Raw genomic sequence first — 57,671 nt, 5'->3', positions numbered from 1 at the left:
CGCCAAGATCTACGCCGAAATCGTTGGCTACGGCGCCACGTCCGACGGCTACGACATGGTTGCCCCGAGCGGCGAAGGTGCCATCCGCTGCATGCAGCAGGCACTGTCCACCGTCGACACCCCGATCGACTACCTGAACACCCACGGCACTTCGACCCCGGTCGGTGACGTTGCCGAGATCAAGGGCGTTCGCGCCGTGTTCGGCGACAAGGCACCGAAGATCAGCTCGACCAAGAGCCTGTCGGGCCACTCGCTGGGCGCCGCTGGCGTGCACGAGGCGATCTACTGCCTGCTGATGATGGAAAACAACTTCATCGCCGGCTCTGCCAACATCGACGAGCTGGACCCGGAGGTCGCCGACCTGCCGATCCTGCGCAAAACCGAAGAAAACGCCAAGATCGACACGGTCATGAGCAACAGCTTCGGCTTCGGCGGCACCAACGCCACCCTGGTGCTCAAGCGCTGGGAAGGCAAGTAAGACGCTGATGCGGTAATCGAAAACGCCCCGACTGGTTCGGGGCGTTTTTATTTGTGCTGCCTGGGTAAAACCGCGAGAAAATTATCCCGCGCCACTTTGTTGGCCACCTCCTCCGACAAGGCATCAAGAAACGGCCTGAACCCGTGCATCTGCTCTCCCAGGCTGCCAAACCGCCCCACCACGTCCGACCCCAGCATGAAACGCTCCGGGTACTTTTCGACCAACGCCACCCATTCCTTGCGCGGCACGCCTTTGTCGTCCAGCAGATACGGCTCCAGCACACTCCACGACAGGTCCACATACAGGTTCGGGTAGTCCTCCAGCAGCCGCGTCAGCACCGGCAGCAGAAAGTCCATCTGCGTCTGGTGCCGGTGTATCTCCATGCTGCTGCCGGCATGCGCCCAGATGAACCGCGTGTGCGGGTGATTACGCAGCGGCTCTTCGATTTCCGCCAGGTACAACGGGTTGCGCTCGCGCTTGGAGGTGATATTGGAATGCAGCAACACCGGCAGGTCACGCTCGGCCGCCAGGTGGTAGATACGTGTCATGGCTTCGTTGTTGGCACGCGGCGTGTCGCCACTGGTCAGCGCTGTCAGGTCGTCGTGCCGGGTGAACACCTCGCCAATGCCCTGCCACAACCCCGGGTACAGGTCGAGCATACGCTCGATGTGGCTGACTGCGTTCTTGTCTACCGGGTTGAAGCCCGTCAGAAACGGATGAAAGCGCTTACGCTGCTCTTCCGGCAATTGCTGCAGGGCTGCGGCCACATAGGTATCGGTCGCGCTGTACCAATAAGCATCGGCATCGTCACCGGCGTAATAGCGTGGGCGTTTGGGCTCGTCCTCGTGCCACTTCTTGGCCACCGGTATGCCGGAAATCATCGACTGCTCGATACCGGCAGCATCCATGGCCTTGATCAATGCCGGCATGCCTTCGCTTTCTTGGAAGAAGTCGACGTAGTGCAAGTGGGCATCGCTGTAGCGATAGTCGCGCGCCTGTGCCGTCTGGCACAGCCAGCCCGTCAACAACACGCAGGCCAGCGCTTTGGCAATCATGGGCAGCTTCCTTCCAAGGGGGCGAAAACAGTAGACCGGCCGTTAAGCGAGACGGTTCAGCCGAAGCGGGCAAACCGCTATGCTGGAGGCATTTCCACTTCGCCTGGAGCCCACCCCATGAGCAGCCCCCTGATCATCCGCCCACGCGCCGAATCGGTCGAGGGCCAGCCGATCCTGCGCCCGCTGCCAGCGGCCCAGTGCCGCAGCGTCGGACCGTTCGTGTTTTTTGACCACATGCTGGAAACCGACTACGCCCCAGGGCATGGCATGGATATCCGCCAGCACCCGCATATCGGCCTGTCGACCCTGACCTACCTGTTCGAGGGGGCGATCCTGCACAAGGACAGCCTCGGCTCAGCACAGCGGGTACTGCCCGGCGATGTCAGCTGGATGACGGCTGGCAGCGGCGTGGCCCATGTGGAGCGCACGCCCGACGACGCCTTGGCTCATGGCTCGCGCCTGCATGGCTTGCAGGTATGGCTGGCCTCGCCGCGTGAACATGAACAAGGCGCGGCAAGCTATAGCCATCACCCGGCGGCGAGCCTGCCAGTCAGTGAAAACCTGGGGGTGCGCATTTGCATGATTGCCGGTAGCGGGTTCTGCCTGGAATCACCGGTGCCGGTGCTGTCCCCTACCCTTTATGCGCATGTGCGGATGCAGCCGGCAACCACCTTGCAGGTACCGACCGAGCATGCGCAACGAGCGCTGTATCTGCTGGATGGTGAGTTGCTGTTGAACGATGAAGACGTGGAGCCGTGCAGCCTGGTGGTGCTGCCGGAAGGCGAAGAGGTGGTGCTCTATGCAGAGGAAGAGTGCCAGCTGGTGCTGATTGGCGGCGAGCCTTTGGATGGACCGCGGCGAATGAACTGGAATTTCGTGGCCAGTGACCCGGAGCTGATCGAGCGGGCCAGGGCAAGGTGGGCGGCGGGGGATTGGCCCATGGTGCCAGGGGAAACCTCCAGGATCGAGTTGCCGAGGTAATTGGGGCCGCTTTGCGACCCCAAATCACAGTCAGCGCTGGAACACTTCTGTCAGCAGGTTATGCATCGAGCGGAACGCCCGCTCCGAGGTGCGCCGGTCATACTGCATCTTGCCCGGCACATTGGCACTCGGGTCGGTAAACGAGTGCACCGCCCCGCCATAGCTCAACAACTGCCAATCCACCTTGGCCGCGCTCATCTCGTCTTCAAATGCTGGCAACTGTTCCTTTGGCACCAGCGGGTCGCAAGCCCCATGCAACACCAGCACCGAGCCCTTGATGCGCTTGGCATCCTCCGGGTTTGGCGTATCCAGCGTGCCATGGAACGACACCGCCGCACGCAGATCGGCACCGGCACGGGCCAGCTCCAGTGCACAGCAGCCACCAAAGCAGAAGCCAAACGTGCCGACCTTGCCTGGCTCCAGCAGCGCCTTCGACTGCCCCAACAGCTGCGCCAGGGCTTCCTGCATGCGCCTGCGCAGTTCGCCCCGGTCGTTCTTCAATGGCATCATCGCCGCGCCAGCCTCGTCGGCGTTAGACGGGCGCACCGACTGCCCGTACAGGTCGGCAATCAGCACCACATAGCCCTTCTCAGCCACTTCCTTGGCAATGCGCTCAGCCCCTTCGCCAATGCCCATCCAGTTCGGCGCCATCACCAGGCCTGGACGGCCCAGCGCCCCTGGTTCATAGACCAGGCGGCTTTCGTAGGTTTTGCCGGACAGGTGATAAACCAGCGATTCGACGATTACCTTGCTCATCAAGCACTCCTTAGGCACTTATTCTGAAAAGCCCGCCATGAAAAAAGCCCGCCGAAGCGGGCTTTCCTAAGCATCAACTCAAGCAGACAGCTCGACCAGCAGCTTGTTCAGGCGACGAACGTAGGCCGCCGGGTCCTTCAGGCTATCGCCGGCCGCCAGGGCCGCTTGATCGAACAGGATGTGCGACAGCTCGGCGAAGCGGTCTTCGCTCTGCTCGTTGTCCAGCTTTTCAATCAGCGGGTGGGTCGGGTTGAACTCGAAGATCGGCTTGGATTCCGGCACCTTCTGCCCGCTGGCCTCCAGAATCTGACGCATCTGCAGGCCCAGGTCCTGCTCGCCAATGGCCAGAATCGCTGGGGAGTCGGTCAGGCGGTGCGAAACGCGCACTTCGGCCACGCTGTCACCCAGCGCGCCTTTCAGGCGCTCGACCAGGCCTTCCTTGTCCTTGGCCACTTCTTCCTGGGCTTTCTTGTCTTCTTCCGAATCCAGCTTGCCCAGGTCCAGGTCGCCACGGGCGACGTCGACAAACGCCTTGCCGTCGAACTCGTTGAGGTAGCTCATCAGCCACTCGTCAATGCGGTCGGTCAGCAGCAGCACTTCGATGCCTTTCTTGCGGAAGACTTCCAGGTGCGGGCTGTTCTTGACCTGCGCATACGACTCGCCGGTGAGGTAGTAGATCTTGTCCTGACCTTCCTTGGCGCGGGCCACGTAGTCGGCCAGGGCGACGCTCTGCTCGCCACTGTCGTCCTGGGTGGAGGCAAAGCGCAACAGGCCGGCGATTTTCTCCTTGTTGGCGAAGTCTTCGGCCGGGCCTTCCTTCAGCACCTGGCCGAAGTTCTTCCAGAAGCCCTTGTACTGCTCGGGCTCGTTCTTCGCCAGTTTTTCCAGCATGTCGAGCACGCGCTTGGTCAGCGCAGTCTTCATCGAGTCGATGATCGGGTCTTTCTGCAGGATTTCACGCGACACGTTCAGCGACAGGTCGTTGGAGTCGACCACGCCCTTGATGAAGCGCAGGTACAGCGGCAGGAACGACTCGGCCTGGTCCATGATGAACACGCGCTGCACGTACAGCTTCAGGCCGCGCGGTGCTTCGCGCTGGTACAGGTCGAATGGCGCGCGGGCCGGCACATACAGCAGCGAGTTGTATTCGAGCTTGCCTTCAACCTTGTTGTGGCTCCAGGCCAGCGGGTTTTCGAAGTCATGGCCGATGTGCTTGTAGAACTCCTGGTATTCCTCGTCCTTCACCTCGGTGCGCGAACGGGTCCACAGGGCGCTGGCACGGTTGACGGTTTCCCACTCTTCGGCCGGCTGTTCTTCGCCTTCGGCGGCTGCTTGTTCTTTCGGCAGCTGGATAGGCAGGGCGATGTGGTCGGAGTACTTCTTGACCACGTTGCGCAGGCGCCAGCCATCGGCAAACTCTTTTTCTTCCTGCTTCAGGTGCAGGACGATGCGGGTACCGCGCTGAGGCTTGTCGATAGTGGCGACTTCGAACTCACCCTCACCTTTCGACGACCAGTGCACGCCTTCGGCGGCTGGCTGGCCGGCACGGCGGCTGTAAACGTCGACCTTGTCGGCCACGATGAACGCGGAGTAGAAGCCCACGCCGAACTGACCGATCAGGTGCGAGTCCTTCTTCTGGTCACCGGTGAGGTTCTTCATGAAGTCGGCAGTGCCGGACTTGGCAATGGTACCCAGGTGGGCGATGACGTCTTCACGGCTCATGCCGATGCCGTTGTCTTCGAGGGTGACGGTACCGGCGTCCTTGTCGAAGCTCAGGCGAATCTTCAGGTCGGCGTCGCCTTCAAGCAGTTCTGGCTTGGCCAGGGCCTCGAAGCGCAGCTTGTCGGCCGCGTCGGAGGCGTTGGAAATCAGCTCCCGCAGGAAGATTTCCTTGTTCGAATACAGCGAATGAATCATGAGGTGCAGCAGTTGCTTTACCTCGGTCTGGAAGCCCAACGTTTCCTTTTGTGTTTCCACAGTCATGGTCTTCGAAACTCCGATCTGATGGCAGTGGGCGCCTGGCGGCCAGTTCGGCCTGCCTTAGCGGCGGATGTCATTCAGATGGGGGCTGCCCGGATGATTTCAAGGGCTTTTCCGGTTCGATCTTGAAATGCGCGCGGGCCGTGGCAATAGGTGATTGCCTGTCGCCCTGCCAGGCGGTAATGGCGACATTCGTCACCCGTCGCCCCTGGCGCCACAGCTGGCACTGGGCGTAGGTATCGCGAAAATGCCCGGCGCGCAGGTAGTCAATCGAGAAATCGATGATCTTCGGGATGCTCGCACTTTCGCTGTAGATCAACAGGTACAAGGCCGCGGACAGCTCCATGAACCCCGCAATCACACCACCGTGGATGGCGGGCAGCAACGGGTTGCCGATGTTGTCCGGGCTGGCCGGCAGGCGGAACAGCAGGTCGTCGCCCTGACGTTCGCATTCGATACCAATCAGCCCGGCATAAGGGATCAGCGCCAGCAATGGCCCGTAGTCGCCCACCGCGTGGGCGGCGTTGAGCTGTTGACGAACCGCGTGTGGAATCATGCCCCGCCCTCCTTCAGGCTATTGCCGAAACGGATACCGCCCCTGATCTCCTGCCCCAGGCGCATGAACGTGCCCACCACCTGGCAAATCGGCTGTTCGGGATCGTCCTGGTAGGCGGTACCACGGGTAAAGATCACGTCGCGGGTCACCCGGTAGCACTGGGCATGGCCGTAGATGTCCTTGCCGGCTTCGGCCGGGTGCATGTAGTCGATGCGCAGGTCCAGTGTCGGGCACACCTCGAAGCGCGGCAGCACGCACAGCGTGGCCATGCCGCAGGTGGTGTCCATCAGCGTGGTCAGGGCGCCACCATGCACAGCCCCGGTCTGCGGGTTGCCGACAATGGCTGCCGACCAGGGCATGACCAGGGTCATGCCATCGGCATCGGCTTTCGCCACACGCATCTGCAGTAACTGACAATGTTTAAGCGCCGAGAGAAAACGCTCGGCCATGGCCATCAAGGTTGAATCGCTCATTCGCTGTTTCCACCCGTACTGCCTCAGCGGCATAAAATCGATAAAAAGTCTATCTAGAACGGGGCGTTATATATCTGTAATCTTCGCGGAACTTATTCCGCGTAGTTGCACTCGAAGGAACAAGTCACTTATTCCACCAAGGAGAAACACCCCCATGCGTAAACCTTTTGCTTTTGCTCTGATGCTGGCCGCTGCCATGGGCCTGGCCGCTTGCGATAAAGCGAGCGAAGACAAAGCCCAGGACGCACAGCAACACGCCGAGCAAGCCCAGGAAAAAATGGGTGAAGCTCAGGATAAAATGAACGAGGCCGCCAAGGAAAACGCCGAAGCCGCCAAAGATCAGGCTGAAGCCGAGCAGAAGGCTGCCGAAGAAGCCGCTCCGGCTACTCCGGCTCCAGAAGCCGCCCCAGCCGCTCCGGCGACAGAAGCTGCCCCTGCTGCTCCGGCAGAACCAGCCAAGCAGTAATTGGCTAAAACAAAAAAACCCGACGCTGTCGGGTTTTTTTGTGCCTGCAACTTAAAGATTAAACGTTTCAGTTGCCCGCTACGGTACTTTCCCTGCCCGGTTCGTTAGGCACACTTTCCGTGGGTGTGAACACCATCACATCCAGCACATCCGAATGGAACTCGCGGCGGTACAAAATAAAGACCACCCCGACACTCATGACCATGAACAACCACGGGCTGATGAACCAGCTCAACATGGCCATGCCGAAGTAGTACGAGCGCAACCCCAGGTTGAACTGGTTGGCCGCCAGCGACAGCACACGCGCCGCCCGCGAGGCAAAGGCCTTGCGCTCCAGCTCATTGACCAACCGTTCACCGATCATCGGTGCAGAACCCACCAGCACGGCGGCAAAGTTGTACTGGCGCATGCACCAGCTAAAAGTGAAGAAGGCGTAGACGAAGACCGTGGCCAGGCACAGCAGCTTGATCTCCGACATGCCTTGGGAGGTCTGTTGCACCAACGGCAGGTCGGCCAGCAGCGACAGCGCCCGGTCAGAGGCACCGAGCACGGTAAGGATGCCGGCGAGAATGATCAGCGTGCTGGACGCAAAGAACGATGCGTTGCGCTCAAGGTTGCCGATTACGCTGGCATCGGCGATTCGGTTGTCGCGCAACAGCATGCGGCGCATCCAGTCTTCACGGTACAAGTGCAGCACGCTGGCCAGGCACGCGGTGTCACGCCCCTTCCAGATGGCATAACGGGTATAACCGCCCCAGCACAGGGCAAACCAGGCGATGGCCAGCAGGTTGTTGAAGTTGCTTTGGATGAAGTTCATGCAGGGTTCCCGAATGGGCCAGATGCTTAGAGGATAGGGGCCGGGTTTCGACGCTGGCAAGCGGCAAAAGGCACAAGTCCACCCTGAAAAACGCACCGATCATGCCGCCAATAAAAAACCCCGCATCCTTGCGGATACGGGGCTTTCGAGTCTGGGCCGTTGGCGAGCACGCTTTTGGCTTGTGGCCGGTGCCGCCCTCAGGCTTCGACTATCAGGCCAGCGCTTCGCGCGGCTTGCCGAGCATGCGGTCGCAGGCCACGGCACCCACCAGGGTCACCACCGAAGGCACCAGCCAGGCCAGGCCTTGGTCGCTCAGCGGCAGGTGCGCCATGAAGTCCGGCAGCACATGGGCAATGCTGCTGCCCTTGATCGCATCAACCATGCCGAACACCAGCGACACCAGCATCACCGGCGCCAGAATGCGGGTCGGCGAGTTCCACAGGTCCTTCACGAAGCTCAGGCCAACCACCACGATGCAAGGCGGGTAGATGGCGGTAAGCACCGGGATCGAGAACATGATCAGCTTGGTCAGGCCCAGGTTGGAGATCAACAGCGAGAAGCCCGCCAGGATCACCACCAGTGCCCGGTACGACAGCGGCAGAATCTGGCTGAAGTACTCGGCGCAGGCGCAGGTCAGGCCGACAGCGGTCACCAGGCAGGCCAGCGCAATCAGCACGGCCAGGAAGCCGCTACCCAACGAACCGAAGGTGTGCTGCACGTAGGCATGCAGAACCGCTGCACCGTTGGTGGCGTCAGCCGCGATATCATGGCTGGTGGCGCCCAGGCGGAACAGGCTGATGTACACCAAAGCCAGGCCGACACCGGCGATCAGGCCGGCGATGATGGCGTAGCGGGTGATCAGCTTCGGCGACTCGACACCGCGCGAACGGATGGCGTTGACGATGACAATACCGAACACCAGGGCACCCAGGGTATCCATGGTCAGATAGCCATCGGAGAAGCCCTTGGAGAACGCAGCGGCGGCATAGGCAGGCTGTGCTTCGCCAATGGTGCCAGCTGGCAGCGCGAAGGCAGCAATGCCCAGCACGGCCAAGGCGATGATCTTCAACGGTGCCAGGAAGCGACCCACGGTATCGAGCAGTTTGCCCGGGTACATGGACACTGCCAGCACCACGATGAAGTAGACCAGGCTGTAGATAAACAGCGCCAACGGGCTTTCACCGGTCAGCGGCGCCACACCCACTTCGAACGACACGGTCGCCGTACGCGGCGTCGCGAACAGCGGGCCGACCGAGAGGTAGCACACAGCCGCCAGCAGGCCGCCGAAGAACTTGCCGATCGGGCTGCTCAACGCATCCATACCGCCGCCGACCTTGGCCAGGGCGACCACGGTGATGACCGGCAGGCCCACGGCGGTCACCAGGAAGCCCAGTGCAGCCATCCATACGTGCGGGCCAGACTGCAGACCGACGATAGGCGGGAAGATGATATTGCCTGCACCTACGAAAAGCGCAAACGTCATAAAGCCAAGCGCCAGGATGTCCTGGCCTTTGAGAACTTTCATTTAAGGTAGTACCACACTGCTGAAATCGGGATTCGAGAGGGGATTTCCCTATGGGTGAGGGAAATGCTGCCCGGCCTTATAGGCCAGACCCGTTTAGCGTGTCGTTCCCTTTTGGGGAGCGGGCACAAAGTGAACGCGTAGACTAACCGTTTTACCCGACAAACGCACTGTTACAGTGCTGCTTGTCCGATGTGCGTACATGTTTGTCGTCTGGTTATCTGTGTCGGGCGATAATTTATTGCCAATTAGTGCGAATGTCTGGTGGAAAAACCTGATGAGGGCCATCGAATTTTCCACCTTTACAAAAATACCCAACGCTAAAACGACAAAGGCCACCCGAAGGTGGCCTCTGTGCGCGTGGGGGGTGTAGCAGTATTACTTCTTGGCTTCCCAGCCAGTCAGCTCGGCCAGGGCCTTGCCGATGTCTGCCAGGGAACGCACGGTCTTCACACCCGCGTCCTGCAGAGCAGCGAACTTCTCGTCCGCAGTGCCCTTGCCGCCGGAGATGATGGCGCCAGCGTGGCCCATGCGCTTGCCCGCAGGTGCGGTAACACCGGCGATGTAGGAAACGACTGGCTTGGTCACGTGGGCCTTGATGTAGGCCGCAGCTTCTTCTTCAGCCGAACCGCCGATCTCACCGATCATGACGATCGCTTCGGTCTTCGGGTCTTCCTGGAACAGCTTCAGGATGTCGATGAAGTTGGAGCCCGGGATCGGGTCACCGCCGATGCCGACGCAGGTCGACTGGCCGAAGCCGGCGTCGGTGGTCTGCTTCACAGCTTCGTAAGTCAGGGTGCCGGAACGCGAAACGATACCGACCTTGCCTGGCAGGTGGATGTGGCCTGGCATGATGCCGATCTTGCACTCGCCCGGGGTGATGACACCTGGGCAGTTAGGGCCGATCAGGGTAACGCCCAGCTCGTCGCACTTGACCTTGGCATCCAGCATGTCCAGGGTAGGAATGCCTTCGGTGATGCAGACGATCAGCTTGATGCCGCCGAAGGCCGCTTCCAGGATCGAGTCTTTGCAGAACGGAGCCGGTACGTAGATGACCGAAGCGTCAGCGCCGGTAGCTTCCACAGCTTCCTTGACGGTGTTGAACACCGGCAGGCCCAGGTGGGTGGTGCCACCCTTGCCTGGGGTTACGCCGCCGACCATCTTGGTGCCGTAGGCGATGGCTTGTTCGGAGTGGAAAGTACCCTGCGAGCCGGTGAAGCCCTGGCAGATGACTTTGGTGTCTTTATTGATCAGGACGCTCATTACTTGCCCTCCGCAGCTTTGACAACTTGTTGAGCAGCGTCGGTCAGGCTTGTTGCCGCAATGATGTTCAAACCGCTTTCTGCCAGTACTTTAGCGCCCAGTTCGGCGTTGTTACCTTCAAGGCGAACAACAACCGGAACTTTAACGCCGACTTCTTTCACTGCACCGATGATGCCTTCGGCAATCATGTCGCAGCGAACGATGCCGCCGAAGATGTTGACCAGAACGGCCGCGACGTTGCTGTCGGACAGAATGATCTTGAACGCTTCGGTAACGCGCTCTTTGGTAGCACCGCCGCCAACGTCGAGGAAGTTGGCCGGCTTGCCGCCGTGCAGGTTGACGATGTCCATGGTACCCATGGCCAGGCCGGCACCGTTGACCATGCAGCCGATGTTGCCTTCGAGGGCAACGTAGTTCAGTTCGAACTTGGCAGCGTGGGCTTCACGGGCGTCGTCCTGCGACGGGTCGTGGAAGGTTTTCAGCTTAGGCTGACGGTACATGGCGTTGGCGTCGATGTTGATCTTGGCATCGAGGCAGTGCAGGTCGCCGTCGGCCTTGATCACCAGCGGGTTCACTTCCAGCAGCGCCAGGTCGTGATCCTTGAACAGCTTGGCCAGGCCCACGAAGATCTTGGCGAACTGTTGAACTTGCTTGCCTTCCAGACCCAGCTGGAATGCCAGCTCGCGACCCTGGAACGGCTGAGCGCCGACCAGTGGGTCGATGGTGGCCTTGAGGATTTTCTCAGGCGTTTCGTGAGCGACTTTCTCGATGTCCACGCCACCTTCGGTGGAGGCCATGAACACGATACGGCGGCTCGAACGATCGACTACAGCGCCCAGGTACAGCTCTTTGGCGATGTCAGTGCAGGATTCGACCAGAATCTTGGAGACGGGTTGACCGTTGGCATCAGTCTGGTAGGTAACCAGATTTTTGCCCAACCACTGTGCAGCGAACGCCTTGGCGTCTTCCTTGCTGCGAACCAGCTTGACGCCGCCCGCTTTACCGCGACCACCCGCGTGAACCTGGGCTTTTACCACCCACTCGTTCCCGCCGATCTTGTCGCAGGCTTCTGCAGCTTGCTCAGGGGTATCGACTGCGAAACCCTTGGAAACTGGCAGGCCGTATTCAGCGAACAGCTGCTTACCCTGATACTCGTGAAGATTCATGCTTTTTACCGTCTTCGTTAGGTACTGCGCTTCGGCGCTGCGCCATTACTGGCGCCGCACCACCTGTGACCGTTGACCCCGGGTTTTCCCATGTGATCCGGTCCGGCGGACGTTCCGCGGTGAGTCATGCACGCAAGACTCACGACGGGCTGCCCGCCGTGGTTTCTTATAATTAACGCTTCTTACGGTTGGCCACGTGAATGGCGCCGCCATTCACTGCCAGCGCTGCTTCATGCAACGCTTCGGACAGGGTTGGATGGCTGAAGACCATCATGCCCAGGTCCTCGGCACTGGTGCCGAATTCCATTGCGATTGCGCCCTGCTGCACCAGTTCGGCAGCCGATGGGCCAATCACGTGTACACCCAGGACGCGGTCGGTCTTGGCATCGGCGATGACCTTGACGAAACCACCGGTGTCGTTGGCTGCCATCGCACGGCCGCTGGCCGCGAACGGGAAGGTGCCCACGTTAACCTCAACGCCTTCGGCCTTCAAGGCCTGTTCGGTCTTGCCGACCCACGCGATTTCCGGGTGGGTGTAGATAACCGAAGGGATCAGGTCGTAGTTCATCTGGGCCTTGTGGCCTTTGATGCGCTCGACAACCATGATGCCCTCTTCCGAGGCCTTGTGGGCCAGCATCATGCCGCGTACCACGTCACCGATGGCGTATACGCCCGGCACGCTGGTAGCGCAGTAGTCGTCGACGAAGATGTAGCCACGCTCGTCGATGGTCACGCCGCTGTCGGCCGCCAGCAGGTCGGTGGTTACAGGGCGACGGCCGACCGCAACGATCAGCTTGTCGAAGGTGATCTTCTGCTCGCCTTCGGCGTTGGTGTAGGTCACTTCAACTTCGTTGCCGTTGACTTTCGAGCCGGTGACGCGAGCGCCCAGCTTGATGTCCAGGCCTTGCTTGGTCAGGGTCTTCTGGGCTTCTTTCGACACGGCGGTGTCAGCAGCCATCAGGAAGGTGTCCAGGGCTTCCAGAACGGTAACTTCAGCACCCAGGCGAGCCCAGACCGAGCCCAGCTCCAGGCCGATCACGCCGGCACCGATAACGCCCAGGCGCTTCGGTACGGCCTGGAATTCCAGGGCGCCGGTGGAGTCGACGATGACGTTCTGGTCGACCGGAGCCGGCGGAATGTCGATCGGGCGCGAACCGGAAGCCAGGATCACGTTCTCGGCTTCGATGACTTCGGTGGTGCCGTCAGCCTTGGTGACTTCGACTTTCTTGCCTGCCAGCAGCTTGCCGTGGCCCTGGATCGAAGTAACGCCGTTGGCCTTGAACAGGGTGGCAACGCCACCGGTCAGGTTCTTGACGATGCCAGCCTTGCGGCCAACCATCGCGGCGACGTCCATCTTCACTTCACCCGTGGAGATACCGTGGACGTTGAAGCTCTCTTTCGCTTCCTTGTATTTCCAGGAGCTGTCCAGCAGCGCTTTGGAAGGAATGCAACCTACGTTCAGGCAGGTACCGCCCAGGGCCAGCTTGCCCTCGGCGTCGGTGTACTTCTCGATACAGGCAGTCTTCAGACCAAGTTGGGCAGCCTTGATGGCAGCCACATAGCCGCCAGGACCTGCACCAATCACCACTACGTCGAATTTCTGGGTCATAAAAGATTCCTTATCAGCTACAAGCTACAAGCCGCGAACCGCGCGGCAGGGCTTCTCGCGAAGCCAGGGCCGGCACGGTACGCAGCCAGAGGGTTAGATGTCCAGCAGCAGGCGAGACGGATCTTCCAGCAGGTTCTTGATGGTGACCAGGAAGGTTACCGCTTCCTTGCCGTCGATCAGGCGGTGATCGTACGACAGCGCCAGGTACATCATCGGGCGAATCACGACCTGGCCATTGATGGCCATCGGACGCTGGATGATGTTGTGCATGCCGAGGATGGCGGCCTGCGGCGGGTTGACGATCGGGGTCGACATCATCGAACCGAAGGTACCACCGTTGGTGATGGTGAAGGTGCCACCGGTCATCTCTTCGATGGCCAGCTTGCCGTCACGGGCCTTCTTGCCGAAGGTGGCGATGCCGTTCTCGATTTCAGCCAGGCTCATCGACTCGGCGTTGCGCAGTACCGGTACCACCAGGCCACGGTCGCTGGACACGGCAACACCAACGTCGGCGTAGCCGTGGTAGACGATGTCGTTGCCGTCGATCGAGGCGTTGACAGCCGGGAAGCGCTTCAGGGCTTCGGTGGCCGCCTTGACGAAGAACGACATGAAGCCCAGGCGTACGCCGTTGTGGGTCTTCTCGAACAGGTCCTTGTACTTCGAACGCAGAGCCATGACTTCGGTCATGTCCACTTCGTTGAAGGTGGTCAGCATGGCCATGCTCGACTGGGCTTCGACCAGACGCTCGGCGATCTTGGCACGCAGGCGGGTCATCGGCACACGCTTCTCGGTGCGGTCGCCAGCAGCGACGACAACCGGGGCAGCCGCAGCGGCAGCAGGCTTGGCAGCCGGGGCTGCGGCAGGCGCCGACTTCTTGTTGGCGACGGCAGCTACGACGTCTTCCTTGGTGATGCGGCCACCTTTGCCAGTGCCGGCAACGGCAGCCAGGTCGATGCCGTTTTCTTCAGCCAGCTTGCGCGCGGCCGGGGCAGCGATCGGGTCGTCTTCGCCAGCGTCGGCAGCAGCGGCAGCCGGAGCAGCAGCGGCCGGGGCAGCAGCAGGTGCAGCGGCGGCAGCGCCGCCTTCAACGATCGAACCCAGCACTTCGTCGGACAGGACAGTGTCGCCCTCGCCCTTGACGATGGCGCCCAGCACGCCGTCGGCGGTGGCCAGCACTTCCAGGACGACCTTGTCGGTCTCGATGTCGACGATCAGCTCGTCACGCTTGACGGCTTCGCCCGGCTTCTTGTGCCAGGTGGCAACGGTGCCATCGGCAACCGATTCCGGGAAGGTTGGGGCTTTGATCTCGATAGCCATTATCAGTGTTTCCTTAAATTCGGTTTCAGGTGCGCGAAGGCGTTAGACAGTGAAGGCGTCTTGCAGCAGTTTTTCCTGCTGTTCGGCGTGCTTCGAAGCGTAACCACAGGCTGGCGCGGCAGAAGCGTCGCGGCCGGCGTATTCCAGGACCAGCGCCTTGTTGTGGCGGCCCAGGATACGGCGCATGTGGTGCTGGCTGCTGTACCAGGCGCCCTGGTTCATCGGCTCTTCCTGACACCAGACCGCATGCTTGAGGTTGGTGTACGGCGCCAGGATTTCGACCAGGTCGTCTTCCGGGAACGGATACAGCTGCTCGATACGCACGATGGCGATGTCTTCGCGGCCTTCGGCACGGCGTTTTTCCAGCAGGTCGTAGTAAACCTTGCCACCGCACAAGACCAGGCGTTCGACCTTGGCCGGATCGAGGGTGTCGATTTCCGGGATCACGGTCTGGAACGAGCCTTCGGCCAGGTCTTCCAGGGTCGAGATGGCCAGCTTGTGGCGCAGCAGCGACTTTGGCGTCAGCACGATCAGCGGCTTGCGCAGCGGACGGATGACCTGACGACGCAGCAGGTGGTAGATCTGAGCCGGGGTGGTCGGTACGCACACCTGGATGTTGTGCTCGGCGCACAGCTGCAGGTAACGCTCCAGACGCGCGGAGGAGTGCTCCGGGCCCTGCCCTTCATAACCGTGTGGCAGCAGCATGGTCAGGCCACACAGACGGCCCCACTTGTGCTCGCCGCTGGTGATGAACTGGTCGATCACCACTTGCGCACCGTTGGCGAAGTCGCCGAACTGGGCTTCCCAGATCACCAGCGCGTTCGGCGTGGTGGTCGAGTAGCCGTATTCGAAGGCCAGTACCGCTTCTTCCGACAGGAAGGAGTCGTACAGCTCGAACATCGGCTGGCCCGGGAACAGGTTCTTCAGCGGTACGTAGGTGCTGGCGTCCTTCTGGTTGTGCAGCACCGCGTGACGGTGCGAGAAGGTGCCACGGCCGATGTCCTGGCCGGTCATGCGGATCGGGTGACCTTCGAACTGCAGGGTGGCGTAAGCCATGGTCTCTGCATAGCCCCAGTTGATCGGCAAGCCACCGGCCTGCATCTTCTGGCGGTCTTCGTAGATCTTCGCGACCTGACGCTGAACGACGAAGCCTTCCGGGATTTCCAGCAGCTTGGCCGACAGGTCTTGCAGGGTCTTGAGGTCGAAACGGGTGTCGTGACGTGCGGTCCAGGCATGGCCCAGGTACGGGCGCCAGTCGACGAACAGCTCGCGGTTCGGCTCCTTGACCAGGCTCTTCACAACGTGCAGGCCGTTGTCCAGCGCGTTGCGGTACTCGTCGATCTTGGCCTGGGCGCGCTCGGCATCGATGCGGCCAGCCTGGATCAGTGCCTCGGCGTACAGCTCACGGGTAGTGCGCTGCTTGCTGATTTGCTGATACATCAGCGGCTGAGTACCGTTTGGCTCGTCGGCCTCGTTGTGGCCGCGACGACGGTAGCAGACCAGGTCGATCACCACGTCACGCTTGAACTGCATGCGGTAGTCGATCGCCAGCTGGGTGACGAACAGCACCGCTTCCGGGTCATCGCCGTTCACGTGCAGGATCGGCGCCTGGATCATCTTGGCAACGTCGGTGGCGTACTCGGTAGAGCGCGCGTCCAGCGGGTTGCTGATGGTGAAACCCACCTGGTTGTTGATCACGATGTGCACGGTGCCGCCGGTCTTGAAACCGCGGGTCTGCGACATCTGGAAGGTTTCCATGACCACGCCCTGGCCGGCGAACGCTGCGTCGCCGTGGATCGAGATCGGCAGTACCTTGTCGCCAACGGTGTCGTTGCGGCGGTCCTGACGGGCGCGCACCGAACCTTCGACCACTGGCGATACGATTTCCAGGTGGGACGGGTTGAACGCCATGGCCAGGTGCACTTCGCCACCGGCGGTCATCACGTTCGAGGAGAAGCCCTGGTGATACTTCACGTCACCGGAGCCCAGCTCGTTCATCTTCTTGCCTTCGAACTCGTCGAACAGCTCGCGCGGGTTCTTGCCGAAGGTGTTCACCAGGACGTTCAGACGGCCACGGTGGGCCATGCCGATCACGACTTCCTTGGTGCCGTAGGAGCCGGAACGCTGAATCATCTCGTCCAGCATCGGGATCAGGCTTTCGCCGCCCTCAAGGCCGAAACGCTTGGTGCCTGGGTACTTGGTGCCCAGGTATTTCTCAAGGCCTTCACCGGCCGTCACGCGCTCGAGCAGGTGAGCCTGCACGTCAGCGGAAAACTCCGGACGACCGCGCACGCTTTCCAGGCGCTGCTGGAACCAGCTGCGCTGCTCGGAATCGACGATGTGGGTGAACTCGGCGCCAATGGTGCGACAATATGTCTTCTGGAGCGCCTCGAAGATCTCGCGTAGGCTCGCCTCCTCTTTGCCGATGAACAGGTCGCCGGCACGGAAGGTCGTATCAAGATCGGCATTGGTCAAGCCGTAGTGATTGATCGACAGGTCTACGGGCGCAGGACGCTGCCACAACCCCAACGGGTCGAGCTTGGCAGCCTGATGGCCGCGCATACGATAGGCCTGGATCAGTCGCAGAACTTCAACCTGCTTCTTCTCGTGTTCACTGCTCACGCTCCCGGCGGATACCGGTTGGGCGCGGCGCTGGTTCTTTGCCAGCAGTACGAAATGGTCGCGGATTGTCGAGTGCGATACATCGGTAGCGGTGCTGCCGTCGGCGGGCAACTTCTGGAAGTAGGTGCGCCACTCTTCTGGCACAGCGTTAGGGTCGTGCAGGTAGAGCTCGTAGAGCTCTTCCACATATGCAGCGTTACCACCTGAAAGGTGGGCGCTTTCCCACATGCGCTGCATCACGCTTTCTTGCATGCTTGGTCACCCTCGATTAGGGGACTGATCGGCGAGAGCCACAGCAAACCTGGAAAAGTCCGAATACAGCGACTGAACCACGCCACTTGGATCCTGCTGATTTTCCGGGTACCAGCCCGGAAAGCCCCTGCTGGTCTCATATCTTCATAGGTAATGAACGCAGGCTTTGTGGGCCCTTGTTCGGGTTTTACCTCAGTGCGGGCTCACCACCCGCACCTCGGCTTACTGCAGGTACAACACTTTGTATCAGGTGCCGCTTTGCAGCAGCATGTTACGTACGTGACCGATTGCCTTGGTCGGGTTCAGACCTTTCGGGCAAACGTTTACGCAGTTCATGATCCCGCGGCAGCGGAATACGCTGAACGGGTCATCCAGGGACGCCAGGCGCTCCTGAGTCTTGGTATCGCGGCTGTCAGCCAGGAAGCGGTAGGCTTGCAGCAGTGCAGCCGGGCCCAGGAACTTGTCCGGGTTCCACCAGAACGACGGGCAGGACGTCGAGCAGCACGCGCACAGGATGCACTCGTACAGGCCGTCCAGCTTGTCACGGTCTTCCGGCGACTGCAGGCGCTCGATGGCCGGTGCCGGGGTATCGTTCTGCAGGAACGGCTTCACCTTCTCGTACTGCTTGTAGAAGATGCTCATGTCGACCACCAGGTCACGAATGACCGGCAGGCCTGGCAGCGGACGCAGCACCAGCTTGTTGCCCTTCACCACCGCCGACAGCGGGGTGATGCAGGCCAGGCCGTTCTTGCCGTTCATGTTCATGCCGTCGGAACCGCACACGCCTTCACGGCAGGAGCGACGGTACGAGAAACCTTCGTCCTTTTCCTTGATCAGCGCCAATACATCGAGAACCATCAGGTCCTTGCCGCCGGTATCGACGTCGAACGACTCCATTTTGGGCGCCGAGTCGGTGTCCGGGTTGTAACGATAAACTTCGACTTTCAACATAGCAGCCACCCTTAGTAAGTCCGGACTTTTGGTTCGAAGGCTGGAACAGTCTTCGGCGCAAAGTTGACGCCACGCTTGGCAACGCGCTTCTCACCCGGGTAGTACAGGGTGTGGCACAGCCAGTTTTCGTCGTCACGGTCTTCGAAGTCTTCACGGGCGTGAGCGCCGCGGGACTCTTTACGGGCTTCGGCCGCGATGGCGGTAGCTTCGGCGACTTCCAGCAGGTTCTGCAGCTCCAGCGCTTCGATACGCGCGGTGTTGAAGGCCTGGGACTTGTCGTTGATCTTGACGTTGGCGATGCGGTCACGCAGGCCGGCCAGCTGCTCGATACCCTTCTGCATGTATTCGCCGGTACGGAATACACCAAAGTAGTTCTGCATGCAGCTCTGCAGCTCGCGCTTCAGGCTGGCAACGTCTTCGCCAGAAGTACGCTCGTTGAGCTTGTTCAGGCGGTTCAGGGCCACATCGATATCGGTGTCGCTGGCGTCGCGGTATTCCACGCCGTCGGACAGCGATTTTTCCAGGTGCAGGCCAGCGGCGCGACCGAATACCACCAGGTCGAGCAGCGAGTTGCCGCCCAGGCGGTTGGCACCGTGTACCGATACGCACGCCACTTCACCCACGGCGAACAGACCCGGGATGATCTGGTCCTTGCCTTCGGCGTCCATGGTGATGGCCTGGCCATGAATGTTGGTGGCAACGCCGCCCATCATGTAGTGGCAGGTCGGTACGACCGGAACTGGCGCGACCACAGGGTCGACGTGGGCGAAGGTCTTGGACAGTTCGCAGATACCTGGCAGGCGGCTGTGCAGCACTTCCTCGCCCAGGTGATCCAGCTTCAGCAGTACGTGGTCCTTGTTCGGGCCCACGCCGTTGCCGGCGATGATTTCCTTGACCATGGAACGGGCTACCACGTCGCGGCCGGCCAGGTCTTTCGCGTTCGGCGCGTAACGCTCCATGAAGCGCTCGCCGTGGGCGTTGATCAGGTAGCCACCTTCACCACGGCAACCTTCGGTTACCAGTACACCGGCGCCGGCGATACCGGTCGGGTGGAACTGCCACATCTCGATGTCCTGCACCGGTACGCCTGCACGCAGGGCCATGCCGATACCGTCACCGGTGTTGATCAGGGCATTGGTGGTGGAGGCGTAGATACGACCGGCACCGCCAGTGGCCAGAACGGTGGCCTTGGACTTGATGTACATGGTTTCGCCGGTTTCGATGCAGATTGCGATCACACCGACGAACGCGCCGTCCTGGTTTTTCACCAGGTCAACCGCGTAGTACTCGTTGAGGAAGGTAGTGCCTGCTTTCAGGTTGCCCTGGTACAGGGTGTGGAGCAGCGCGTGACCGGTACGGTCGGAAGCGGCACAGGTACGGGCAGCCTGGCCACCTTTCCCGAAGTCCTTGGACTGGCCACCGAACGGACGCTGGTAGATACGACCGGTTTCGGTACGCGAGAACGGCAGGCCCATGTGGTCCAGTTCGAAGACCGCAGCCGGGCCTTCCTGACACATGTATTCGATAGCGTCCTGGTCACCGATGTAGTCGGAGCCCTTGACGGTATCGTACATGTGCCAGCGCCAGTCGTCGTTCGGGTCGGCCGAAGCGATGGCACAGGTGATGCCGCCCTGGGCGGATACAGTGTGCGAACGGGTCGGGAAGACCTTGGTGACTACGGCAGTCTTGTGGCCGCCTTGAGCCAGTTGCAGCGCGGCGCGCATGCCGGCGCCGCCGCCACCGATGATGATGGCGTCGAAGGAAATGGTTGGAATGCTAGCCATGGATCAGATACCCCAGAGAATCTGCACACCCCAGACGAAGTAAGCGAACATCGCAACGCCGCATACCGCCTGGAACAGGAAACGAATCGCAGTTGCCGACTTGCCGAACGACATAGGCGTCAGGTAGTCGGTTGCAATGGTCCACATGCCGACCCAGGCGTGAGCGCCCAGGGCAACGAGGGCCAGCAGACTGAAGATCCGCATCGCGTTGTTGGAGAACAGACCATGCCACTGGGTGTAGTCGATGCCTGGGTGGGCGACCACGTAGCCGATCAGGAAGAGGAAGTAAGCCGCGAGAACGACCGCAGAAACGCGCTGCGCCATCCAGTCATAGAGGCCCGAACGCGACAGGTTCGTGACATTGGTTACCATACCCAAACTCCCACCAGAACGATCAGCACCACGGAGATGACGATCACGATTTTCGAGCCCAGCTTGCCGCCTTCCAGCGTCTCACCGATACCCATGTCCATGATCAGGTGACGAACACCTGCCACGAGGTGATAAAGCAGGGCAGACAGCAGGCCCCAGGTCACAAATTTGGCCAGCGGGCTGGTCAGACACGCCTTCACCTCACCGAAGCCTTCCTCGGAACCCAGCGACTTGCCCAGTGCATAAAGCATGATGGCAAGGCCGAGGAACAAGATGACGCCGGAGATACGGTGCAGGATGGACGTGTACGCAGTGACGGGGAGCTTGATGGTCCTTAGGTCTAGGTTTACAGGTCGTTGGCTTTTCACGGCTTTTTTCACACTGAAGAGCCCCTAGCGAATCAGGGCAAAGTTGTTGGTAAGTGTACTGGTCAGGTACCCACCACCCAGGGAACGGCGACCCCCAGCAGTTCGGGCTTGCAAGCCCCTGGCGGTCGGGTGCCGAGTATAGACAGTTAGGCTGCTTATGACAACGTGACGGGGTAGCCCAAATAGCGCATTGCCTTTAGCGAACAAAAGGCGTAAATGGGCGAGAATTTCGGGAAAAATCAGGCTTGAATGCTTGATTCAACAAGCCTTTAGGCAAATTGACATCTGAATTTATCCCTCTATAGTGGTGCGGGCCCTGCGTGGGGGGTCTGTCTGATGATTTCTAGCATTAATAGGAGGCCACATGGCTGACAAAAAAGCGCAGTTGGTCATCGAGGGCGCTGCCCCCGTCGAGCTGCCCATTTTAACCGGCACCGTTGGTCCTGATGTAATCGACGTCCGCGGGTTGGGGGCCACTGGTCACTTCACCTTCGACCCTGGTTTCATGGCGACTGCCTCGTGCGAGTCGAAGATCACCTACATTGACGGCGACAAAGGGATCCTGCTGCACCGCGGCTACCCGATCGAACAACTCGCCGAACAATCCGACTACCTCGAAACCTGCTACCTGCTGCTCAACGGCGAACTGCCGAATGCCGAGCAGAAGGCCCAGTTCGTCAGCACCGTCAAGAACCACACCATGGTTCACGAGCAGCTGAAGTCCTTCTTCAACGGTTTCCGTCGCGACGCTCACCCGATGGCGGTGATGTGTGGCGTGGTCGGCGCCCTGTCGGCGTTCTATCACGACTCCCTGGACATCAATAACCCGCAACACCGCGAAATTTCCGCGGTGCGCCTGGTCGCCAAGATGCCGACCCTGGCCGCGATGGTTTACAAGTACTCCATGGGCCAGCCGATGATGTACCCGCGCAACGACCTGTCGTACGCGGAAAACTTCCTGCACATGATGTTCAACACCCCGTGCGAGATCAAACCGATCAGCCCGGTACTGGCCAAGGCAATGGACCGGATCTTCATCCTCCATGCCGACCACGAACAGAATGCTTCCACCTCCACCGTTCGCCTGGCCGGCTCGTCGGGTGCCAACCCGTTCGCCTGTATCGCCGCCGGTATCGCCGCACTGTGGGGTCCGGCCCACGGCGGTGCGAACGAAGCCGTACTGACCATGCTCGATGAAATCGGCGATGTTTCGAACATCGACAAGTTCATCGCCAAGGCCAAGGACAAGAACGACCCGTTCAAGCTGATGGGCTTCGGTCACCGCGTGTACAAGAACCGCGACCCGCGCGCCACCGTGATGAAGCAGACCTGCGACGAAGTCCTGCGCGAGCTGGGCATCAAGAACGACCCGCAGCTGGAACTGGCCATGCGCCTGGAAGAGATCGCCCTCACCGATCCTTACTTCATCGAGCGCTCGCTGTACCCGAACGTCGACTTCTACTCGGGGATCATCCTCAAGGCGATCGGCATTCCGACCAGCATGTTCACCGTGATCTTCGCCCTGGCACGTACCGTGGGCTGGATCTCGCACTGGAAAGAAATGCTCTCCAGCCCGTACAAGATTGGCCGCCCGCGCCAGCTGTACACCGGCGAGCAGAAGCGCGACATCGTTGCGCTACAGGACCGCAAGTAAGCTTTACTGGCCGAACGCAAAAAGGCTGCCCTTGGGCAGCCTTTTTTTATTGGCTTTTTCCTGTGCCAGCGAAGAGGCCGGCACAGGCAACACCAAACCTCAGTTCTTCTCAGCCCGCTCCCGCAGCCCTTTCAGGGTATTGAACGGCGCATCCACCACGAACTTGTTGGCCACCATCGCCGGCACGCTACCACCCGGCTCGGTGTGCACCTGGTAGGTCACTTCGGTGCTGTCACCCTTGGGCACCAGTTTCCAGAAGCCTTCCACTTTCGCCACCCGCACAAAGCCCTTCTCTTCCGGGACATAGGTCGGCTCTTCGACCAGATTACGGGTCAAGCTGCCATCAGCCCCCTTGACCGTGGTGATATGCAGCACCGAATCACGCGGCGTCACTGGCCACGGCGTGTTGAACTGGGTGTAGGTCCAGCTCTGGTCGCCTTCATGCTTGAGCAGCTTTTGCGACTTGCACTCGTGAATCCATGCACAGGCGCCGACCACGTCTTCCTGCAACGCCTGCACCTTGGCCAGCGGCGCCTTGATCACGGTAACGCCTTGATAGGCCTTGTACTTGGAACCGGCTACTTCACTGAGAGATACCTTGATCCCCTCCTCGTCCTTGGCCACTTGCCAGTTTTCGGCCCAGGCCACCGGCGACAGCAAAACACCCATGCCACACAGCAGTGCAATACGCTTGAACGATCTCATCATGTTTATCCTTGTTGTCGAAGATCCAGCCTCTCACGCCGCCGTCATCTGCTCCCACCAACCCAGAATCCTGATTGCCTCGTCACGGTCGCTGCCGCACACCTCGACATCCGCCTTGAAGCCACCGCACACCGCCGGCCGCTCGGGCTTGCCAAACAGGTCGCAGAGGTTGGCAGCCGTCAGGTGCAGGCAGCGCTCGCCCGCCGGCTTGCCATTGGGCATGCGCGGCATCGCAGAAGTGATGGACGGGGCGATGCAGCAGGCACCGCAGCCCTCACGGCAATTCATGGCTATTCACCAAAATCAGGACTCCCTGGAACAAAACGGGACGAACGTCCCTGGATAGTAACCGCTCAAACAGGCGTTTGAAATTACTGGCACGATGAAATGTGCAGTGACCCGGCAGTCAGTTTGACTGCTACTGCCGGTACTCGAAATCGATGGCCGCCCCTTCAACGTCATGACGGCTGTCGTTGCGCAATTGCAACTGCATTTCGTTGTTGATCAGCCGGCCATTGAGCTGGAACGGGCTGTCGTTGGTTTCTGGTTTCTCGGTGAACATGGGCGGCAGCAAGGGTTTGCGTCGCTGAATCGGCGACGGGGTGCCAACGTTCGGCTCAAGTGAGTTGACCATATCGACCGGCAGGCTGAGGTCAAGCTTTGTCTTTGGCAGCGGCTTGGCCACCGCCTTGCTGACCGGCTTGCGCGCCTTGGCCTTGCTGTTGGCGGCTTTTTTTACCGCCTGCTTCTGGACAGGCTTGGCTGCCGCCTTCTTCTGCACTGGCTTGCCCTGGGTGACCGGAGCCTGACTGGCCGGCTGCGCAGCCATGGCTGGCGCACAGCAGAACGGTGCAAGGCACAAGATCAGGGCAAAACGGCGTAAAGCATTCATGGCAAATGGACAGACTGGCAGGAAAAGTGCGTATGCTCCCTGTTCCACAGGCAGCTGGCAAGCCTTACAAAAGGGTGAGCGCAGGCTCCCGGCACAACTGCTGAGCCAGCAAGCCGAGGGTAATCACGGCACGCTCGGCCTCCTTGTTCCACGGAATACCGCAATTAAGGCGGATGCAGTGGTTGAACTGCTCTGTATTACTGAATATTAACCCCGGCGCAATGCTGATGCCCTGCTCCAGCGCCCGCACATGCAGCTCCTGCGTGTTGACCCGCCCGGGCAGGCTCACCCACAGAATGAAACCGCCTGTGGGCCGGGTCATCTGGGTGCCTTCGGGGAAGTGCTGCTGCACTGCCAACTGGTAGGCGCTGAGGTTCTTGCGATACTCCTGACGGATGTAGCGCAGGTGCCGGTCGTAGCCGCCATTCTCCAGGTAGGCTGCCACACCCATTTGCGTGACACTGCACGCCGAGTGGGTAGTGAAGGTTTGCAGCCGCTGGATTTCGTCCTGGTAGCGCCCGGCAATCATCCAGCCAACACGTACGCCGGGGGACAGCGTCTTGGAGAAGCTTGAGCAATAGATTACCCGGTCCAGCCGGTCGAACGCCTTCAGCGCCTTGGTCTTGCCCTGCTCGAACATCAGCTCGCCATAGATATCGTCCTCGATGATCTGGATATCGAAGTCCGATGCCAGGCGCAGCAGTTGTTTCTGCCGCTCTTCCGGGACGGTGCCACCCAACGGGTTGCTCAGCCGCGCGGTGAGCACCAGGGCCTTGATCGACCACTGGTTGGCCGCCAGCTGCAAAGCTTCAAGGCTGATGCCCGTGGACGGGTCGCTGGGGATTTCGATCACCTTCAGGCCCAGCAGGTCCGCCAGCTGCAGCAAGCCGTAATACGTCGGCGACTCGGCGGCGATCAAGTCCCCCGGACGCGTCAGCACACGCAATGACATTTGCAGCGCATCGACGCAACCGTGGGTCACGATCACTTCACGCGGGTCGACCAGTACACCGGCATCGCGCATGCGAATGGCAATCTGCCGGCGCAACGGCTCGAAACCCGGGCTGAACATGTAACTGAACGCGCGCGGGCTGTGAAAGCGGGTGACCTTGGCAATTTGCTGGTGCAGGGCACGCACCGGCAGGTAGTCGACATGCGGCACCGCAGCGCCGAACGGAAATACACCATCGCGGCGCGCTTCGGTGAGCACTTGCTGGATGATGCTGGCACGGGTCACAAGACCAGGGCGCTCCACCCGGGCGATGTCGGGGGTTTGCGCAGTCAGGGCCGGCGTCTGGTGCACATAGTAGCCAGACTGCGGCCGCGCACGGATCAGCCCTTGATCTTCGAGATTGGCATAGGCCTGCAGCACCGTGGCATGGCTGACATTGAGCTGGGCGCTCATCTTGCGCACGGAGGGTACCCGCTCGCCTGGCTGGTAGACACCACGGCGGATGTCATCGGCCAGTTGCTGGGCGATACGCTGGTACAGCAGCAGGTTGGTCATGGCGGCAGGCTCGTTGTTCTTGTGCGGCTCGATGACGGTAAAGGATACCGTAACAGTTGCAAAGTGTACTGGGACAGAATGCAACATAGTCGACAATACAACAGCGTGATAACTATCGAAACGATTAAACCGACAAAAAGAAGGGCCGCATGGCGGCCCTTCTTTGAGTCGAACTCAGCGCGCAGGCGCGAGCCTGCCCTTGTCGTCGGAGAACACGATTTCTACCCGACGGTTCTGCGCCCTGCCCCGCTCAGAGGCGTTGGCCTCGATCGGGTACTGGTCGCCATAGCCCTCGACCTGCAAACGCTTTTCGTCGATGCCCAGGTCCACCAGCATGTCAGCCACGGCCTGCGCCCGATCGCGAGACAGTTTCAGGTTGTCCTCGGCCGCACCGGTGCTGTCGGTATAGCCTTCGATACGTACCACCCGACGCGGGTTAAGCTGAAGGAACTGCACCAGCTTGAGTACGGTGCGGCTGGCCGAGTTCTTCAGGTCGGCACGGCCGGTATCGAACAGCACGTCGCCCAAGGTCATCACCAAGCCACGGTCGGTCTGCTCGGAGGCCAGTGCCGCAATTTGCGACTCGACCCACTTGCCCTGCTGCTGCACGCTGGCCAGCTTGGCCTCGCGCAAGGCCAGCTGCAGGCGCTGGCGCTCCAGATCGAGCTTGGTCTGGCGCTCCTGGTTCAGCGCCAGCTTGGCATGCTCACGGGCAATCTCGCTGTAGCGCTGGCTGAGGTAAGCGTAATGGCGCACATCGGAACCGGTGCCGATGTAGCTGGACAAACGCTCGGCACGGGCCAGCGACTCGCCCGCGCGGATCACATCGCGCGGCGCACTGCGCAGCACATCGGAATCATCCTTGACCTTGGCGAAGGCGGCACTGGCTTCATCCAGCGCTGCAGAACTGCGCTGGCTGGCACAGCCTTGCAAGCCTGCGGCCAGCGCCAGCACTACCAGCGCAGCCAACGGTGTGCGGCGGCTCATGGCTGTACCTCCAGTTGCTTGCGCAGACGCTTGACCCGCGACTGCAACAGCTGGAGCTGCTCTTCGCTCTTCTGGTTCAGCACCTGCGCCTCAGCCAGGCGCGCATCCAGCTCGGCCTGCTCGGCACGCATGCGCGCATCGCGGTAGTCTTCGGTCAGCATGTTGGCCTTGGCCCGGGCCAGCTTGTCTTCAGCCAGCTTCAGCGTTTCGACCTGCTCGGTGGCACCTACGGCCCTGGCCTGCTCCAGGGCCTGTTCGGAAATGCGCATCTGCTCGTCAGGGGCCGGATCATTGGCGCAGCCAGCCAGGCCAAGCATGGCCAAGGCAAGGATTAGTGGTTGGGTTCTCACGCAATCTTCCTAGTGTTTGGGGGCGTCCGCCGGCACCTGCAACTGCGCTTTCCAGCGCTCGACATTTCGTTGCAGGACCGCCTCGGACGCACCGGAGATCGGCAATTCTGTCAGTTTTTTCGCCAATTGCCCACGCAACCAGCTGTCATTGCAGGCCGAGTTGTGTGAAAGGGCCAGGTACAGGCCTGGCCGGTCCACCGGCAGGCCACGGGCGATCAGGTCATTGCTCATACCCAGGCTCTGGGCCATGGCCATGCCTGAATAGCGGCCAGCCAGCACATAGTCCACTTGGCCGAGCACCAGTTTCTGGAAGGCCTGGGTAAGGTTCTGCGCCGACACCAGCTTGAGCTGGGCCTTGGCAAAGGCGGTGAAGGCCGGTGTCAGCCGTGCGCGCTCGGACAAGCTGCCCTGATACCTGGCCAGGTCCGCCGGGCCATCGAAGGTCAGCTGGGCATCATGACGCGTCCACACCAGGTACTCGTTGAGCTGCAACGGCGGGTGGATGTAGTCCAGCGCGGTCAATTGCTCCACCTGCATGGGGGTGTCGAGTAGCAGATCCATGCGGCCACTGCGCACTTCCTCCAGTGCCTGGTCGCGACGACCTGCGCTCAGTACTTCAACTTTTACACCCAACTCGCCAGCCACCTGACGCAACAGGTCGACGTTGGCGCCAATCAGGTGTTCAGGGTCTTGTGGGTCTTGCCACGAATAGGGCGGCGCATCAGGGCTGCCGGTTGCCACCAGGCGTTCACACTTGCCTGCCGCCATGACCAGCGGCGAGAACAGCGCCGCCATGCATGCCAGCGCCCTGCCCGTTTCACGCAACGTCATCCCTCACTCCTCACCCCATAAAAAAACCCGACCCTCGAAACGAGGGCCGGGTTCTTTATAAGTGAAGCAGGCGGATCAGACCAGCTTTTCCAGCTCCGGAACCGCTTCGAACAGGTCTGCGACCAGGCCGTAGTCGGCTACCTGGAAGATCGGCGCTTCTTCGTCCTTGTTGATCGCAACGATCACTTTGGAGTCTTTCATGCCGGCCAGGTGCTGGATCGCGCCGGAGATACCGACGGCGATGTACAGCTGTGGCGCAACGATCTTGCCGGTCTGGCCGACCTGCATGTCGTTCGGCACGAAGCCGGCGTCGACTGCGGCGCGCGAGGCACCGACTGCAGCGCCAAGCTTGTCGGCCAGGCTGTACAGATGCTTGAAGTTGTCACCGTTGCCCATGCCACGGCCGCCGGATACGACGATCTTGGCAGCGGTCAGCTCTGGGCGGTCGGACTTGGCCAGCTCTTCGCCAACGAAGGCCGAAATGCCAGCGTTGTGCGCAGCACCAACAGCCTCAACAGCGGCCGAGCCACCTTCGGCGGCGACAGGGTCGAAGCCGGTGGTACGCACGGTGATGACCTTGACCGAAGCGCTCGACTGCACGGTGGCAATGGCGTTACCGGCGTAGATCGGGCGCTTGAAGGTGTCAGCGGACTCGACCGAGATGATCTCGGAAATCTGGTCCACGTCCAGCAGCGCGGCAACGCGCGGCAGGATATTCTTGCCGTTGGTGGTGGCCGGAGCCAGCACGTGGCTGTAACCCTTGGCCAGCTCGACGATCAGTGGCGCGACGTTCTCTGGCAGCACATGTGCGTAGGCAGCGTTATCGGCAACCAGCACCTTGGCCACGCCAGCGATCTTGGCAGCAGATTCGGCAATGCTGCCGACGTTCTGGCCAGCGACCAGTACGTGCACATCCCCACCGATCTTGGCGGCAGCGGCAACAGTGTTCAGGGTGGCCGGAGCTACGGCACCGGCTTCGTATTCAGCGACAACCAGGATAGTCATTTAGATTACCTTCGCTTCGTTCTTCAGCTTCTCGACCAGTTCGGCCACCGATTTGACCTTGATGCCAGCGCTGCGGGCAGCCGGGGCTTCAACCTTCAGGGTCTTGTTGGTGGAGGCGAGGGAAACGCCCAGCGCGTCCGGAGTAACGGTCTCCAGCGGCTTCTTCTTGGCCTTCATGATGTTCGGCAGCGACGCGTAGCGCGGCTCGTTCAGGCGCAGGTCGGTGGTGACGATGGCTGGCAGGTTCAGCGATACGGTCTGCAGACCGCCATCGATTTCACGGGTGACGTTCAGCTTGTCGCCAGCCACTTCGACCTTGGAGGCGAAGGTGCCTTGCGCGTAACCGGTCAGCGCAGCCAGCATCTGGCCGGTCTGGTTGTTGTCGCTGTCGATGGCCTGCTTGCCGAGGATGACCAGCTGTGGCTGCTCCTTGTCGACAACAGCTTTCAGCGCCTTGGCCACAGCCAGGGAGTTCAGTTCGTCAGCGGCTTCTACCAGGATGGCGCGGTCGGCACCCAGGGCCAGGGCGGTACGCAGTTGCTCCTGGGCAGTGGTCGGGCCGACGGAAACGACGACGATCTCGGTCGCAACGCCCTTTTCCTTCAAGCGGACAGCCTCTTCCACGGCGATTTCGCAGAAGGGGTTCATGGACATCTTGACGTTAGCAAGGTCGACGCCGGAGTTGTCCGCCTTGACGCGAACCTTGACGTTGTAGTCGACCACTCGTTTGACAGCTACAAGAACCTTCATGGATTCCTCGTTACTCTCCGGTGAATAGATAGTCGCCTGGGACTGAGCCCTGCGATGCGCGTGGGTACAAGGGCACCTCTAAAAACGTATCGGGAGGCAATAACTTCACAGTGACCGAACAGTCTTGTTCGGACCATTGCGACAAATCCTCACGGGTCATTTTCTGTCGTGGCGTGTAAACTCCACTACAAACCGGCCAAAGGCCGCAAAACCCTGCTCCACACCTGGTCTTTAGAGGTGTACCTGCGCCCGGCTGCAAGCCTACGGCGAACGTAAAACCGCTCGTATCTTGACCGTAACACCCCATCCGGTCAATACGGCAAATCGGTCACCCTCCAGCCGCGCTCCTGTGATTTTACTGGCCTGCGGCAAATTCAAACAAACGTTTGTATTGGACCCACCAAGTGGTGTAGATATAATGCGCGGCCAAGACAAAACGGTGTAGTCCGTCATTTGCGCAGCTACAGTTCCGCTCCCGTGATGAGCCACTGCGCGCAAGCACCCATAAGACAAAGCAACAGCACGAGCCTTGATGAGTAGGAGAGAACCAGTGGAACGCGAATACATGGAATTCGACGTGGTCATCGTCGGCGCCGGCCCGGCGGGCCTGTCCGCCGCCTGCCGCCTGAAGCAGAAGGCCGCCGAAGCCGGTAGCGAAATCAGCGTCTGCGTGGTGGAAAAAGGCTCTGAAGTGGGCGCCCACATCCTCTCCGGCGCAGTGTTCGAGCCCCGCGCCCTGAACGAGCTGTTCCCCGACTGGAAGGAACTCGGCGCGCCCCTGAACACCGAAGTGAAGCGTGACGACATCTACGTGCTCAAGGATGCCGGCAGCGCCACCAAGGTGCCTGACCTGTTCGTGCCCAAAACCATGCACAACGAAGGCAACTACATCATCTCGCTGGGCAACCTGTGCCGCTGGCTGGCCCAGCAGGCCGAGAACCTGGGCGTGGAAGTCTACCCGGGCTTCGCTGCCCAGGAAGCGCTGTTCGATGAAAACGGCGTGGTGCGCGGCATCGTCACCGGCGACATGGGTGTGGACCGTGAAGGCAACCCGAAGGACGGCATGTACACCCCGGGCATGGAGCTGCGTGGCAAATACACCCTGTTCGCCGAAGGTTGCCGTGGCCACATCGGCAAGCAGCTGATCAAGCGCTTCAACCTGGACAGCGAGTCCGATGTGCAGCACTACGGCATCGGCCTGAAGGAAATCTGGGAAATCGACCCTGCCAAGCACGAGCAGGGCCTGGTGGTGCACACCGCCGGCTGGCCGCTGGACGTGATGGCCAAGGACAACACCGGGGGTTCGTTCCTTTATCACCTGGAAAACAACCAGGTGGTGGTCGGCCTGATCGTCGACCTGTCCTACGCCAACCCGTACCTGTCGCCATTCGACGAGTTCCAGCGCCTGAAGCACCATCCGGTGATCAGCCAGTATCTCGAAGGCGGCAAACGCATCAGCTACGGCGCCCGCGCCCTGGCCAAGGGCGGCATCAACTCGCTGCCAAAAATGGTGTTCAACGGCGGCGCACTTATCGGCTGTGACCTGGGCACCATGAACGTGGCCAAGATCAAAGGCAGCCACACGGCGATGAAGTCCGGCATGCTCGCCGCCGAGGCGGTGGCCGACGCGCTGCTCGCCGGCAGCGAGGGCGGTGACCAGCTGAACGGCTACGTCAGTGCCTTCAAAGCCAGCTGGTTGTATGAAGAACTGTTCGCCAGCCGTAACTTCGGCCCGGCCATGCACAAGTTCGGCCCACTGCTGGGCGCTGCGTTCAACTATGTGGACCAGAACTGGTTCGGCGGCAAGCTGCCGTTCACCCTGCACGACACCAAGCCGGACTACGCCTGCCTCAAGCTCGCGGCCGACTCGAAAAAGATCGACTACCCGAAACCGGACGGCAAGCTCAGCTTCGACAAGCTCAGCTCGGTATTCCTCTCCAGCACCAACCACGAAGAGGAACAACCCTGCCACCTGAAGTTGACCGACCCGAACGTGCCGATCGCCAGCAACCTGCCGCTGTACGACGAGCCGGCACAACGCTACTGCCCGGCCGGCGTGTACGAAGTGGTCACCCAGGAAGACGGCAACAAGCGCTTCCAGATCAACGCGCAGAACTGCGTGCACTGCAAGACCTGCGACATCAAGGACCCGGCCCAGAACATCACCTGGGTTACCCCTGAGGGCGCAGGCGGGCCGAACTACCCGAACATGTAAGGCCCCGGCCCTGCCGTAACAAAAAGCCCCCGGCTCTCACGAGCCGGGGGCTTTTTGTTGTGAATTGCGTCTGGGCTGCGAGGTGTTCGCCGTGAGAGGCTCAGCGCTTATCAGATCGAGCGCCGCGCGGGCGGCGCTCGGTTTATGCCCTGCTGCACAACCAAGACATGCACCGGCTCATTTGTCACCGCACATGATCGGCATCGGCTCCGCCGCGAACGCCAATGGCTCACGACGCCCAAAATACCAGGCCGTCAGCAGCCCCACCGTGCCCATGACCAGACAAAACCCGACACACACCCACGGGCTCCACGGCATCAGCGCAATCAGCGCCAGCGGCGTGGTACTGGCCCACAGCGCGTAGGCCACGTTGTAGGTGAAGGAAATCCCCGACACACGGATCTCGGCCGGGAACAATCCAACCATCACCGACGGCACCACACCGACCACGCCGCAGGACAGCCCCGCCAGCGCATAAGCCAGCCAGGTCATCTCCCACTGCCCCACCAGGCTGGCGTAAAGCGCACCGATCCCCAGCGGCAGCAACACGCTGTAGAGCATCAGCGCACGCCAAGCCCCTACGCGGTCGACCAGCAACCCGGCCAGCACGCAGCCGATGTTGAGGAAAACAATGCCCACGCTGCTCAGGGCGAAGGTGTGCCCGGCGCTCATGCCAAAGCGTTGCTGCATTACCGTGGGGGTGATCACCACCAGCACCACCACGGCCGAGGTCAGCACACAGGTCAGCAACGCCGCCGGAATCAACGCCCGACGGTGCTCGCCCAGCACCCGCCGCAGCGGGAATTTCACCGGCTGTTCCTGGCGCGCACGCAGGGCAAGGAACACTGGTGTTTCGCTGAGCCAGCGGCGCAGCCACACGCCAATCACACCAAACACTCCACCCAGCAGGAACGGGTAGCGCCAGGCGTAATCAAGGATTTCCTGCGGCGTGAACACCTGCGCCAGCAACGTCGCGGTCAGTGCCCCCAGCAGGTAGCCGAAGGTCAGCCCCGCCTGCAAGAAGCCCAAGGCATACCCGCGCCGCCCGGCAGGCGCGTGCTCAGCGACGAAGGTCCAGGCACTTGGCACCTCGCCCCCCACGGCCGCGCCCTGGAGGATGCGCAGCGCCAGCAGGATCAACGGTGCGGCATAGCCGATGTCGGCATAGGTCGGCATTACCCCGATCAGCAGGCATGGCAGGGCCATCATCAGGATGCTCAGGCTGAACACCCGCTTGCGCCCCAGGTGGTCGGCGAAGTGCGCCATCAGAATGCCGCCCAGCGGCCGCGCCAGGTAGCCGGTGACGAAGATCCCGAAGCTTTGCAGCAGGCGCAGCCACTCTGGCATCTCGGGCGGGAAGAACAGCTGGCTGAGGGTCAGCGCAAAAAATACGAAAATGATGAAGTCGTAGATTTCCAGCGCGCCGCCCAGTGCCGCCAGGCCCAGGGTCCGATGGTCGCCGCGGCTGAACCGGGGCGGGCGAGCGGTATCGATGGCAGTCATGGCAGGGTCCGCAAATCGGCAAAGGGCAAGAGGATAGCAAATAGCTGCCCCGTTGCCCCGCCTGCTGCGCGGCTAGCGGTTGAACACCGTATGCGCGAAGTTGGCGCGCGGCCGTGGCCTGGCCGTAGCCGCCGGCATGGTGCCCGGCAGCGGCAATTTGCCGACCAGCACCGGTCCGTCGATGATCGCCATGAATGACTCCAGCGCCTCGTTATCGGGCACCTGCGGCAGGCTCAGGCTGACCGCCTGGCGCTCGGCCTGCGGCACCGCAGGCACTTTCAACTGGCTGGAATGGTAAAGCAGGGCGTGCTGGATCTGGGTACTGACGCGACAAAAACGCTCCAGGTCAACCCCGGCATGGCTGGCCAGTTCGATATTGCCCAGCAGCAAGTGAAAAGGCTGCAAGGCGCACTGCACCAAACGCTGCAGCTCCTCGAAACTGTCAACGGGGGCGATCCGATAGTAGCCCAGGCCATTGAGCAGCCGCTCCAACTGCAGCCGCTGGCAGGGGTGGGTGTCGGCAATGAGAATGCGCAGGGTCTTGTTTGCCATGGTCGGGCCTGGGCAGCTGGGTAATGGGTACATTCCATGACCTTACTGCGCCCGTTATGGCGACTGCCAAGGCCATGCCTGGCAGCGGTCTACTTTGATAGAAGTCGGGAAAGCCGCATAAATCAAGTGATTGACTGACGGAATTTGCATTTGCCTTTAGCCCGGTACTCCGGTTTGCCACTTGCGCTCACCCCGTCAAGCCGTACAGGTAACCGCGCGCCTAAACCCAGACGCTCGCACTTCGTTTAAAGGAGGCTCATGCCCCAAGGCATCGCCTCTTACATTCGCGGAGAACCCAAATGTTTCGCCCGGCCCTAGCCTTTTTCGCCCTGACCCTGTCCAGCGTCGCATGGTCAGCCGAGCCCTGTTCGGTAGACATTCACAGTACTGACCAGATGACCTACGACCTGAAAACGATCACCGTACCGCAGACCTGCCAACGCTTTACCGTTAACTTGCTGCACACCGGCACACTGCCCAGGAACATCATGGGCCACAACTGGGTGCTGGCCAAAAAGGACGACATCAAAGGCGTGACCACCGATGGCGCTGCGGCAGGTGAGGCCGATAACTACCTCCAGCCGGGCGACAAGCGCGTGCTCGCCCATACCCGACTGATCGGGGGTGGCGAAAAAGACTCGGTCACTTTCGACACCGGCATGCTGCAGGCAGGCCAGGCGTACGCGTTTTTCTGCTCCTACCCTTTCCACTCCACCATGATGAAGGGCACCCTCACATTCGGTACCTCGTCAGGCAGCTGAGGCTATCGGAAAGTGGGCCGCACAGCCGAACGTGCGCTCAGGCCTCGGCCCACTCGCGCATACGCAGCCGGCAATGCTTCATGGCGTTGACGATGTGCTTCTCCACCATGGCCTTGGACAGGCCCAGACGCGCGGCAATCTCCCCATGTGACAGGCCTTCGAGCTTGCGCAGCAAGAAGCACGCCCGGCAGGTTTCGCTCAGCTCCGCCACTGCACGCTGCAGCAACTCCAGGCGCTCTTCCTGGCGACAGGCGCCGTGCACGGGGGCGACGAAGAATCGCTCATCGGTTTCCAGAACCTCCAGAGGCTCGGCGCGACGAAGCTGGTTGCGCCGATGACCATCGGTGACCAGGTTCAGGGCGGTGCGATAAAGGAAAGCGCGCGGATGGGAGATCTGCGTGTCATCACACCGCTCGAGTACCCGCAGATACGCCTCCTGCGCGATATCTTCGGCAGCATGGCGGCTACCCAGACGCGAACGAAGGAACCCGACCAGTTCACGGTAGTAATGCTCGAGCAGTACACCCGAAGACGGCATCGAAGCGCTTTCCCTGTTGTCCGATGATGGTAGAAGACCGCTGCAGGCCAAGTAATGGCACCGCGAGCGCATAAAATATAATAATTCTCATCAAGCTTAAAGACGTTGTTACATTTCCACGCCCGCAACGCGCGCTCCCCGCTAAATCCGCCCTGATCGCTTTCGTTTAATCGGCAGCCTCCCTAGCTGATCCTTGGTGACAGCGGCCCTCTCATGGTCGGAAATCCTGCATGATCCCTCAACGCCTTACCCGTCGTGCCGTAACGCTCGCGCTGTGCCTGATCCCCGTGGCCGCATTCGCCACCTGGCAACTGTTGCCCGGCGAGGCCGAGCAGCGGCCGTTCGTCAGCGTCAGCCGTGGCAACATCGAATCCAGTGTCACCGCGCTGGGCACCCTGCAGCCCCGTCAGTACGTCGACGTGGGCGCACAGGCCTCCGGACAGATCCGCACGTTGCACGTAGAAGTCGGTGACACCGTCAAGCAAGGGCAGTTGCTGGTGGAAATCGACCCTGCCACGCAACAGGCCCAGCTGGATGCCGAGCGCTATGCCATCCAGACCCTGAAAGCGCAGGTCAAGGAGCAGCGTGCCGAGCATGTCCTGGCCGAACAACAGTTGCGTCGCCAGCAGCGGATGGCCAGCGACGGCGCCACGCGTGAAGAGGATGTGCAGACCGCCCAGGCCAAGGTGCTGACTACCCAGGCGCGCATCGACATGTATGAGGCGCAGATTCTCCAGGCGCAGGCTACGCTGCGCAGCGCGCAGGCTCAGTTGGGCTACACCCGCATCTACGCCCCGATCGGCGGTACCGTGGTGGCTGTCGATGCACGAGAAGGGCAAACCCTGAACGCGCAGCAGCGCACCCCGCTGATTCTGCGGATCGCCAAGCTGTCGCCGATGACGGTATGGGCCGAGGTCTCGGAAGCCGACATCGGCCAGGTCAAGACCGGCATGCAAGCCTACTTCACCACCCTGGGCAGCGGCGGCAGGCGCTGGACCAGCACTGTCAGGCAGATTCTGCCGATCCCGCCCAAACCGCTGGATCAGCTCAGCCAGGGCGGCGGCAGCCCGGTTGCCGCCGGTACGGCAAGCGGCAGCGGGACCGGCCGCGTGGTGCTCTACACCGTGCTGCTGGATGTCGACAACGATGACAACGCGCTGATGGCCGACATGACTGCCCAAGTGTTCTTCGTCGCCGGGTCTGCCAAGGATGTGTTGACCGTGCCCATCGCGGCGCTTCAGGGACGGGGCCAGGGCGAGGGGCTGCAGACTGCCCATGTGCTGACCGGCAAAGGCGACGTACAGACGCGCCAGGTACGTACCGGGCTCAGTGACCGCCTGCGCGTGCAGATACTCGACGGGCTTGCGGAAGGTGACAAACTGCTGATCGGCCCTGTTGGCGGTGAGGGTTGACATGAGCACTCCGCTGATAGAGCTGGTCGGCATCCGCAAATCCTACGGGGGCGGCGACAGCCCCCAGGTCGATGTGTTGCGCGGCATCGACCTGAAAGTCCATGCCGGAGAGTTCATCGCCATCGTCGGCACCTCGGGCTCTGGCAAGTCGACCCTGATGAACATCCTGGGTTGCCTCGACCGCCCAAGCGCCGGGCAGTATCGCTTCGCCGGCCAGGATGTTGCCGGCCTGAGCAATGACGAACTGGCCTGGTTGCGCCGCGAAGCGTTCGGGTTCGTGTTTCAGGGCTATCACCTGATCCCCTCCGCCTCGGCACAGGAAAACGTGGAGATGCCGGCGATATACGCCGGAACCACGGCGGCCCCGCGCGCCGAACGGGCCAAGGCCCTGCTGCAACGCCTGGGCCTGGGCGAGCGCACCGGCAATCGCCCGCGCCAGCTTTCAGGCGGCCAGCAACAACGGGTGTCCATCGCCCGGGCATTGATGAACGGCGGCCACATCATCCTGGCGGATGAGCCCACCGGTGCGCTGGACAGCCACAGTGGCACCGAGGTCATGCGCCTGCTGGATGAACTGGCCGAGCAAGGCCATGTGGTGATCCTGATCACCCACGACCGCGATGTGGCCGCCCGGGCCCAGCGCATCATCGAGATCCGCGACGGCGAAGTGATCAGTGACAGCGGCGCCGACCAGGCGCCGCCACCGCGTCGCCCTGGTGCGCTGCAAGCCGTCGATCTGGCCGGGCGCCTGGTGCGTGCCGACAGCCAGGGCAGCCCCTGGCTGGGCGAAACCCGGGACGCCCTGCAGGCCGCCTGGCGGGTCATGTGGAGCAACCGCACACGCACCGCGCTGACCCTGCTGGGGATCATCATCGGCGTCGCGTCGGTGGTCGTCATGCTGGCAGTGGGTGAAGGCAGCAAGCGCCAGGTCATGGCCCAGATGGGCGCGTTCGGCTCGAACATCATCTTCATGAACGGTGCCCCTCCAACACCGCGCGCTCCGCCCGGCAACGTTCGCCTCAGCGACGTGCAGGCGCTGGCCGAGCTACCGCAAGTGAAGTCCATCATGCCGGCCATGACAGTGGAAGCGCAGGTGCGCTTCGGCAATCGCGACCTGGAATCGACCATCGGCGGCTATTCGCCTGTGTTCCCGACGCTGATGAGCTGGCCCGTCAGCGAAGGCAGCTTCTTTACCGACAACGACCTGGCCACGGCTGCGACCGTGGCGGTGATCGGCTCGGAGGTGCGCAAGAAGCTGTTCGTCGACGGCCAGGACCCGATCGGCCAGTACATCCTCATCGAGAACGTGCCCTTCCAGGTGATCGGCGTGCTCGCCAGCAAAGGTTCAAGTGGCGCCAACCAGCGAAACGACCTGCGCATCGCCGTGCCGTACTCAGCGATATCCATACGTCTTTCCGGCACGCAACACCCGGAATACGTGATCATCGGCGCCGCGGACAGTACCCAGGTGCATGACACCGAACGCGCGATACGCCAACTGATGCTGAGCCTGCACGGTGGCATCGAAGACTTCGAGATCGACAACAGCGCGGCGATGATCCAGGCCGAGGCGGCGACACGCAACGGGTTGTCCCTGATGCTTGGCGCCATTGCCGCCATTTCGCTGCTGGTCGGCGGGATCGGTGTGATGAACGTGATGCTCATGACCGTCCGCGAACGCACCCGCGAAATCGGCATCCGCATTGCCACTGGCGCCCGACAGCGCGACATCCTGCGTCAGTTCCTGACTGAAGCCGTGGTGCTTTCGCTGACCGGCGGCCTGATCGGCGTCTGTCTGGCGTTGCTGATCGGCGTGGTACTCAGCCTGGCCAAGGTGGCCGTGGCGTTTTCTGCCCTGGCGATAGTGGGCGCCTTCGCCTGCTCGGTAGCCACGGGCGTCATCTTCGGTTTCATGCCCGCGCGCAAAGCCGCCGCCCTCGACCCTGTCGCCGCCCTGACCAGTGAATGACCATGACCAGAACCCCGTTTTTACTGCTACCGCTGCTGACCATCCTGGGTGCTTGCAGCCACACCCCTGCGCCATTGGACAGCGGTATCGCTGCACCTGCCCGCTGGCAAAGTCCGGCTGGCGGCACGGCGGCCTCCGCGCAATGGTGGACAACGTTCAATAGCGCTCAACTGAGCCAACTGATCGAGCAGGCGCGCCAGGGCAGTCATGACCTGCGCGCCGCCATGGCCAGGGTCAGGCAGGCACAGGCCGACCTGCGTATTGCCGGCGGCCCCCTGCTACCGCGCCTCGACGCCAGCGCCGACGCCTATCACCAGCGCTTGCTACGAGGCCAAGGGTACAGCGAGCAGGACACGTCGAACCGCGAGCGGACCTACCGCTACTTCAACACGGCCCTGACGACCAGCTACGAGCTGGACTTCTGGGGTAAAAATGCCGCTGCGCGTGACAGTGCCCGCCTTGGCCTGCAAGCCACTGCACGTGACCGTGACACGCTCGAACTGAGCCTGACGAGCAGCGTTGCCGATACCTACCTGAGCGCCCTCGCCGCTCGCGAGCAGGCACGCATCGCCGCGCTTAACCTGGAAAACGCCGACAAGGTCCTGAGCCTTGTGCGAACGCGATTCCAGGCCGGGTCGTCGACTGCCCTGGAACTGGCCCAGCAAGAGAGCCTTGTGGCCAACCAGCGACAACAGTTGCCGCTCTACCAACAAGAGGCCCGCGATGCGCAGATCACCCTGGCAACCCTGCTTGGCGTGCCGGTCCAGGCGCTGGAACTGGCCGATCAGCCTTTCGATCAACTGAGCGGCCCGAGCATTGCCGCCGGCATTCCCAGCCAACTGCTGACGCGCCGCCCGGATATCGCTGGCGCAGAGGCGCGCCTGGCTGCGGCTCAGGCGGATGTCAGCGTTGCGCGGGCAGCACTGTTCCCCACGGTGAGCTTGACGGCCAGCCTGGCCACTGGCGACAGAAAAGCCATCGACCTGCTGCGCAATCCGGCGCTCAACCTCGGTGCCGGTCTGACGGCGCCCATTTTCAATAATGGCGCCTTGCGCGCCGAGCGTGATCGCGCCATCGCTCGCCAGGACGAGCTGCTCGAGGCCTATCGCAACGTGCTGATCACCAGTTTCGGCGAAGTCGAGAAGGCCTTGAACAGCGTCGACGGCCTGGACCGCCAGACACAGTGGCAGCATGAAGCGCTCACCCAAGCGCAACGCGCGTTCGATCTGGCCGAGAACCGCTACCGGGCCGGGGCCGAAGACCTGCTCAGCGTGCTGGAAGCGCAACGCAGCCTGTTTACAGCACAGGCCGAACGGGTACGGCTGCGCAAGGCACGTTTGCAGGCCAGTGTTGCGCTTTACAAGGCATTGGGCGGTGGCTGGACGGCATCGGACACACTGATGACAGCGAGGTAGGCAAGCCCCCCGACGGGAGCCCTACCTGCTGCAACACCGGCCAAAAATCGTCAACGCTACAAACCGTCACGTCGCGGGCCGGGTGCCAGATGGCGGGCATACCAAGGCCGCTGAGGCACCCTGTCGGCCAGGCGATCGCCGTCTTCTTCAGGGCTGAAAATGACCTGCAAGGCCAGCTTCATGGTCTCGATGTCCAGTTTCCCGGTGCCGCCGCCATTGCCCAGCCCCCAGGCACCGCAACCTTCACGCGAAGGCCCCAGCCAAGGCTCGGCCACACGCACCCAGCGCCCTGGCGCAAACCACGGAATGCCATCGATCATCTTCGGCTTCACTTCCCCCGGGTGCGCCTGCTGGTGGGCCAGGTACCAATCGTTCAGGCGGTCGTCGATCCAGCCATGAAAGGCCCAGAACACCGGGTTGACGTGGGAGGAAAACGGATCGCCGAGGAAGTCGTTCTCGGCGCGGAACCAGCGTTCGGAAAAATCGTAGTTGCGACGCCCGTAAGGCATCGGGTAATCCGAGTTCGGGTCACGCCCCAGGGATGCCCAACGCATGTGCAGCCAATCGTGGATCCCCAATTCGATGCGTGAACCCAACTCTCCCAGACACAGGGTGCTGAGGTATTGCGGATCATGCAGCTGGGCCTCCCACAGTTGGAAGTTAGCGTGCAGCCCCTGGCTGCTCTTGACGTAGTACAGCCACTGGCTGAAGGCTTCATCGCCGGCCGCCTGCCAGTTGGGCGGGACGCTGTAGCCGTCGCGATTGTCGAGGTAATCGAAAAACGCCTGAACACCCTGCCCGATCGATGGACGTGCCGCAGGCAGGCTTGCCCAGGAACGCAGGTCCTGGACCTCGCGCACGCCATGCAGCATGTGCCGATGCATGAACAGAAAATCCTCGCCGGAGCCGTTGCGATGGCGATCATGCCCGCGTGCGTTGCGCTCCTTGCCCAATGGGCCGACCTGCCAACCCAGCGCACGCACCATCTGCCGCCGGGACTCATCGATGCGGTGCCAGCGATCGCGGCTGGCGTGCCAGAGCTGGTGATAGTAGCGACGCTGCGGTGAAATCAGGTCCTCGTGCAGGGCCGCCACGTATGGCAGCCGCTCACGCGCCAGAACGAACGGTCGGCGGACGGCGACAAAGCTCGCTTGCGCCCCGGAATGCCCCGCCTGCGTCCCTGCCAGGCGTAGGTGCCCACTCAGGGTTGCGCTGCCTCCACCCTCGCTCCAGTCGCCCCATATTTCATCCAGCACGGCATCGCAGTCATAGGCCTCGCCAGAACCCGCCATCATCTTCAGTTGCACCTTCGGCAGCCGGTCGGCAGCCAGCGGGCCGTATACCTGCAAACCCTGACCGCCATAGGGCGCAGTACCCAGGTAGCCGCGCACGGCACGGGCACCCTGCCCTACGTCGAGCAGCAGCTGCTGCGGCCGGGCCAGCTCGGCCAGTGCCGGGTGATCGCTCGTCATGCGCCAGTCCCAGATCCCGACCAGGCGTTCACCTAACAGCGCATTGGGCAGGTCATCGACCGGCACCGCAGGCTCGTCACTGCTCAGCTCCGCTTCCTCGGCCCGCTGCCACGCCTGCCGTGCGTAATAGCCGGCAGGCAGTGCTACACCGGCGGCCACCAGGCCCGCCAGGATCTTACGACGTGACACTTTCATCCACTGTACTCATGACGTGACTCCTGCTGCGAAAACGAATGGTTGAGGGAGCGATTTAGAGGGTTGCTAAATTCTCTTGGGCTCGGCTCGTTTCACCCAGCAAGTTCGAACGGCATGGGGCCGTCGTGCAGGCGGTCGAGTACGCAATGAAGAAACAGGCTTTTTTTTCACGCAGATGGCCATGGGCTTTGGCACTTCTGCTCTTGCTCCTGGTGGCCGCAGGCGCCTGGTGGTATTGGGTCTACCTTGCCAAACACCCCTACGGCCGGGAAATCGAACAGCGGGCCAACGCCCTGCAGGCGCGCATCCCGGCCCTGGATGCGCACCTTGACGTGCCGCTGAGCTATGGCACCGATGGCGAGGAAGCAAACCGTGACGGCCCGACCCAGTTCGACCTGGTGAAAGCCGCCAAAGGCCGCCTGAGCGGCGCCTCGATCGCAATCTGGTCATGGCCGGAGTTCTGGAGTGGCTCCAATTGGCCGCACCGCCCCACACCCGGGTTCGAGGCGGCGATGGCCAACGAACTGGAAGTTCGCTATCGGATCATCACCAGCATCGCCAAGGACTACCCTGCGCAGGCCGGCATCGCCTACACCCCTGCCGACTTCCGCCGACTGGTCAGTGAAGGCAAGTTCGCCATCATCATCAGCCTGCTCAACGCCGCCCCCCTTGGCGACGACATCGACAAGCTGGACCACTGGGCCGCACGCGGCATGCGGGTGTTCGGGCCAGGCTACGTCGGCAACAACAGCTGGGTCGACTCGGCGCGCCCACTGCCCTTCCTGGGCGATTCGGTCGACCCGCTGGGCGGTCTTTCCGACATCGGTCGTCGCGCCATCACCCGGCTCAACGACCTTGGCGTGGTCATCGACGTCTCGCAGATGTCCAGCCAGGCCCTGACCCAGGTCACCCAGCTGAGCCGCGCACCGGTCATGGCCTCGCACACGGGGGTGCAAGGCATGATGGACATTCGCCGCAACCTCAGCGACGCGGACCTGGCACACATCAAGGCCACCGACGGGCTGGTCAACATCGTGGCCTACTCCCACTACCTCAAGCCGTTCTCGCGCCCGACCATCGAAAAGATGAACGCGTTACGCGCCAAGCACGGCCTGCCAGACGTACAGAACCAAACCCAGATGGGCACCACCACCGACCCGGTGTTCTCGATCTGGTCGGAGAAAAAGTTCGGTGAATACCTCACGCCGTTCTACGACATCCTCGGCGCCGAGCCCGAAGCGACCCTCGCCGACTACGTCGACTCGATCGACTACGCGGTGAAGAAGATCGGTATCGACCATGTCGGTATCAGTTCCGACTTCAACGACGGCGGCGGTGTGGTTGGCTGGGAAAATGTCAGCCAGAGCCGCAACGTCACTGCCGAACTGATGCAGCGCGGCTACTCCGACGAAGACATCGCCAAGCTCTGGGGCGCCAACTTCCTGCGTGTGTGGGAAGCCGCCCAGAAGGCCGCCAGGCCGGCCCCTCCTCCCGTTGCCCACTACCCGTAAGGAAACCCATGAAACGGCTGACCTCACTGATTGCCCTCGGTTGTCTCTCGCTGTCGCTCCAAGCCCTCGCTGCCGACCCTGCTGCACCGGGCAAGGTTTTCAAAGACTGCAAGGATTGCCCGGAAATGGTCGTGCTGCCTGCCGGCAGCTACGTGATGGGTACCCCCGATGACGAACTGGGCAAACAGGACGATGAAGGGCCGTTGCACACTGTGACATTCGCCAAGGCGTTCGCCATGAGTCGCTTCCATGTGACTGCCGGGCAATGGCAGGCCTATGCCAAGGAAACCCACACGGTGCTGCCCGACGGCGACGACCGCCCGGGGCGGCTGTGCAAGAACGGCAAGCCCAGCTACCCGCAAGGCCCGACGCAGCCTGCGGTCTGCATGACCTGGGATGAGGCGCGCGGCTACATCGCCTGGCTCGCCAAGAAGACCGGCAAGCCCTACCGCATGGTCAGCGAGGCCGAACGCGAGTACGCCGGCCGCGCCGGCTCCACCGGCCCCTTCCCGTTCCCCTTCGACCAGGAAGGGGAATATCAGATCAGCAAGCATGCCAACACCTACGGGCCGCGCGATGGCTTCACCTACACGGCACCGGTCGGCAGCTTCCCTGCCAATGCATTCGGCATGTACGACATGCATGGCAACGTCTACGAGTGGGTCGAGGACTGCTGGCATACCGATTATGTCGGCGCGCCCACCGACGGCAGCGCCTGGACCACCGGTGATACCTGCACACACCGGCAGATTCGCGGCAACGACTACCTGGAACCGCCCATCTTCTCCCGCTCGGGCAACCGCAACGAGCGCGAACCCGACGTGCGCGGCGACTGGCTGGGCTTTCGGGTAGCCCGCGCCCTTCAGGACGGTGAACCCAACTGACAATCCACAGGGAGAGTGACCATGCCCACCTTGAGCAGACGCCGTTTCGTCGCCGCCGCTACCTTGACCGGCCTCGCCCCCGCCATGCCCGCCTGGGCGGCAGGCGCCGCGAGCGACCCACCGGCGGACGATGCCATCATCCGCCTGGATTACAACGAGAGCCCGTATGGCCCCTGCCCTTCGGCACTCGAAGCAATGCACCAGGGTGCTCGCCAGAGCGGCCACTACTTTCCGGAACACGAATACCGCCTGGCTGAGCTGTTCGCCCGGCAAAACCAGGTACCCGAAGACCATGTGGCCGTCTTCTGCGGCTCCCGCTCGCCGTTGCAGTACGCCTTGGCTCGCCACGCCGAAAAGCGCAGCGTGGTCACCGCCGCGCCGACCTATGACTCGGTGGCCAATGGCGCCAGGGCTGTCGGCGCAACCGTGCATGAGGTGCCGCTCGATGCCCGTCACGCCCATGACGTACGCGGCATGCTTGCCGCCACCCGGCAACCCGGGGTGCTGTACCTGTGCAACCCCAACAATCCCACGGGCACGCTGACCCCACGCGCCGACATCGAGCACCTGGTCACCCACAAGCCGGCAGGCAGCCTGGCGATCATCGATGAGGCCTATATCCACTTTACCGACGCGCCCACCTGCCTGCACCTGGCGGTCAGCCATGACAACGTCATGGTCCTGAGAACGTTCTCCAAGCTCTATGGCATGGCCGGTGCCCGCCTGGGGCTAGTGGTCGGCAAACCGGCATTGCTCGCCGACCTGCAACGCCTGAACGGCTACAACTTCGTGCCACTTGCCGCCGCCATGGGCGGCATCGCCAGCCTGCAACAAGAAGGCCTGGTCAGTGAACGAAAACACATCAATCGAAGCATTCTGCGGAACACTATCGAGGCCCTGCAAAAGGCCGGCTACCGCTGCACCGACGCCCAGGCCAACTGCTTCATGGTGGCCCTCGGCCGCCCCGCCAAACCTGTGATCGAGGCACTCGCGCAACGCAACATCCGGGTCGGGCGGGTCTTCGAGGCGTGGCCGCAATGGATGCGTGTCAGTGTGGGTACGCCGGCGCAGATGCAGGCCTTCCTGAAGGCGTTTCTTGAAGTCATGCACGGCTGAGGTCAGCCGCCTAAATCCACCCTCCCTGGCTTCGTTTAACACCTACCCAACAGCAGCGCACGCAAGGCGCTGCTCCCCCCGCCAGCGTCGGCTGATCTACTCAGGAGCACATCATGTCCCAGCCCACCCGCGGCGCCGTGCAGGACCTCTTCGCCCTGCTCAAGCCGTTTAAATACACCGTCGCGCTTTCCGTCATCCTGGGCATGGTCGGCGGCCTCAGCATCACCTTTCTGCTGGCCACCATCAACCGGGCCCTGCACGACGATTCCGGCCTGACCCAAGGCGTGGTCTGGGGCTTCGCCGGGCTTTGCCTGGTGGCCCTCGCCAGCTCGGTGTTTTCCGACATCGGTAGCAACCGAGTGGGCCAGCACATCATTGCCGCCTTGCGCAAAACGCTGGGCGAGAAGGTGCTGTCGGCCCCCATCGAACAAATCGAGCGCTATCGCAGCCATCGGCTGATCCCGGTGTTGACGCACGACGTAGACACCATCAGCGATTTCGCCTTCGCCTTCGCGCCCCTGGCGATCGCCCTGACCGTCACCCTGGGCTGCCTGGGCTACCTGGCCATGCTGTCCTTGCCCATGTTCCTGCTGATCCTGACCGCTATCGCCCTCGGCACCGTCGTCCAGTACATCGCACGGGCCCGGGGCATGCAGGGGTTCGTCGCGGCGCGTGATGCCGAGGATGAGCTGCAACGACACTACAATGCGATCGCCGGTGGCGCCAAGGAGCTGCGCATCCACCGCGCTCGCCGCCAACGCATGTTCAGCCGCAACATCCAGGGCACGGCCGACCTGATTCGTGATACCCAGATCCGCTCCATCAATACCTTCGTCATCGCCAAGACCTTCGGCTCGATGCTGTTCTTCGTGGTCATCGGCCTGGCGCTCGCCTTGCAATCGTTATGGCCCAACAGCGACAAAGCGGTCATGAGCGGTTTCGTCCTGGTGCTGCTGTACATGAAAGGCCCACTGGAATACCTGATAGGCACGCTGCCAATCATCAGCCGCGCCCAGATCGCCTTGCGCCGGGTTGCCGAGCTCTCCGAACGGTTCTCCTCGCCAGAGCCGCACCTGCTGCTCGAAGACAAGGCCAGCCAGCTGCCCGCCTTGCGCACCCTCGAGCTGCGTGATGTGCGCTTTGCCTTCCCCCCGGTCGACGGCAACGCACCGTTTACCCTGGGGCCGGTAAACCTGCAGATCCGCCAGGGCGATATCGTTTTCATCGTCGGCGAGAACGGCTGTGGCAAGACCACCCTGATCAAGCTGCTGCTCGGCCTGTACCCGCCGCAACAGGGCGAGATTCGCATCAACGACCAGCCCATCACCGCGCAGGATCGCGACGATTATCGCCAGCTCTTCACCACCATCTTTTCCGATTACTACCTGTTCGACGACCCCTTCCTGGGCGCCAGGCAGGTGCCAGAGAGCGCCGAGGTCTATCTCAAGAGGCTTGAAATCGCACACAAGGTCAGCATCCGCGACGGCAGCTTCACCACCACCGACCTCTCGACCGGGCAACGCAAGCGGCTGGCGCTGATCAATGCCTGGCTCGAAGAACGCCCGGTGCTGGTGTTCGATGAGTGGGCTGCAGACCAGGACCCGACCTTCCGGCGCATCTTCTACACCGAACTGCTGCCCGAACTGAAACGCCTGGGCAAGACAATCATCGTCATCAGCCACGATGACCGCTATTTCGATGTCGCCGACCAATTGGTGCGCATGGCGGCCGGCAAGGTGGTCGTCGAGGCGTGCGTCGCCTGATGCAATAAAAGCGAAACATTTGCATTCCGGTTTGTCATCAGCCGTGCGTCATACCCCTAGTCACCCTAAAAAAAGATCTGCCCAGCCTATCCACTCAACATCTACAACGAGCACCGAAATGCCCACCCACCTTCGATTGAATCACCTGACCCGGGCGCTTGGCCTTCGACGCGCATTCAACGCCCAACTGCCAGCACTGGCCCTGAGCCTGGCCCTGCCCTTGGCTGCCCAGGCGCAAGATCAGCAACTGACCTTGAATATCCCGGCACAGCCCTTGAACTCGGCGCTGAAGGCATTTGCGGAGCAGACCGACGTGCAGGTGTTGTATGAGCCCGATGCCGTACAGAACCTGCGCTCAGGTGCGTTGAGCGGCCGCTACAGTCTGGATGAGTCGGTACGCGTGCTGCTTAGGGAAAGTGGCTTGCGCTATCAGCTGCGCGACAACACCTTGACCTTGCAGGCGGCCTACGAAGGTGGCAGCGCGATGCTACTCGATGCCACGAGTATCCAGTCCAGAACCCTGGGTGCCACGACCGAGGGAACAGGGTCTTACATCACCGGTTCCACCAATACCGCAACGAAGCTGGCCCTGTCGCCTCGCGAAACCCCACAGTCGGTCAGTGTGGTGACGCGTCGCCAGATGGACGACCAGAACATGCAGTCACTCGACGATGTCGCGCGCGCTGCCACCGGTATCAATACTGTGAAGGACTTCGGTACCGAGCGTTCGCGTTACTTCTCACGGGGTTTCCAGGTCAACGACCTGCAGTACGACGGTGTGCCAAGCAGCATCTCGGAAAGTTTCTCCATGGACGTCACTTCGGTGAACAACATGGCGATCTATGATCGGGTCGAGATCGTTCGCGGCGCGAACGGCCTGATGCAAGGCGCCGGCTCGCCCTCGGCAGCGATCAACCTGGTGCGCAAGCGCCCGGGCGATACCTACCAGATGAAGGCCGAGATCGGCGCAGGGTCCTGGGACAACTACCGCGGCCAGATCGACGTTGGTGGCCCGCTCAATGCCGAAGGAACCCTTCGCGGGCGCACGGTCATGCTCTACAGTGCCGGCAACAGTTTCGTGGACAGGGCCAACAAGGACAACCAGCTGTTCTATGCGATCGGCGAAGCCGACCTGAGCGACTGGACAACGGTCAGCCTGGGTACTGTGTTGCAGAAGGACAACAATGGCGGATATGACTGGGGCGGCTTGCCAACTCAGAAAAGCGGCAGCTTTTACCCCTTCTCCCGATCGACTTCCTTCGCGCCGGGCTGGGCACACCTGAACAAGATCAACCGCACCGTGTTCGGCGACGTTCGCCACGAATTCAACGAGGACTGGAAGCTGACCGTGAACGGCAGCATGACCTGGTCCAATGCTGACTTCCTGGCCTTGTACGGCACCAACGTGGGCAACGACCAGCTCCAACTGCGTACCAACGATACCAAGTACGACGACGAGCAGATCAGCCTCGATGCGGCGCTCAATGGTGCGTTCGACCTGTTCGGTCGCAAGCACGAGCTGGTCTTCGGTGCTACGGCACGCAAGGATCGCTTCATTAACGAATCGCGTTACAACAACAACCCCACGACCGTCGACATTCTCGATTTCGACCCTCACCTGGTCGCCACCCCTACCTACAGTGGCGAGCGCGAGCAGTACCGGGCGGTGCGCAAGGACAAGGGGGTTTATGCCGCGACGCGCCTGAACGCTACCGACGATCTGCACGTGATCCTGGGCAGCCGCCTGAGCTCGGTGAAGTACGAGTCACCGGATGAGATGGAACCGTTCGAGGAAAAGAACAAGATCATCCCGTATGGCGGCATCGTCTACGATGTCACCGACAACACCTCGGTCTATGCCAGCTACACCGAAATCTACCAACTGCAGGCCAACTATGGCCTGGATAACAAGTTGCTCAGCCCGATCACCGGCACCAACTACGAAGTCGGGATCAAGAACGAGTTTCTGGGTGGCCGCGTCAACACCGCCATCGCGCTCTTCCAGGTAGACCAGAGCCACATGCCTCAGGTGATCAGCGGGGCACAGCGCGTCTGCGGGCCAACCCGTGCCTCCAGTTGCTATGAGGAAGGCGGCAAGGTACGCAACCGTGGTTTCGACATCGAGGTCGGGGGTGAGGTCCTGCCGCAGTGGAACGTGATGGCGGGGTACACCTACAGCCATCCCGAGTATGTCGCCGGCGCCAGGAAGGGTACTGACTACTCGACCGAAACGGCCCCGCAACGACTGTTCAAGGTCGCGACCAACTATCAGTTGCCTGGCCGTTTCCAGGACTGGAGAGTCGGTGGCAACGTCTACCACCAGAGCAAGATCTACCTGGGCGATGTGAAGCAGAGCGCCTACAACCTTGTCGATCTCAACACGCAGTACAAGATCAACAACAACTTGAGCGTGCAACTCAACCTGAACAACGTGTTCGACAAGAAGTACTATTCGTCTGTCTTCAACAGCAACCTGGGCAACTACTTCGGCGCACCGCGTAACTTTGGCCTTACCCTGCGCTACGAAAACTGAAGCCGCTGGGCTGACCTTAGCCCGGAATGCAAAAATCCGATGCCCGGAAACGAGCATCGGATTTTTTGCGTCCCGGCCAACGTTATCGGCTGCCGATACCTTCGGCCTGCAACCAACGGCGCACGCCGTCGGCCAGCTGGTCGTAGACCTCCGTGACTTCCGGCACGATGGACAGTGTTCGCAGCAGATCGTGAGTCAGGCCCTCTGCCACGATACATTCAACGTCCACCCCGGCCTGCTCAAGCCGCGCCGCGTAGGCCTTGCCTTCATCCAGCAGCGGGTCCAGGCCTGCCAACAGAATGATCGCAGGTGCAAGCCCCGCAAGCTCATCCGCCAGCAACGGTGAGAAACGCCAATCCCGGCGGTCTTCGTCGGACTGCGCGTACTGCGCGTAGAACCAGTCGAGTGTCTCGTCTTCCAACAAATACCCTTCACCGAACACGGTGTGCGACGAACGCTTGCAGCTTGCATCCGTTATCGGGTAGCACAGCAGCTGGCCGACAGGCGTTATCGCCGCCTGCGGGCCCTGCCTTGCAGCTTCGATCGCCAGCGCAGTGGCCAAGGTGGCACCTGCGCTGTCGCCGGCGAACACGACCCGGGCCGGGTCGAGCCCCAGGCGGCGACCCTGGGTCGCCAGCCACTGCACGGCATCTGCGCAGTCCTCGTGGGCCGTCGGGAACCGGTGTTCCGGGGCAAGCCGGTAACCGACCGAAAGCACCGCGCAACGGGTACGCCCGGCAAGCTCTCGGCATACGCCGTCGTGCGAATCCAGGCTGCCTACCACGTAGCCCCCACCGTGGAAATACAGCACCACTGGCAAGTTCTCGCCCGCGTCAACCGAGGGTCGGTAAAGCCGTAACGCAAGCGAACTGCCATCGCGCACGACAGCCGACAGGTCTTCGACCCGCAGATCCCAAGGCACGGGCCAGCGCAGTCGTTGCGAAGACGACTCGAAGGTTGCCCGTGCCTGGGCCGGAGAAAGCGCGTGCAGCGGTTTGATATCCAGGTTCAAGCCAGCCAGGTCGAGGAAGGCTTCCAACGCGTTATTCAACATGAAACTCCCTAAATGTTCGGCGCTGCTGTTCCCGGCCGTCAGGCCGGGACAGTCACGTCCACACAATGTTCGATCAGTGCCACCAGCTCGCGCTGGAACTGTTCCATCAGCCGCTCTATCGTCTCGGCTCTGTAGCGGCGTTTGCTGTAGATGCAGCGGAACGAGAGCACCCCGTCGTAGACCTGCCCTACCATCTGCAGCTGGTTCACCAGGTTGGCATCGGCGTGGTAGCAATCGCCCGGATCGTCGGCGGCTGGCTCCAGCAACGCATGCTCGTCGAAGTGCTGATCGAACTGCCCGAAGTAGTTGAAGGTGACCTCGGCCTGGGCACCTTCAAGCAGTTGCCGACGCATCTCACCCGAACCGAACTGGCGCAAGACCGCGTAGCCGATACCCTTTTCGGGGATGGCTGCCAGCTGCCGCTGCGTGCTGCGAATGGCTTGCGCTGCCGTGTCGTCCAGGCGTGATGTGAGGCGGACCGGGAACAGGCTGTTGAACCAGCCGAGGGTACGCGAGACATCGACGCCCTCGAACAGGTCCTCGCGGCCATGGCCCTCCAGTTGCACCATCACCGCCTCTTGGCCGGTCCAGCGGCCCAGTGCACGCCCGAGCGCCGTCAACAAGATGTCATTGACCTGCGTGCCATAGGCAGCCGGCGCCTGCTTCAGGAGCTGCGTCGTTTGTTGCGGCGTCAGCCGGAAATGGCTCACCGCCTGTTGGCTGGAGTGATTGCGACCGCGCGGGTTGTCGCAGGGCAGCTTCCCGGCGCAAGGACGAACCTGATCAAGCCACCAGTCGCCCTGCTGCGCTTCAATGGATGTTGCCTCGGCCTGCAGGCGCTCGACCCATGACCGGTAGCTGCTGGTCCGTGCAGGCAGCACAGGGTCTGTTCCAAGGCAGCACGCCGCATAGGCAGTCTGCAGGTCCTCGAGGAGAATGCGCCATGACACACCGTCCATGACCAAGTGGTGAAGGATCAACAGCAACCGCGCCTGCCCATCCGGCAGCTGGATATGCAGGGTGCGCCAGAGTGGGCCTCGCGCCAGATCGAGGCTGCGTTGCGCCTGGTTGGCCAGTGCCGTCATCGCCTCCATGCTCTCGACACGGTGCAGGTTCAGCCTGGGCGTCGTGCTACCGGAAGGCTCGCCATAGCACTGCATCCACTGCCCGTGCGGCTGGGAGAAACGCAGCCGCAGCGCGTCGTGATGCAGTTCGATATGCTGCAGCGCCTGCTCAAGGGCGACGAGGTCCAGGGCCGCCCGGGGCCTGAGCATCAATGCCTGGTTGAAATGGGCCGGATCGGGCAGCTGCTGCTCGAACATCCACTGCTGGATAGGCAGCAGGTTGAAAAGGCGCTGGTCGACCTCTGTCGACAGCTGCGCCTCAACCACCGCAGGCGCGGCCTCCCAATGGGCAACGATCGCCTCGATCGTCTGATAACGCATCAAGTCGCGCAGCTTGAGGTCCAGGTCAAGCTGCGGATGGTTTCTGACACGAGAGACGACTTGCAGGCTGAGGATGGAGTCCCCTCCCCGCTCGAAGAAATTATCGGTGATGCTCAAATCGTCGACCTGCAGAACCTGCTCCCAGATATCCACCAGGATCGATTCCCGCTGGTTTCTCGCTGGCTGGAACTGCGTCGAAACGAACTCGGGTTCGGGCAATCGCAGGCGGTCGATCTTTCCATTGGGCGTGACAGGGAATTGCGCCAACTCGATCAGGTAGGCAGGCACCATGTAATCGGGCAAGTGGTCGGCCAGGCGCGCCTTCAGTTCGCCAGCGATACCCGCCTGCTCACTGACAACGTAGCCTACAAGCTGTTTGCCTACCGGGCTTTCCCTGACTACCACCAGGGCATTGCGGATGCCAGGCTGCGCCCGCAGGCACGCTTCGATTTCACCAAGCTCGACCCGGAAGCCACGCAGCTTGACCTGATGGTCGGCACGCCCCACGTAATCGACCAGCCCATCCAGGCGCTGTCGGACTACGTCGCCACTGCGGTACATGCGCCCGCCCTCGCCAGCCGGATCAGGCACGAAACGTTCCGCCGTCAGGCCCGCACGGCCATGGTAACCACGGGCGATGCCATCACCGCCGATCATCAGTTCACCGGCAAATCCAATACCAGACGGATTGAGGTCATTGTCGAGGATGTGCAGCGTACGGCAGCCGACCGCATGGCCGATGGGGGCATAGGCAGCCTCGCAACGTGCGCCGCCGCCCGCCTTCCATAGCAACGGCGTGACCACAGTCTCGGTCGGGCCATAGCCATTGGTGAACAGCCGTGGCCTGAGTGCAGCCTTGACCTGCTCGAAGGTCTGCTCGGGCACGGCATCGCCGCCAAAGCAGTAGATATCCACTGGCGGTGGCTCGTGCCCCGCGTCATGCACTGCTTCTGCCAGCTGTTTCAGGTAGGCGGGAGGGAAGCAGGCGATCGTGATTTCATGCTGCCAAAGTGCCTGAAGTGTCTGTTCGGCGGTCCACAACTCGCCATCGCGAATAACCAGAGCGCCCCCGCTCGCAAGTACGCTGAGCCAGCGCTCCTGGGCCCCATCGAAGGCGAAGGACATGAAGTGCAGTTCTCGCGTCGCAGGCCCCATTTCATAGAGCCGCATGATCGCCTGGCAATGCCGGCTCAGAGGGCCTTGAGACACCGCGACGGCCTTGGGCCTGCCGGTCGATCCCGATGTATAGATCAGATAGGCCAGGCAACGCTCATCCACGGCAATGTCGACGAACACCGGGCCTGCATCGGCAGGCTGCGCATCAGGCGCGAGAACGAGCAGGTGGCCATGCTCCGGCAGAGCGTCGCGGCACTCTGGCCGGGTGATCATCAACGACATGCCTGAATCCTGGATCATCCAGGCCAGGCGCTCCATCGGATACTCAAGGTCCAATGGCACATAGGCAGCGCCTGTGCGCATTACGGCGAGCAGCGCGACCACCAGCTCCGCCGAGCGTTGCAATGCCACCCCAACCACCGTTTCAGGACCGGCACCGCTCGCCTGCAAGGCAAGCGCCAGGCGCCCCGAACGGCGGTCCAGCTCGGCATAGCTGACGCGCTCATCCCCGCAGACCAGGGCGATGGCATCGGGGCGATCGTGGGCGTGCTCGATGATCAGCTCTGCCATCCGTTCCGGCCGGTAGCTTGCCAGCGCTTGCGTGGCAGTGTCGGCGACAGGGGCGCGCTGCGCAGCGGGCACAATGTCCAGGTTGCCAAGGCGTGCCTGCGCATCCTGCAGCAGGGTTTCAAGCACCGACTCCATGGTCTGGCGAATACCGTCGACCGCCTGTTCGCTGAACGCATTGCGCAGGTAAAGGTACTCGATCATCAGCGTATCGTTGAGGTGAACCGCAAGGTCCATGGGGAAGTTGGTGACCCCCACGTCATTGGAATCACCGAACTCCAGACCTGCCTCGGGCGCCTCACGCAAACCTTCGTCGATGGGGTAGTTCTCGAAGACGATGATGCTGTCGAAGAGTTTCTGCCCCGGCACGGCCGACCAGCGTTGAACCTCGTTCAACGGCGTATGCGACCAGTTGCGCAGCTCGACGTTGTAGGCCTGCAAGGCCTGCAGCCAGTCCGCCAGGCGCATCTGAGGGTCCAGCGTCTGCGACACAGGCAAGGTATTGATGAACAGGCCCAAGGTGGTATCGGCATCCTGCAGCGACTCTGGGCGCCCGGCCACGGTCGCGCCGAACGTGACGTTGCGCTTGCCCGTGTAGCGCTGCAGCAGCAGAAGCCAGGCGCCCTGGATCAAGGTGTTAGGGGTAATACGCAACGTTCGGCAGTACTGCTGAAGACGTTTGGTCCATGCGGCGTCACGCCGGGTATACAGCGCGTGGTGGCCCGGTTCATCCGAAGTGTGCCGTGGGTACACGGCCTGACTGAGCGAGGTCACCTCGCTGTGCGCCAGGCTGTCGCGCCAGAACGCTTCCTGACGAGATTTGTCCTGCGCCTGCAACCAGGCGATGAAATCGCCGTAGCGGCCGCTGGTGCCAGTGACCGGTTGGCCGGCGTAATGCTGCATCAGTTCGGCAAACAGCCTGGACTTGCTCCAGCCATCCATCAACAGGTGATGGCTCGTCCATATCATCTGGTAACTCGAAGACGTCAGTCGAACCAGAACCATGCGGTGTAACGGCGCCTGCGTCAGGTCAAAACCTGCCACCAGCTCCTCACGCGCGACCTCACCGGCCAACCTGTCCGGCGCTGCATCCGCCCGGGCGTCGATTTCGCGCATCGGCATGTTTGCCTGGGCGTGTACGATCTGTACCGGCTCATCCAGCCCGACCCAGTGGAAACTGGTGCGCAATACCTCGTGCCGTGCGATGACCGCTGCCCATGCGCCGACGAACGCCTCAATATCGAGCCCGCTGATTGGCAGGCTGACCTGGTTGATGTACAGATCATTGCCGCTGTCTTCGATCGAATGGAACAGCATGCCCTTCTGCGCAGGCGACAGTGGGTACATGTCTGCGATCTCGGCGATCGGAACCGGCAGCTCGTCCAGTTGCGTCTGGCTGAGCGAACACAGCGGGAAGTCAGACGGGGTGGCGCCTGCGACACCTGGCAGGGTGCAGTGCTCGATCAGCGCCAGAAGCTCCAGATGGAACGCTTCAGCCAGGCCTTGAATGGTGGACTCGCTGAAACGCCGTGAGCTGAAGCGCCAGTCGATGCGCAACCCCTCCGGCCATACCCGAGCATCGACCGACAGACCGTTGCCGCACGACGATTCACGCCCTTCCCCGCTCTTCAATGGCTCGAACAGCACGTTGGCCAGCGCCTTGCGGTAGCTGAATGAGCACTGCGGCACCGGCAATGCGGCCAAGGTTTCCCTGCTGGCTTCGTCTCCCAGATAGCGTAACGCGGCGAACGACAGGCGCCTGTCGGCAGCCGTACGCAACTGTTGCTTGAGCCCCTTGATCGCGCCATCCAGCGTGGTCTTGTCAATGTCGAGCACGACAGGGAACGGATAATCCAGGCAGCCAACCGTGCGGCCCAGGTCGACACCCGAGCCTGCCTGGCGACGGGTATCAGCCTGCACGCCAAGGAAGACCCTGTCCTGGCCTGTCCAGCGGGCCAGCACACGCGTCAGCGCGACCAGCAGCAGGTCGCCGGGCTCGGCGCGGTAGGCTGCGGCGGCCTGCTCTGTCAGGCGTCGGGTCAGGTCGATGTCCAGCCAGGTACCGAACGTTGCACTGTCGGCGGGCGCCCCTGCTTCTCGTGGGCTGCCAACCAGCTCGTGACTGATCCCGGCCAGTGCCTTCTGCCAATGGATCAATGCGCTCGGGGCATCCTCGAGCGAGGCATGCACGGAATACGCCCAGCTCTGAACCGAGGTGGACTTGGCAGGAAGCGCCACAGGCTGCCCTGCGTCGAGCTGCTCGCAGGCCAGGCGCAGATCCTGCAGGACGATGTCCCGGGATGCCTCGTCCATCGCCAGCGCATGGTTTACCAGCAGCAGCCGTTGGCTGCCATCGGCCAGCGTCGCCAGGACTGCCCGGACCAGGATGCCTCTATGCACATCGAGGCTGGCACTCGCCTGCCTGGCCAACGCATCCAACTGTGCCGGGTCCTGCACAGCTGCAAGCCACAGCACGGGCTCCTTCTGCCAAAGCGCCTGGTGTTCGGAAAGCGGCGCACCGTGCGCCTCCTGCGCCACATTGAACGCCAACCGCAACCCGTCGTGGTGCGCCAATACGGCCTGCAAGGCCTTTTCCGTCGTGTCGGGGTCAAGCGCACGGGTGGGCCTGAGCGTCATCACCACGCTGCCAGGCGCATCACCGTTGCCCTGCAGTTCGAAAAAGCGTGCCTGGGCGGGCAGCAAGGGCACCTTGCCGATGATCGGCCCCTGGTCGAGGGTCGACGTGCCGCCGTCATCCTGCTCTGCCACGCACGCCAGCCCCTGGATGGTCTGATGCTGGAACAACTGCTTGGGCGTGAAACGTATACCTTCCCGGCGGGCCCGACTGACGACCTGGATCGACACGATCGAGTCGCCTCCAAGCTCGAAGAAGTTGTCGGTGATGCCCACTCTTTCAAGCTTCAGCACATCGGCCCAGATGCTCGCGAGCTTCGCTTGCAGCGCGCTCTTCGGCGGCACGTAGGCTTTCTGCTGCTGGCTCACATCCGGCTTGGGCAGCGCTTTGCGATCCAGCTTGCCATTGGGGGTAAGCGGCAAGGCCTGCAGCGACACCAGGTAGCTCGGCACCATGTAGTCGGGCAATGCCGCTTTGAGATGTTGCAGGATTTCCTCATGGCTGGCCGCCCCTTCCTCAAGCACCAGGTACGCAGCCAGCTGCTTGGCATGGAGCCCGTCGATGTCGATCACTACCGCCTCGCGAACACCCGGATGCTCAAGCAGGCTGGATTCGATCTCGCCCAGCTCGATGCGCAAGCCACGGATCTTCACCTGATGATCGATACGCCCCGCGTACTCGATCACGCCCCCTGTTCGATAACGCGCCAGGTCACCGGTGCGGTACAGCCGCCCCCCACCCTGCTGGCTGGCATCATGAGGGTCCGGGACGAACCGTTCGGCAGTGAGGCTCGGCCTGCGATGGTAGCCTCGCGCCAAGCCGACACCGCCCAGGTAGAGCTCGCCGTTCGCGCCATGAGGAAGCGCAAACAGATCGCGGCTGAGAATGTGCGTCTTGAGGTTGTCGATGGGCGTGCCGATCGGGACGCTGCCCGGGCACGATGGCCGGCAGGTCCAGTGGGTTACGTCGATCGCAGCTTCGGTAGGGCCATAAAGGTTGTAAAGGCTGGCGTGTGGCAATCGGGCCAAGGTCTGCTCCGACAGATCGGCAGGCAACGCCTCGCCACTGCAGACGACACGTCGCAAGGTATCGCAGCGCTCGACATGCTCGCAGGTCATGAAGGCCTGCAACATCGATGGCACGAAATGCAACGTCGTCACGCCGTGCCTCTGAATGGTGCTCACCAAGCGCTCAGGGTCGCGGTGGTCACCCGGTTGCGCAAGCGCCAGCCTGGCGCCGGTCAACAGGGGCCAGAAGAACTCCCACACCGAGACGTCGAAGCTGAAGGGGGTCTTTTGCAGGACCGTATCAGTGGCGCCCAGACCATAGGCCTTCTGCATCCAGACAAGGCGGTTGACCAATGCTTGGTGCGCGTTGGCCGCACCTTTCGGTCGCCCTGTCGAGCCCGAAGTGTAAATCACGTAGGCAAGGTGTTCGGGGTGGGTGAGGTGCACGGGATCGTTGGCGCTGAAAGCCGTCAGCCAACTGTCGTCGTCATCCAGCACGATGCTGCGCACACTGGAAGGGATCGGCAGGTGTTCGAGCA

General features: G+C 62.0%; 45 protein-coding genes (2 of these 45 running past the window's edge). 14 read left to right on the top strand and 31 right to left on the bottom strand.

Going from position 1 to position 57,671, the window contains the following annotated elements; all coding sequences use genetic code 11:
• A protein-coding gene (fabB, locus tag D8767_RS10105) for a beta-ketoacyl-ACP synthase I (protein ID WP_016711636.1) crosses the window boundary here: on the top strand, nucleotides 1–478 show its final stretch. The gene continues 743 nt to the left of window position 1, outside the view; only the last 478 of its 1,221 coding nucleotides appear in the window; its start codon lies beyond the left edge, outside the window; the stop codon is at nucleotides 476–478.
• A gap of 47 nt (nucleotides 479–525) precedes the next feature.
• Here the strand turns inward: fabB and D8767_RS10100 are convergent, their stop codons facing one another.
• Nucleotides 526–1,533 carry an amidohydrolase family protein gene (locus D8767_RS10100; protein ID WP_016711637.1) on the bottom strand — a complete coding sequence of 336 codons (1,008 nt, stop codon included), beginning with the start codon at nucleotides 1,531–1,533 and terminating at the stop codon, nucleotides 526–528.
• Between the two features lie 117 nt (nucleotides 1,534–1,650).
• On the opposite strand from D8767_RS10100, the gene D8767_RS10095 reads away from it, so the two are divergent.
• Nucleotides 1,651–2,514: a pirin family protein gene (locus tag D8767_RS10095; protein WP_016711638.1), complete on the top strand. Its 864-nt coding sequence runs from the start codon at nucleotides 1,651–1,653 to the stop codon at nucleotides 2,512–2,514.
• 30 nt (nucleotides 2,515–2,544) lie between these two features.
• Here the strand turns inward: D8767_RS10095 and D8767_RS10090 are convergent, their stop codons facing one another.
• The 4 genes from D8767_RS10090 to D8767_RS10075 all read right to left on the bottom strand — a co-directional run bounded on the left by D8767_RS10090 (nucleotide 2,545) and on the right by D8767_RS10075 (nucleotide 6,279).
• Nucleotides 2,545–3,270, bottom strand: coding sequence for a dienelactone hydrolase family protein (locus D8767_RS10090; RefSeq protein ID WP_016711639.1), 726 nt, complete (start codon nucleotides 3,268–3,270; stop codon nucleotides 2,545–2,547).
• 78 nt (nucleotides 3,271–3,348) lie between these two features.
• Nucleotides 3,349–5,253: a molecular chaperone HtpG gene (htpG, locus tag D8767_RS10085; RefSeq protein ID WP_016711640.1), complete on the bottom strand. Its 1,905-nt coding sequence runs from the start codon at nucleotides 5,251–5,253 to the stop codon at nucleotides 3,349–3,351.
• A 70-nt stretch (nucleotides 5,254–5,323) separates the two neighbouring features.
• On the bottom strand, nucleotides 5,324–5,806 hold the full coding sequence (locus tag D8767_RS10080; protein ID WP_016711641.1) for a PaaI family thioesterase: 483 nt from the start codon (nucleotides 5,804–5,806) through the stop codon (nucleotides 5,324–5,326).
• Nucleotides 5,803–6,279: a PaaI family thioesterase gene (locus tag D8767_RS10075; RefSeq protein WP_016711642.1), complete on the bottom strand. Its 477-nt coding sequence runs from the start codon at nucleotides 6,277–6,279 to the stop codon at nucleotides 5,803–5,805. Before D8767_RS10075 ends, D8767_RS10080 begins: the two co-directional genes overlap by 4 nt.
• Before the next feature lie 154 nt (nucleotides 6,280–6,433).
• On the opposite strand from D8767_RS10075, the gene D8767_RS10070 reads away from it, so the two are divergent.
• Nucleotides 6,434–6,745, top strand: a complete 312-nt coding sequence (locus tag D8767_RS10070; protein ID WP_016711643.1) for a hypothetical protein — start codon at nucleotides 6,434–6,436, stop codon at nucleotides 6,743–6,745.
• A gap of 67 nt (nucleotides 6,746–6,812) precedes the next feature.
• Here D8767_RS10070 and D8767_RS10065 read toward each other — a convergent pair whose 3' ends face one another.
• The 11 genes from D8767_RS10065 to sdhC form a co-directional block, all read right to left on the bottom strand.
• Nucleotides 6,813–7,562: a DUF599 domain-containing protein gene (locus D8767_RS10065; RefSeq protein WP_016711644.1), complete on the bottom strand. Its 750-nt coding sequence runs from the start codon at nucleotides 7,560–7,562 to the stop codon at nucleotides 6,813–6,815.
• A gap of 211 nt (nucleotides 7,563–7,773) precedes the next feature.
• Nucleotides 7,774–9,087, bottom strand: a complete 1,314-nt coding sequence (gene brnQ, locus D8767_RS10060) for a branched-chain amino acid transport system II carrier protein (protein ID WP_016711645.1) — start codon at nucleotides 9,085–9,087, stop codon at nucleotides 7,774–7,776.
• A gap of 375 nt (nucleotides 9,088–9,462) precedes the next feature.
• Complete coding sequence (sucD, locus tag D8767_RS10055) at nucleotides 9,463–10,347, bottom strand: succinate--CoA ligase subunit alpha (protein WP_003254203.1); 885 nt, start codon at nucleotides 10,345–10,347, stop codon at nucleotides 9,463–9,465.
• Complete coding sequence (gene sucC / locus D8767_RS10050) at nucleotides 10,347–11,513, bottom strand: ADP-forming succinate--CoA ligase subunit beta (protein WP_003254205.1); 1,167 nt, start codon at nucleotides 11,511–11,513, stop codon at nucleotides 10,347–10,349. Before sucC ends, sucD begins: the two co-directional genes overlap by 1 nt.
• Before the next feature lie 172 nt (nucleotides 11,514–11,685).
• A complete protein-coding gene (gene lpdA / locus D8767_RS10045; protein WP_003254207.1) occupies nucleotides 11,686–13,122 on the bottom strand; it encodes a dihydrolipoyl dehydrogenase in 1,437 nt (478 codons plus the stop codon).
• A 93-nt stretch (nucleotides 13,123–13,215) separates the two neighbouring features.
• Nucleotides 13,216–14,439, bottom strand: coding sequence for a 2-oxoglutarate dehydrogenase complex dihydrolipoyllysine-residue succinyltransferase (odhB, locus tag D8767_RS10040; RefSeq protein ID WP_028698997.1), 1,224 nt, complete (start codon nucleotides 14,437–14,439; stop codon nucleotides 13,216–13,218).
• Between the two features lie 42 nt (nucleotides 14,440–14,481).
• Entirely contained in the window at nucleotides 14,482–17,313 is a 2,832-nt protein-coding gene (locus D8767_RS10035) for a 2-oxoglutarate dehydrogenase E1 component (RefSeq protein ID WP_016711648.1), read from the bottom strand.
• A 246-nt stretch (nucleotides 17,314–17,559) separates the two neighbouring features.
• A complete protein-coding gene (locus D8767_RS10030) occupies nucleotides 17,560–18,264 on the bottom strand; it encodes a succinate dehydrogenase iron-sulfur subunit (RefSeq protein WP_016711649.1) in 705 nt (234 codons plus the stop codon).
• An 11-nt stretch (nucleotides 18,265–18,275) separates the two neighbouring features.
• Nucleotides 18,276–20,048: a succinate dehydrogenase flavoprotein subunit gene (gene sdhA / locus D8767_RS10025; protein ID WP_016711650.1), complete on the bottom strand. Its 1,773-nt coding sequence runs from the start codon at nucleotides 20,046–20,048 to the stop codon at nucleotides 18,276–18,278.
• A gap of 3 nt (nucleotides 20,049–20,051) precedes the next feature.
• On the bottom strand, nucleotides 20,052–20,420 hold the full coding sequence (gene sdhD, locus D8767_RS10020; protein ID WP_003254214.1) for a succinate dehydrogenase, hydrophobic membrane anchor protein: 369 nt from the start codon (nucleotides 20,418–20,420) through the stop codon (nucleotides 20,052–20,054).
• Complete coding sequence (gene sdhC / locus D8767_RS10015) at nucleotides 20,414–20,800, bottom strand: succinate dehydrogenase, cytochrome b556 subunit (RefSeq protein ID WP_012315350.1); 387 nt, start codon at nucleotides 20,798–20,800, stop codon at nucleotides 20,414–20,416. Before sdhC ends, sdhD begins: the two co-directional genes overlap by 7 nt.
• A 352-nt stretch (nucleotides 20,801–21,152) precedes the next feature.
• Here sdhC and gltA point away from each other — a divergent pair, with 352 nt between their 5' ends.
• Nucleotides 21,153–22,442 carry a citrate synthase gene (gene gltA, locus D8767_RS10010; protein ID WP_016711651.1) on the top strand — a complete coding sequence of 430 codons (1,290 nt, stop codon included), beginning with the start codon at nucleotides 21,153–21,155 and terminating at the stop codon, nucleotides 22,440–22,442.
• Nucleotides 22,443–22,541: 99 nt separating this feature from the next.
• On the opposite strand, the gene D8767_RS10005 is transcribed toward gltA, so the two are convergent.
• The 9 genes from D8767_RS10005 to D8767_RS09965 all read right to left on the bottom strand — a co-directional run bounded on the left by D8767_RS10005 (nucleotide 22,542) and on the right by D8767_RS09965 (nucleotide 29,469).
• Entirely contained in the window at nucleotides 22,542–23,147 is a 606-nt protein-coding gene (locus D8767_RS10005; protein ID WP_025753288.1) for an START domain-containing protein, read from the bottom strand.
• Between the two features lie 33 nt (nucleotides 23,148–23,180).
• A complete protein-coding gene (locus D8767_RS10000; protein WP_009684718.1) occupies nucleotides 23,181–23,435 on the bottom strand; it encodes a YkgJ family cysteine cluster protein in 255 nt (84 codons plus the stop codon).
• Between the two features lie 130 nt (nucleotides 23,436–23,565).
• Nucleotides 23,566–24,039 carry a hypothetical protein gene (locus D8767_RS09995; RefSeq protein WP_016711653.1) on the bottom strand — a complete coding sequence of 158 codons (474 nt, stop codon included), beginning with the start codon at nucleotides 24,037–24,039 and terminating at the stop codon, nucleotides 23,566–23,568.
• 64 nt (nucleotides 24,040–24,103) lie between these two features.
• Entirely contained in the window at nucleotides 24,104–25,546 is a 1,443-nt protein-coding gene (locus tag D8767_RS09990; protein WP_012273358.1) for a PLP-dependent aminotransferase family protein, read from the bottom strand.
• A 174-nt stretch (nucleotides 25,547–25,720) separates the two neighbouring features.
• Entirely contained in the window at nucleotides 25,721–26,533 is an 813-nt protein-coding gene (locus D8767_RS09985; protein WP_016711654.1) for an OmpA family protein, read from the bottom strand.
• On the bottom strand, nucleotides 26,530–26,883 hold the full coding sequence (locus D8767_RS09980) for a DUF4398 domain-containing protein (RefSeq protein ID WP_016711655.1): 354 nt from the start codon (nucleotides 26,881–26,883) through the stop codon (nucleotides 26,530–26,532). The genes D8767_RS09985 and D8767_RS09980 overlap by 4 nt, the downstream gene beginning before the upstream one ends.
• Nucleotides 26,884–26,892: 9 nt before the next feature.
• Nucleotides 26,893–27,714 (bottom strand): ABC transporter substrate-binding protein, encoded by an 822-nt coding sequence (locus tag D8767_RS09975; RefSeq protein ID WP_016711656.1) that lies wholly within the window; start codon nucleotides 27,712–27,714, stop codon nucleotides 26,893–26,895.
• Between the two features lie 75 nt (nucleotides 27,715–27,789).
• The gene (locus D8767_RS09970; protein WP_016711657.1) at nucleotides 27,790–28,719 is read right to left on the bottom strand and encodes an electron transfer flavoprotein subunit alpha/FixB family protein; all 930 of its coding nucleotides are present in this window, start codon (nucleotides 28,717–28,719) and stop codon (nucleotides 27,790–27,792) included.
• A complete protein-coding gene (locus D8767_RS09965; protein ID WP_016498683.1) occupies nucleotides 28,720–29,469 on the bottom strand; it encodes an electron transfer flavoprotein subunit beta/FixA family protein in 750 nt (249 codons plus the stop codon).
• Nucleotides 29,470–30,001: 532 nt separating this feature from the next.
• Here D8767_RS09965 and D8767_RS09960 point away from each other — a divergent pair.
• Nucleotides 30,002–31,684, top strand: coding sequence for an electron transfer flavoprotein-ubiquinone oxidoreductase (locus tag D8767_RS09960; protein WP_080578077.1), 1,683 nt, complete (start codon nucleotides 30,002–30,004; stop codon nucleotides 31,682–31,684).
• A 177-nt stretch (nucleotides 31,685–31,861) separates the two neighbouring features.
• Here D8767_RS09960 and D8767_RS09955 read toward each other — a convergent pair whose 3' ends face one another.
• The gene (locus D8767_RS09955) at nucleotides 31,862–33,187 is read right to left on the bottom strand and encodes an MFS transporter (protein WP_028698995.1); all 1,326 of its coding nucleotides are present in this window, start codon (nucleotides 33,185–33,187) and stop codon (nucleotides 31,862–31,864) included.
• Nucleotides 33,188–33,259: 72 nt separating this feature from the next.
• Nucleotides 33,260–33,739 carry a response regulator gene (locus D8767_RS09950; RefSeq protein WP_016711660.1) on the bottom strand — a complete coding sequence of 160 codons (480 nt, stop codon included), beginning with the start codon at nucleotides 33,737–33,739 and terminating at the stop codon, nucleotides 33,260–33,262.
• A gap of 299 nt (nucleotides 33,740–34,038) precedes the next feature.
• On the opposite strand from D8767_RS09950, the gene azu reads away from it, so the two are divergent.
• Complete coding sequence (gene azu / locus D8767_RS09945) at nucleotides 34,039–34,500, top strand: azurin (RefSeq protein ID WP_016711661.1); 462 nt, start codon at nucleotides 34,039–34,041, stop codon at nucleotides 34,498–34,500.
• 37 nt (nucleotides 34,501–34,537) lie between these two features.
• Here the strand turns inward: azu and D8767_RS09940 are convergent, their stop codons facing one another.
• Nucleotides 34,538–35,038 carry a sigma-70 family RNA polymerase sigma factor gene (locus D8767_RS09940; RefSeq protein WP_016711662.1) on the bottom strand — a complete coding sequence of 167 codons (501 nt, stop codon included), beginning with the start codon at nucleotides 35,036–35,038 and terminating at the stop codon, nucleotides 34,538–34,540.
• A gap of 230 nt (nucleotides 35,039–35,268) precedes the next feature.
• Between D8767_RS09940 and D8767_RS09935 the strand changes: the two genes are divergently transcribed.
• Genes D8767_RS09935 through D8767_RS09925 form a run of 3 tightly spaced genes read left to right on the top strand, consistent with a single transcriptional unit; the run spans nucleotide 35,269 to nucleotide 39,834 of the window.
• The gene (locus D8767_RS09935; RefSeq protein WP_016711663.1) at nucleotides 35,269–36,450 is read left to right on the top strand and encodes an efflux RND transporter periplasmic adaptor subunit; all 1,182 of its coding nucleotides are present in this window, start codon (nucleotides 35,269–35,271) and stop codon (nucleotides 36,448–36,450) included.
• A gap of 1 nt (nucleotide 36,451) precedes the next feature.
• The gene (locus D8767_RS09930) at nucleotides 36,452–38,419 is read left to right on the top strand and encodes a MacB family efflux pump subunit (RefSeq protein WP_016711664.1); all 1,968 of its coding nucleotides are present in this window, start codon (nucleotides 36,452–36,454) and stop codon (nucleotides 38,417–38,419) included.
• The gene (locus D8767_RS09925; RefSeq protein WP_016711665.1) at nucleotides 38,416–39,834 is read left to right on the top strand and encodes an efflux transporter outer membrane subunit; all 1,419 of its coding nucleotides are present in this window, start codon (nucleotides 38,416–38,418) and stop codon (nucleotides 39,832–39,834) included. The genes D8767_RS09930 and D8767_RS09925 overlap by 4 nt, the downstream gene beginning before the upstream one ends.
• A 56-nt stretch (nucleotides 39,835–39,890) precedes the next feature.
• On the opposite strand, the gene D8767_RS09920 is transcribed toward D8767_RS09925, so the two are convergent.
• On the bottom strand, nucleotides 39,891–41,501 hold the full coding sequence (locus tag D8767_RS09920) for a hypothetical protein (RefSeq protein WP_016711666.1): 1,611 nt from the start codon (nucleotides 41,499–41,501) through the stop codon (nucleotides 39,891–39,893).
• A 146-nt stretch (nucleotides 41,502–41,647) separates the two neighbouring features.
• Here D8767_RS09920 and D8767_RS09915 point away from each other — a divergent pair, with 146 nt between their 5' ends.
• The 5 genes from D8767_RS09915 to D8767_RS09895 all read left to right on the top strand — a co-directional run bounded on the left by D8767_RS09915 (nucleotide 41,648) and on the right by D8767_RS09895 (nucleotide 49,308).
• Nucleotides 41,648–43,012, top strand: coding sequence for a dipeptidase (locus D8767_RS09915; RefSeq protein ID WP_050545235.1), 1,365 nt, complete (start codon nucleotides 41,648–41,650; stop codon nucleotides 43,010–43,012).
• A gap of 8 nt (nucleotides 43,013–43,020) precedes the next feature.
• Nucleotides 43,021–43,896 carry a formylglycine-generating enzyme family protein gene (locus tag D8767_RS09910; protein WP_016711668.1) on the top strand — a complete coding sequence of 292 codons (876 nt, stop codon included), beginning with the start codon at nucleotides 43,021–43,023 and terminating at the stop codon, nucleotides 43,894–43,896.
• Nucleotides 43,897–43,917: 21 nt separating this feature from the next.
• Nucleotides 43,918–45,012: an aminotransferase class I/II-fold pyridoxal phosphate-dependent enzyme gene (locus D8767_RS09905; RefSeq protein ID WP_016711669.1), complete on the top strand. Its 1,095-nt coding sequence runs from the start codon at nucleotides 43,918–43,920 to the stop codon at nucleotides 45,010–45,012.
• A gap of 113 nt (nucleotides 45,013–45,125) precedes the next feature.
• The gene (locus D8767_RS09900; protein ID WP_016711670.1) at nucleotides 45,126–46,775 is read left to right on the top strand and encodes a cyclic peptide export ABC transporter; all 1,650 of its coding nucleotides are present in this window, start codon (nucleotides 45,126–45,128) and stop codon (nucleotides 46,773–46,775) included.
• A gap of 118 nt (nucleotides 46,776–46,893) precedes the next feature.
• Nucleotides 46,894–49,308, top strand: a complete 2,415-nt coding sequence (locus D8767_RS09895) for a TonB-dependent receptor (protein ID WP_016711671.1) — start codon at nucleotides 46,894–46,896, stop codon at nucleotides 49,306–49,308.
• 82 nt (nucleotides 49,309–49,390) lie between these two features.
• On the opposite strand, the gene D8767_RS09890 is transcribed toward D8767_RS09895, so the two are convergent.
• Both D8767_RS09890 and D8767_RS09885 read right to left on the bottom strand, forming a co-directional pair.
• Nucleotides 49,391–50,362, bottom strand: coding sequence for an alpha/beta hydrolase (locus D8767_RS09890; protein WP_016711672.1), 972 nt, complete (start codon nucleotides 50,360–50,362; stop codon nucleotides 49,391–49,393).
• Between the two features lie 38 nt (nucleotides 50,363–50,400).
• Nucleotides 50,401–57,671, bottom strand: the 3' portion of a protein-coding gene (locus tag D8767_RS09885) for a non-ribosomal peptide synthetase (protein ID WP_016711673.1). Its footprint extends 1,846 nt past the window's final position; the window shows 7,271 of its 9,117 coding nt (coding positions 1,847–9,117); its start codon lies beyond the right edge, outside the window; the stop codon is at nucleotides 50,401–50,403.

This window comes from Pseudomonas sp. LTGT-11-2Z (genome assembly GCF_003691445.1).
In the GTDB taxonomy this organism is placed as follows: domain Bacteria; phylum Pseudomonadota; class Gammaproteobacteria; order Pseudomonadales; family Pseudomonadaceae; genus Aquipseudomonas; species Aquipseudomonas monteilii.
The sequence above is the reverse complement of the archived record's forward strand: the minus strand, read 5'-3'. Positions and strand labels throughout refer to the sequence as shown.

Excerpts from the sequence above, each read along its gene's own strand:
- D8767_RS10100 (WP_016711637.1), bottom strand. The coding sequence starts at position 1,533 with ATGATTGCCAAAGCGCTGGCCTGCGTGTTGTTGACGGGCTGGCTGTGC.
- D8767_RS10095 (WP_016711638.1), top strand. The coding sequence starts at position 1,651 with ATGAGCAGCCCCCTGATCATCCGCCCACGCGCCGAATCGGTCGAGGGC.
- D8767_RS10090 (WP_016711639.1), bottom strand. The coding sequence starts at position 3,270 with ATGAGCAAGGTAATCGTCGAATCGCTGGTTTATCACCTGTCCGGCAAA.
- htpG (WP_016711640.1), bottom strand. The coding sequence starts at position 5,253 with ATGACTGTGGAAACACAAAAGGAAACGTTGGGCTTCCAGACCGAGGTA.
- D8767_RS10080 (WP_016711641.1), bottom strand. The coding sequence starts at position 5,806 with ATGATTCCACACGCGGTTCGTCAACAGCTCAACGCCGCCCACGCGGTG.
- D8767_RS10075 (WP_016711642.1), bottom strand. The coding sequence starts at position 6,279 with ATGAGCGATTCAACCTTGATGGCCATGGCCGAGCGTTTTCTCTCGGCG.
- D8767_RS10070 (WP_016711643.1), top strand. The coding sequence starts at position 6,434 with ATGCGTAAACCTTTTGCTTTTGCTCTGATGCTGGCCGCTGCCATGGGC.
- D8767_RS10065 (WP_016711644.1), bottom strand. The coding sequence starts at position 7,562 with ATGAACTTCATCCAAAGCAACTTCAACAACCTGCTGGCCATCGCCTGG.
- brnQ (WP_016711645.1), bottom strand. The coding sequence starts at position 9,087 with ATGAAAGTTCTCAAAGGCCAGGACATCCTGGCGCTTGGCTTTATGACG.
- sucD (WP_003254203.1), bottom strand. The coding sequence starts at position 10,347 with ATGAGCGTCCTGATCAATAAAGACACCAAAGTCATCTGCCAGGGCTTC.
- sucC (WP_003254205.1), bottom strand. The coding sequence starts at position 11,513 with ATGAATCTTCACGAGTATCAGGGTAAGCAGCTGTTCGCTGAATACGGC.
- lpdA (WP_003254207.1), bottom strand. The coding sequence starts at position 13,122 with ATGACCCAGAAATTCGACGTAGTGGTGATTGGTGCAGGTCCTGGCGGC.
- odhB (WP_028698997.1), bottom strand. The coding sequence starts at position 14,439 with ATGGCTATCGAGATCAAAGCCCCAACCTTCCCGGAATCGGTTGCCGAT.
- D8767_RS10035 (WP_016711648.1), bottom strand. The coding sequence starts at position 17,313 with ATGCAAGAAAGCGTGATGCAGCGCATGTGGGAAAGCGCCCACCTTTCA.
- D8767_RS10030 (WP_016711649.1), bottom strand. The coding sequence starts at position 18,264 with ATGTTGAAAGTCGAAGTTTATCGTTACAACCCGGACACCGACTCGGCG.
- sdhA (WP_016711650.1), bottom strand. The coding sequence starts at position 20,048 with ATGGCTAGCATTCCAACCATTTCCTTCGACGCCATCATCATCGGTGGC.
- sdhD (WP_003254214.1), bottom strand. The coding sequence starts at position 20,420 with ATGGTAACCAATGTCACGAACCTGTCGCGTTCGGGCCTCTATGACTGG.
- gltA (WP_016711651.1), top strand. The coding sequence starts at position 21,153 with ATGGCTGACAAAAAAGCGCAGTTGGTCATCGAGGGCGCTGCCCCCGTC.
- D8767_RS10005 (WP_025753288.1), bottom strand. The coding sequence starts at position 23,147 with ATGAGATCGTTCAAGCGTATTGCACTGCTGTGTGGCATGGGTGTTTTG.
- D8767_RS10000 (WP_009684718.1), bottom strand. The coding sequence starts at position 23,435 with ATGAATTGCCGTGAGGGCTGCGGTGCCTGCTGCATCGCCCCGTCCATC.
- D8767_RS09995 (WP_016711653.1), bottom strand. The coding sequence starts at position 24,039 with ATGAATGCTTTACGCCGTTTTGCCCTGATCTTGTGCCTTGCACCGTTC.
- D8767_RS09990 (WP_012273358.1), bottom strand. The coding sequence starts at position 25,546 with ATGACCAACCTGCTGCTGTACCAGCGTATCGCCCAGCAACTGGCCGAT.
- D8767_RS09985 (WP_016711654.1), bottom strand. The coding sequence starts at position 26,533 with ATGAGCCGCCGCACACCGTTGGCTGCGCTGGTAGTGCTGGCGCTGGCC.
- D8767_RS09975 (WP_016711656.1), bottom strand. The coding sequence starts at position 27,714 with ATGACGTTGCGTGAAACGGGCAGGGCGCTGGCATGCATGGCGGCGCTG.
- D8767_RS09970 (WP_016711657.1), bottom strand. The coding sequence starts at position 28,719 with ATGACTATCCTGGTTGTCGCTGAATACGAAGCCGGTGCCGTAGCTCCG.
- D8767_RS09965 (WP_016498683.1), bottom strand. The coding sequence starts at position 29,469 with ATGAAGGTTCTTGTAGCTGTCAAACGAGTGGTCGACTACAACGTCAAG.
- D8767_RS09960 (WP_080578077.1), top strand. The coding sequence starts at position 30,002 with ATGAGTAGGAGAGAACCAGTGGAACGCGAATACATGGAATTCGACGTG.
- D8767_RS09955 (WP_028698995.1), bottom strand. The coding sequence starts at position 33,187 with ATGACTGCCATCGATACCGCTCGCCCGCCCCGGTTCAGCCGCGGCGAC.
- D8767_RS09950 (WP_016711660.1), bottom strand. The coding sequence starts at position 33,739 with ATGGCAAACAAGACCCTGCGCATTCTCATTGCCGACACCCACCCCTGC.
- azu (WP_016711661.1), top strand. The coding sequence starts at position 34,039 with ATGTTTCGCCCGGCCCTAGCCTTTTTCGCCCTGACCCTGTCCAGCGTC.
- D8767_RS09940 (WP_016711662.1), bottom strand. The coding sequence starts at position 35,038 with ATGCCGTCTTCGGGTGTACTGCTCGAGCATTACTACCGTGAACTGGTC.
- D8767_RS09935 (WP_016711663.1), top strand. The coding sequence starts at position 35,269 with ATGATCCCTCAACGCCTTACCCGTCGTGCCGTAACGCTCGCGCTGTGC.
- D8767_RS09930 (WP_016711664.1), top strand. The coding sequence starts at position 36,452 with ATGAGCACTCCGCTGATAGAGCTGGTCGGCATCCGCAAATCCTACGGG.
- D8767_RS09925 (WP_016711665.1), top strand. The coding sequence starts at position 38,416 with ATGACCATGACCAGAACCCCGTTTTTACTGCTACCGCTGCTGACCATC.
- D8767_RS09920 (WP_016711666.1), bottom strand. The coding sequence starts at position 41,501 with ATGAAAGTGTCACGTCGTAAGATCCTGGCGGGCCTGGTGGCCGCCGGT.
- D8767_RS09915 (WP_050545235.1), top strand. The coding sequence starts at position 41,648 with ATGAAGAAACAGGCTTTTTTTTCACGCAGATGGCCATGGGCTTTGGCA.
- D8767_RS09910 (WP_016711668.1), top strand. The coding sequence starts at position 43,021 with ATGAAACGGCTGACCTCACTGATTGCCCTCGGTTGTCTCTCGCTGTCG.
- D8767_RS09905 (WP_016711669.1), top strand. The coding sequence starts at position 43,918 with ATGCCCACCTTGAGCAGACGCCGTTTCGTCGCCGCCGCTACCTTGACC.
- D8767_RS09900 (WP_016711670.1), top strand. The coding sequence starts at position 45,126 with ATGTCCCAGCCCACCCGCGGCGCCGTGCAGGACCTCTTCGCCCTGCTC.
- D8767_RS09895 (WP_016711671.1), top strand. The coding sequence starts at position 46,894 with ATGCCCACCCACCTTCGATTGAATCACCTGACCCGGGCGCTTGGCCTT.
- D8767_RS09890 (WP_016711672.1), bottom strand. The coding sequence starts at position 50,362 with ATGTTGAATAACGCGTTGGAAGCCTTCCTCGACCTGGCTGGCTTGAAC.